The sequence below is a fragment of the Cytobacillus firmus DS1 genome (genome assembly GCF_000565285.1).
In the GTDB taxonomy this organism is placed as follows: Bacteria; Bacillota; Bacilli; order Bacillales; family Cytobacillaceae; genus Cytobacillus; species Cytobacillus firmus_A.
Genome location: NZ_APVL01000018.1, coordinates 1 through 57671, shown reverse-complemented (window position 1 = coordinate 57671; position 57671 = coordinate 1). Strand labels below are relative to the sequence as shown.

Sequence of the window (57671 nt, the reverse complement as noted above, 5' to 3'; positions counted from 1 at the left end):
TTGAAATGGCATAATGATTATCCTCCTCTCTTAGGTCGTTGAAAGACTTTTGATGTGGTAAAGCTGATTAAGGTTAATACGACCGAAAAAGTAAATGTTTTTAGCCCGGTTGCTGTTTGAAAAATGTACTCAAACGCATTTCCGCCCATTTGACTTACCATGTAATGCATTCCAACAATAATAAGTGGTAATACAATGACCGGTAAGTAACCTAATCGAATTAGCTCGATACCTTCAGATTCGACTTCCCCAATTTTCTTATCTATTTCTGTAATATCCTTTGATAAGTCTTCAAGGATCCCAGCAATATTTGTACCATCCTCTAGACCTTTTAAGATGGTTATAGATAAGTTCCTGCCCCACTCTCCTCCAATTTGATAAGAAAAAATTTGCATCGATTCTTTTCGCGTTGATATTCCGCTTTCTAATCGAACAATGAGCATACCTACAATAAACTTTGTCTGTTTATTTAAGTTAGGGTAAATATCCTTTAAGGCAAATAAGATGTTATGATGCTGTTTGGTATAAGCTTGTAATAGTTGAATAATCGTATCTGATATAACAGCTTGAGTAGAGTGACGAATATTTAACAAGCGTATATACAAAATCGTGACAGGAAACAAAAACACTACTGAAAATGGCAAAATAAAAGAAGATATCAAGCTCCTTGTAATTAGCCAATAAATAATACACAATCCAACTAAAATAGTTGCCTGTAAAGTAATTAATGGTTTTAGATGGTTGGTTTTATATGAGTTAATAGTTGCTTTAAGCAATTGATCATACCATCGCATAAAATTGGATCGTAGTATTATTTGTTTATTATTGGTCTCCTTATTGGATCTCAATTTGTATTTAACTGAATTAAAATTAAATCCAAAAGAATACATTAATAGAACAAAACCGGAGAAGCCAATTAAATAGCCAAATATCCTTACAATCGAATCAATGTACTGCATCATTAGGATCTGCTCGCTTTCAATCCGATAGATCTTTTTAGTTCTTCTTTCATTGGATATTTTTCTTCTAGTTCTTTAAGCAAAATTTCTAATCGTTCAACGTCACTTTCATGATAAATTTTCGCTATCGATTTAATTCTCTCAGGAATATTAGAATTAAAAGACCAGCTATCTCCTTTACGGTCGTATGCCATAATCCTTACAATCTGCGTTTCCCATGTTTCTTCATTTAGTTCATAAAATTGGACGCCCGAAACTTTCTTATTCTTTTCGTCTAATTGTTCCATCGTAATGGAAAAATGAAGATTCTCTGCAAATCGTAAATATTCATCTGAATAATTTAATCCATTCGATTGGTTGTGCTGAATACTTAATCTTGCTAATATTCCGGGAATGTTTTCTGGAAACTTACTATGGAAGGTTCCCATAAGTTTCTGGATTCCTCGCTCCCCTGCGGAACCATATAACTCCACTTCTACCCTTCTTACCTCTGCTGCTATAACCTGTTCAATATCGTGTCGCAACAGCGCAGGAAAAACAGTATTTTCAAGTTCACCTTCAATATCTCTTTGTGTACCTTGTATGTGTATAATAGGAGACTTAGGAAAAAGAATATTAGGAAAATGTTCAAATCTAGACTCTATATAAGCTGTATGCATATCTTTTGATTCCGAAAGCATTGTTAAAAGGAAAGTAGATTTTCCGGTACCTGGTGGACCCGCTATAATTTGATTTAGATTTAATATTGATAAAATCTTAAAGACTTCGATTGCCTCTGTTGGCAATGTACCAAGTGCTGCTTGCTTCTCAAAACTATAATTTGTAACCGTCTGTCTCCTCAATGTAATGACAGGTTGATACGTTCTCCCAGGAACCATTATAGATACACGGATTCCATCTTCCGTTACCGATTCTAACTCTGTGTTTTGAAACCTATCCAGCTTATTCTCAGGGTTCAACATCTTAATTCTTTCAAAAAGATCATAAATATGAGTCATACTTCTAAATTTAAAGTGCTGTAGCTCCCATTTCCCTTCTTTCATGAACCAAATGTTTTGGCCAACAACCTTTGCTTTTTCTGACTCAGGATCGTTTCGCCACACACTTAGCGGCCCCCACCCGAACACTTCTTGAAAAATCGCTTCTGTTAAGTCTGGATAGTAATTAGGGAAATTTGAATTTAACAAACCATTGTTGGTTAGGTACTCTTCTATATGTTCTTTAATGATCCGGATGGAGTTAGGATTTCCACTTATAGCACCATGGTGAATTTCCACCCCATCTTCTGTCATCTCACTTTTTAACATATCTTCTACAATTCTCTGAATATAACTTTGTATCGACCTACAGAGTGTCGGGAAGTTTGCATTGATAAAAGAATCACTCATGGATTCCTTCTTATTGGTAATTACAAACTCACTTGCATCAAAACTTGCTGCATTGTTAATTTCTGATATCAGACTCTCTGGTGTTACAGGATCCAACTTAAAGCCCACCTTATTCTCGATTAAGTCTTTCTCTAGTAAACTCATTAAAGCTCCTCCCTACCTAGCAAAACTAAAGAAACTCTTCTTTTTCTTTTCAGTTGGTAATGTTGTAATCCCCTTAGCCATACGATTAAAAAACCGGTTATAAGATTTAACATAGTAGTTATATAAAACCCCATCAGAGCCATCCACTGGAATAAGAGGAATCTTTTCGAATAAAGTAACACCCGTTTCCTCTTCGATTTTTTTAGGTTTAATAAGATGGATTGGATCAAAGCGGTTGACTACCATTAATAAATCCTCTTTTTGAATTCCAATTGGTGAGAGGAATTGATCAAACCATCTATTAAAGTTTCTAATTGAGTATTCATCTTGATTAGCAACTAAGATTTTTGTCCCACTTGCCATAATGCCTGCGAGAGCACCAGAAGTATCATATATAGAACCTAAATCAAGAATGACAAAATCATATTCTTCCTTAACAATATTAATTAGTGAATGGATCGGCTCCGGATGATATTTATTTTTCTTCAAGAAATTTCGGTTACCAACCAAATATTGAATTCCATGAATTTCAATCAGTTGCTTTTTCAAACCTTCTGCATCAAACAAGTGATTAGATACTGAGTGATATATAGAATCAAAAGAAAACTCTGAGGGGAAACCGATTATTTCCCCAGGATTATAGAAATTCAATCCTATTACACAGACTTTGTAATTTAGTTCTCTTAGAGCCACCCCTAGACTTAAGGCGGTCTGTGTAACACCACTTTGAGAGTGTGTGCCGGAAATACTAATTACATTTTGATTTTGTTTTACAATATGTTCTAACCATTCCTGCAGGATTAATTGTTTGAATTCATCTCTGGAATTTTCCTTATAAAAAGGAACAATTCTCTGAGCATTACATATTCTTTTTTGTGTTTCATTTAGTGGGCTGTCAACAAGTAATATCGTTTTTATGGATGGCTGCACATCACGAAAATCTATTATGGATGAGAAGTCAACAAATTCCTGATCCACCAAAAGCGCATCGCATTTCAACTTGTCCAATTCGTCAACGCTACTTAATTTAATAACTTCACTTTGAAGCTGCCCTTCAATTATTTGAATATAATCAACGTGATTTGATAGTGTGGCTACTTTCATTTCATATCCTCCGTTCCTAGTAGCTAAAAATCAGCTTGTAACCTGCTTCTACAGACTTTTTAACTTTTATAAATTCTTCGTTTGTCATGTTGATCTCCAATTGTGAAGCCTGGGAGCCTGCATCCAACCGATCTTTTTCTGAATTGATACCTTTTACCTCAGTGTTGGAGCTGTTTTTGATAAAGGCGACCACCTTACCTTCCAAGATGGGTTTCTCCACTGAAAATTGATTACTTTCAGGTCTGCTCTTATCTGTTTGAACTAACCATAAGTCCACCATATCTAAACGCCTTAAACTCCCGGGAATTGTTTCTATCCAGCTATTTGGAATAGCAAAGAATTTTTCTCCATCTTTAGCTCTTAATAATGGACTATCTACCTTTTTTTCTGTAAAAATATCGTTTACTGAAATAAATCCTGTAGCTCTCTGACCTACAATCTTTTTAGGGTCTACTATCACATTCTCATGAAGCAAATCATTTGGGTATTTGCCTAAATAAATATCGTCTTCCCCAATTACTTCATTAGGTTCAAAGTCCTTATTAGCAAATACAACAGTTGAGGTATTTAACATTCCATGCAATTTCGTTTCATAAAGAAAGATATAAGCTATAAAACTTATAATAAAAAATACAGCTAAACCTCTCATAAAAATGGTCTTTTTCAATTTTTGGTCCTCCTACCTTGTTACGGTTATCTTTGGGAACTTCCATTTTGTTTTTGTTTTCTTTTTAAGGAATTCTTGAGGTAATATCATTTCAATTAATTCGTTAGTTAAGCTCTCTAAATCTTCAACAAGACTTTTCGAATTTGTAATGGGAACCCTCTCACTCTCACACTTAAAGATTTCTTCTCTGTTAAGATCAGGTACGATCCAAATATCATCGAATACATCATTGAAAATAGAGTGATTGGCAATTTTATATGTAGCCTTATTCATTACAATCTGAAGGTTTTCAATCCATTCTCCATTTTCTTTCAACAATGAGGGATATGGCCTCTTCTCAATAATCACTTGATTTAGAAATGGATCAGGCTCTGTAATGAAGAAAATATAATCAGCCATTTGACAAAGTTCCAGGTAAATTTCGTTGTTCCAATCAACACCTACATCGACTATCTTAATAGGAGTTCTTTGGCTAAGCAGCACCTTTAGAAACGTCTCAAAATCCAATTTGTCATATGGGTTTTCTTTTAGTGGGTTTAATACATTCATATATACATTTTTATAATTCCAATCAGTTGAATCATCCTTTTGAAAGTGAAAGTCGCAAAAGGGACTAACATAATTTCCCGATAGTCCTTCTCCCCAATATCGATCATAGGTATATCCATATCGATAAGGGTTCTCCAAATAGGACACTGATATATCCTTTTCAGCTAATATGAAAGAGAGATAGTGTGCAAAGAAGGAACTACCTACCCGACTAGCTGCTCCACCGACTAAAATCAATTTGGGTTGAACTGTTACCCCGATTACTTTTGTTTCTGTTTGTTGAAAGTTAATATTGAACTCTCTTTTTATTATTTGCTTATCTCTTTTTTCCTTTTCCTGCTTTTTTTCTTTCGGCTCCGGATGATTCCTTTTATTAGAGGTTTCTATCTTAATAGTTGATGGGCCGCTGTCCATTTTCCTCCAAGGGATTCCAGGGTCAACTTTTCTGAACAGCGATACCTCACCAAAACTCTTTCCAGATTCAAGTGCATCCAATATCAGCTGTACTGATAGATTGTTATCTTGTCTTAAAAAAATGTTATAAATACCCATATTGACGAGTTCTGCCAAGAATGGGTGTCCTACCCTTTCGGAAGAAAGTATGGCCATTCGAATATGTGGAAATTTTTCTCGTAACGTTACCAATAAGTTTGATAAATAATCTAATCTTAAATCATTTAATTTTTTTGCTAAGTCACTTGTTAAGATCAACCCGTATATTTCTTCCTCAGTCTCTTCAAGGTACTTAAGTAGATCCTCTTCAGATACCACAACTTCCGGAATTATATAGCCTTCCTTTTTCTGTATGAACGTCTTAAAAGCATTTGCCATTGCAGGATCAATCATTCCCACGACTATGTGTTTTTTATCTGCATTCACGATTACACCCCTTTCCGAAAAAAAAAACGCACTCTGACCCGTTTAAGGCAAGAGTGCGTTCTTCGCATCTTAATCACATATTAATAGTTGTATTGTTAGAAAAATAATTTGGTGGTTCTCTTGGTAATTCTTTCTAACACATATTCTATTCAATTGCGCTTTCAATTTCAACCCTATTTTTAAATAAAATTTTATTTGTGTCATGTAAGGTTGTTTTTTCACCAGTTGCAAAATCAATCCATAAGCCGCAGCTTGAGTTATGGTTACTCCATGCTTCTATAACATCACTGTTGAAAAATGGCTGGTTTTCTACCTGATGCCAACTAAAGTCATTTGAGCTATATGGTAGGTACAGTTGGTGTCTGATATTTAACTCAGGGACCGGAAACATTGTTTCCGTACTTATAATGACACTCACTGTAATAATTTCTGAAAGCTGAACAATACTTCCCAATAGCTTTCTTATAATCTCCTTAATTTCTACGCTTGTGTCCATCTCTGTTAATTTCTTCGGAATATCAATTACCAGTAGCATTTGCTGAGGTTCTGCCAGGGATGATGTTAAAGCCCAATACGACCACATACCTTTTATGTACTCTATTAATAGATCAACAGGACTTTCAACGTCTTTGATTTCATAAACATACCCTCTTTTGTAGTTCCAAGTTATTGTCTCCAATTTTTTTAGCTCTTTAAGTAACCACTCTTTTTCTTCAGAATCTTGTAAGCTATTAATAGCCCTTAAATAGCCGACCAGTGGTCCTTCTTGATGTTTACGATAAGATGCAAGAGGAATTAACTCACTTCTAGTAACACCTCTTTTAATACATAACGCTTCAAAATACAGTTGCACAAAGGACATCCTTGTTTCCTCAAACGGACCATTTCTTACATGTCGTTCAGCTGGCTGCGATTCAAATTCAATCATATTGAAATCGTCTGATGTTTCTGACTCACCTGGCCTTACATCCCCTATCCAGAAAAGACTTTTGTGATCAATCTGGTACAAGGTATCACTTATCTTTTCTAACAGCTGCATTTTATTGGATTGATTTTTGTCACCAATTATTGCTGTTTTTGAACTGTATAAATCATACCAATGCCATTCAAAATTTTCATCTACGAACTGAAACGGATTCATTAGTTTTTGCACTGTAGTCCCCTCCTAAGAAAAAAAACGCAATCCTGCCCTTACCGGTAGATTGCGTTCTTCGCTTATAATTAATTATTAGATTTTATATGGTAAATATATCTTAACATCCCACATATTACAATACTTTGAATATATTTTCTGAGTATCTCACCTACTAAGAGATCAATTCTTCACCTATTAGTAGGCTCTATTATAGTTTATCCCCCGAATAAACGGCTGAAAAATCCCTTGTTCTTCTGTTCTTCTGCTTCTTTCTTTCTTTGCTCCATTAACTCTCTTAATAGCTTTAATGACTCTGCATCTCGCCTTTTCAATTCCTCAGTTAATTCTTTATCGCGCTTTTCCTGTTCATCTTGTAGACCTTGTAACTTAGTTTCTACAATACTTTGATTATCAAGTAACTCCTTTCGAACCTCTTCTCTAAGCGTCTCCTTTAAAATTTCACGTTCAGTAGCAAGCTGCTGCTGGAATTCCTCAACCAAATCATTTCGAATCTGTTTAGTTGTTTCACCTATCATGTAGCTGAACAGTGTCCTCACACGTTGGTTATCCAGCAATCTTTGTACATCATCAGCATTTAATAGATCACCAGTTTTATTACTTGGCTTCGGAACTGGAGCATCTTCTTCATCTCTTAAATTGAAACGTTCTCTCATGTCTTTCAACATTGCCGCAATATCTTTCATAGTTGTTCTTCTGCCATGTTCATCTTTCAAGTCTTGGATAAATTTAAATATTTGCAGGTCGTCATCATAGTAAATTCTTTCATTTCGATTATTCCGTTTCACATAATGCACTTCAAATTGTTCTAATTGATCAGTCCAATTCCTTAAAGTTGATGCTGGAACTCCAAGCCGATCCGCAGCATCACCAAGGGTTATAAATTCAACTTCCATTTGCATCTTCCCTTTCGAATCCACCTATTAATAGTTCAATTATCGCATATTTATAACCTATTAAACAAGCCGCTCTACTTGAGAACTCACATCTCAATTCACCTTTTCCAGCTCTTTGCAGCCAGAATGTTCCGCTCCCCAATAATCACAACCTTCCAATTCTCTCGCCCTACATCATAACTCATAGCTCGATATTATATTCAACCTATTAATAACCCTGCTGATATTTTGCCCTTCATGAGAATTCATATATCGATTTATCAAGTAACATACTAAGAGGTCGCATATATAAGTTGCTATTCATGATAGTTCGTATTTGGATATATTATTTAACATCTCAATAGGGTATATAGGGACTTGCTCTTCATTGTAATTCACAGCTTGAACATCCATATAACATATTAATAGGCTAATATGTTATCTTGTCCTACATGAGATTTCGTATTTAGATAACGATTTGCAGGAAATTACTCTCGCATTAACTTTAATTATTGTTGGGTATAAATTTTTATATAAACATTTATAATTATTTATATAAATTAGTCATAAATATTTATATAATTAATAATAAAATGATTTTTAGAGGGGAGAAGGGGAGATTTAATAGTTTCGCAGGGGTAACGAGACTTTTAGAATTGAATTCAATAATTAGCATTTCTAAGTGGGGTACATCAAAATAGGTTAGTAATCTATACAGGAAGGATAATTTCAAGAGCATTATCGGGGGGGGGCTTAAATGGCAGCGCTAGCTGCAGAAGATACACTGTAAAAGCAGTTATGATTGAAAATCCAAATAATGAATCAAAACGAAAACATATATATGTTTGTCCGACTTGCAAAACAGAGAATGGGTTGCGAGATGCAAAAGTTATTAATCCACAGAGCTTCAGGATAATACAGAAGACGGAAGCGTGTATATTGCCACTTATGATGGTTCAGGCTGTTATTTAGATTCGGATGATATGTTATTATTGGCCTGTGAAATTATGAAAACCCTTGGAGATTGAAAGATTTGACGAATTAATAAATACGCAAAATAGACATACTCGTTTAAGCCGAAATTACTCCCAACGTAAACAGATTGAAGGGAAATACCTTATCCCTTTAGAATATTTGATGATTGATAAAAAACAGTTTAACCCTTCCCGAAAATGGAGTTTCAAGTGTGGAAATTGCTCCACCAAAGTCTCCAGCCAAGACGGTGGAAATTACTTTACAATTAACCCTAGCCTTAATTGGAATTTGGAATTTACCACAGAAACTGGTTTGGAACGTGCATGTTCGGAAGGATGCATAAAGGTAATAGCTAAAGACTTTGTGAGAGAATGGGTAAAGATTAATCCGAGCCGGAAACTTTTTGTTACGGAAGATTTGGAAGAAAGGCTAACGGAATTAATTAAAAAATGCATAGGGTTGGAGAAAAAGAAGAGGAGCCAGCTTAGTAGCTGATTCTCTATAAACGTGGGGGAATTGACATGAAAAAAATTGATGCAGCAATGGAAATTATGAAAATGCACCGGTCTGTTTTTCAGGCAATTGAAGAAATTACCGTAATGAGCGGAATGGAGATTCACAATATTTTTGATATGTTTGACGATACCGAGAAAATTCTTTCTTTCTTGGCTGGAGAGCCTATCCCGAATTTTTATGATAATACCAGTGAATTTCTAAGGGGAGAGGAACCGGAGGAAGGACTTAGGGAACGGTTGCTGTTCTTCAGTCAAATGGAAAACAAAGTGTTTAACGTGGAATGGGTAATGGTGCTGACCATATTGGCTGAGATTGAAAAGAAGCGTTGGGAAGTTTATGAGAAATATGAGCAAACAGGAGTTATATTTGATTTCTTTGACCGAATTGAACCTACGGGAGTAATCGATTCACTTGTTAAGAAGCTGGTTGGCGATACTGGAGAATGGCTACATCCGTATTCAGATGGAGAAATGTCTATTCAGGAAGTCATGGAATATCTTGATGAATTATTCGAAATGACTCCAGACGAATCGAATTTGTTCGTTAATCAAATGAAATCAAAGGGGAATGTGATTAACTAATGTAAAGAGTCTCCAGAGAAGAACTCCAACAGGCTCCTGATAAGTTTTTAAAAGAATTTTCAAGCGCCAGGAAGAACGCAAGAAGAAAGGTTACCGGCCTGAATTGATTCTGATCCAGGGTGGGAAAAAGTGATTTGCCATTATTGCGGCAGACATTTTCCAGAAGAGGAATTACTTATTTTCATGGATTGTGCAGTGTGATTGCTAATATGAACTGCAACAAATATGGAAATCCTAAGAGGGGCTAAGAAGGGCTATAAAAAAGCTCAATTAAAAGTGAGTATGTTAAATACAATAATTCATGATTAATTAAAAGTGCTACAACCCCTTTGGAGGCTTGTAGCACTTTTTCATCCAAATATATTTAAGTCATCAATATCTAAATCATCGTCATTTTCCCCAGTTATTTCTTCAATAATCTTTTTTTCCTTTGATTTTTCTTGATTGATGTTGACAGGGGAAAGGGAAGGCTCTTCAATTTTAGGTTTCTCTTGTTCTTTATCAACAGGTAAAACAGAGGAACCACTACTCCCTATATTATCGTTACGAGAAGAAACAGCTGGGTTTGAATCATTATTGTTTAAAGAATTTTGTTCCATTACTTCATTCTGCATAACTGGATGACTACTTTCTTTAGCAACCTTATGGCTTGGTTTATAATATGAAAAACGCTGCTTCATTTCATATGTAAGGTCTCGGATGCCATTTTCGGCTATATCTTTTTCGATTAGATATCTAATCGAATCAGCTATGGTACCTTGAGCATTAAACCAATCAACAATATGATCCGGCTCGTTTTCTTTCAATTTTAACGGTATCTGACTACCAGGTTTCTTTATGGACTTTTTTTGTCTACCCATTTTCACCCTCCTTCCATGAAGGAAGGTATAACCTCAGAGGCTATACCTTGAATCTTATAAGGTTAGGCTTTCACTTTTTTCTTGCTTTGGTTTTTCATTCGATTTAATAATACCAACAGACCCTCAACATTCATTAGGGGAGCATATTCTTCAGGAACCCAAAGAATTTCTTTGCCTAATTTTCCTCCAAGGTCTTCTAATAATGGATAAAGAGAATCCTTAAGTGCAATGCTGCCTCCTCCATAGACCACAATTAAATCGACTTCATTATCAAAAGCAGAAAGGACTCTTTGATAGTGTTTAAAAATGAATTTAGATTGTACTAGTGCAGTTTTTTGGAAAAACCTTACTGCATCTTGATGGTATTGATGATTTTCATCTTTTAAATACTCACTAAATTTTTGTCTTGTTAATTTTTTTAATGTTGAATGTTTTTCTTTAAAGTTTTGTATAGCTGCTTCTATTGCATGTCCTACACCGTGATTACACCCTGTTACAAAATGGGTATCAAGATTAAATCCGTCGGTAACTGGCATATCAGAAGTTCCATCTCCAATATCAATATGAGAAATCCGCTTGCCTTTTAGATACTCTCCAGTAATTTCTTTCCCATAATCTTCACTAAAATGTTTGAATATTTCATCGTTTCGATTGTTAAGATTTTGATCAAACAAGAGCGCGAATAGGGCAGGAACACCTTCAGCTGCAACCTTAACCTGTCCAAATCTTATTTTAACAAGCACATCTACATTGTTAATATGGACAGTTACATTATGAATTAAAGATTCATTGTCTCCAGTAAATCGCTTGGCAAAAACGTCAGCATTCTTTGGATTCCATTGTTCAACAGGTAATGCTGTCAGCATATCAACTGTCACATCTAGTTCTGAAGGGATCTTCTTATTCTCTTTAAAGTAATTTTGAACTGCTTTTGCTGCCAATGTTCCTAGAGTATTAATGATTGGCAAATCACTATCATACTTAGTATCTAGCTCAACATCCATCGAAACTGGTTGGTATTTGCTTTTAATTGCTTTTAGGCCTATATAATAATCCCCATTAAATTGAATGCTGCGCGAAGAAATTGTGACATCAATTTGATTCATTAAGTTTTCGATTTGTGATTCTGGGGATACGTTATCTACAAAGCCTTTTGAGGTCGGCTCCGCATATACATTTGGTTGTCTAACTAAATCTCCGTTTATGTATAAAGCTTGCTCTGAGTTGCCATTATCATTTGTACAATCTAAATGAATTTCTGGTGTTTTTGCCATACCGTTTTTTTCCTCCTCAGGAAGATTAATTTATTTATATAAAAAATTATACCAATATTTATTTTTTTGTCAACGCTACTCCAAAATTTATATAAATACTTATATAAAAATAGGTTCCGCTTTTATATTTATATTTATACTAATATTTATATAAAAGTTTTCATTTTGTATTCTCTGCTAAGACAGTTTAGGATACATCCAACATGAAATTCTAGAGCTTTAAGAAAGACTCCCCCACCATATTTTTTACCGATTATTGCGTTTAAGTCATGGTCATTTATCCAGATTTCCTCCTTTGGGGTGTTCAAAAAGAGGGAGGGGGAGCTGGGATTAATAGTTCGAAAATCTTTCAATCTACCAACTGTATTACTAGTAAATTTAAACTGTTTTGAAACAGTGCGAAAATTGTCGAATTTGTAATCCATTTCTATAATCCTTTTCTCTAATGTCAAGGGATGAATGAAAAGGATTATAGAAATGGAACAACATAAACCCTTATATATCAACGTTTACAGACTAAAAAACGTGGCTAAAGGTGCACAGTTCCAAGGCGTGACTTTATTGTGGCTTATTGCACCTTGAAATTGACCATTCATACTATACTATTTTTTTAAATTTTCCTTTAGGTTTTTCACTCACTAATCTACAATAAATTAAAACTGTTTTATGGAGGTTAATGGGAACAATGCCAATTTTTTGTGGATATAAACTTTTCCCTAAACAACTAAAGATATTAGATTTTTTATTTAGACGAAGAGCTGCAACAACTGAACAAATTACAAGGGGGTTAGGTTACCGCCTAAACTATAATTCTAAGAAAGGGATATACACTAACATTTTGGAACTTAAGAATTCTGAACTTATTGATTCGGACAGTATAAGGGGAACTAATAAACACCTTCATTACTTGACAGAAAAAGGTCATGAACTAATGGATTTGTATAACGGCATAGCGCCAGGGCATAAAGGAGAAGGGTATGATAATGATCTTGGTGATTTCCCCTATGACTTATACAAATATCCATTAAAACAAACAGAGCACTTCAAATTAATTTGCGATGTATACCTTGAAGTAAAAGAGGCAAACGAAAGGATACTGGATAAAAAGAAACAGACGAACATACATTCGGAAGATGAAGCAGAAATAAAACCCTCGACTGACGAACATACGTTCCTTGTGAAATTCAGAGATAATCTATATGCGTCTCAAAATTTCTATCTTCGGACAGACAAAACTAAAACTAAGTACTCTTATAAGCCTGATTCAGAAATAAAGATTGGTGAATACACCTATCCAGTAGAAATAGACCGAGCTACAGAAAGAGGGCAAAGGTTCAACCTGAAATTTGAAGGTTATAGGAGATACTTTGATTATTTATCTGAAAAAGAACTGCCGCTCCCCAAAGGAATCATTTTTATTGCAGAAGAAAAATTGAATAATCGTATGATTACTAAAAGATGGTCGAGTATTGCAAATCGTTTTCTTGCTGAAATTGGAGAATACTCTGAGCAAGTGAACCTATACTTCACTTCAATAAATAAGCTTCAAGAATTGTTAATTAGAGAATTTACGTTCAAACATGAAGAACGCTTGTTAAATGAACAAGTTTCAAAGATGTACGAAAATGGAGATTACTTATTAGGGGAGAAAGTACAAAGATTCCAAGGTGCCCCTCAATATCCTATCTCAGTTGGTGAAAGAGACGATAAGGAGAACTTTAATTATTTTGTTAGAGTAGAAGGATTTCAAACCCAGGGGCTGATTACAGCAATCCGCTTCAAAGAATTTTACAATAAATTAAATGCCTCAAAAGAAACAGATAAGAGTGATCTGGCTACTCCGGTTTTTTATTATTTATTTGAACCACCGCAATTAAGCGGGCTTACGATCATGAAAAATCAGCAGCAGTTTTTTAGCAGGGCAATTTACTTCAACCTTGCAACAGGTGAGTATGAAAAGGTAAATTTAGCTAATACTTGTTGACACGTATTTCAGTGATTCAATATAATTTGATTAAATTAATATATTTCATAGAGCGGAAGAACCGTCCTCATACCTTGGGGGCGGTCTTTTTGTTTTAAAGGGGAAGGAGTTAGATTAGAGTGACAAATATTGAAAAGTTTAAGGCGTGGGTGAGAGACTATGAAAGTGTTGAACATTGGATAAGGATGATTTTCCACACAAGAGCTGTACAGGTTTTAACATTGCTTAACATGTCTTTAGGGATTATCGGATTTTTAACCTGGTTCAAATTATGTTTTGGGATATCATTTTTTATTCCTCACTTTGTTAATGTAAATTGGCCATCATACTTACTGATTGTCTATCTACCGTTGCTGACGTGGTTTTACTCAACAATCACTCAGCCAATAAAAGATGGTTTTAAAATTAAAGTTGATTGGACAAAGGAGGAGAAGGGTAGGCTGCATGCCTTTATCAGGAATATTATCCCCTTTATCTTTCTCTTATGGGCCTCTGCAGCAAAATACATTCATGAAAATTATGAACCATTAATTGGTCCTATTCGAGTAGATCCCAACCAATATAATCAATTGTTGGTCACAAACATGGATTCCTTAATTAAGCTTTTGTACTTTTTGCCTGTATTTTTCACCCTTATCCTTTTGGTTGTCTACTATCGTCATTATGCGATTAATAAGGATATTCTCAGAGACCAATTCTTTAAGTGGCAATTCCCCCCTCTTGCTCGGTTTTCGCACAATCTGGTATATGACCAATTTGATGTCATTGTGGGCTGGGATAAGAAAACCAAAAAACCGCTAATTTTAAAGCAGAAACAACGGTTTCTACATGAACTAGTGAATGGAGCAACAGGTAGTGGTAAAACAAGTACTGCTATTTTAGTCAGAATTGCACAGGATTTAATAAAGATTTCAAAGGGAATACCTGGAGGAATTGTTGTTCTTGAGCCGAAAGGTGACTTAGTAGATGATGTAGTAAAACTTGCAAAAGAGTTAGGTGTTCCAGATGAAAAAATCATGGTAATCGATCCGACAAAAGACCAATCTACAAAATTCAACCCGTTTTATGGGCCGATAGGTGCTGCTGCCGAATCCTTCAGGGGGACAATTACAGCGCTGACGGAGAATCAGGATTCATTTTTTAAAGGACAGCAGGAGGAAACTGCTGCATTCTACACCATGCTGGCTAAAATACTGTTTGGAAATTTGACGAATATAACACACATACAACAAATGTTTCTAGATGCCCGCTACCTAGCGACTTTAACTGAAAGAGCTAGAGCCATAATTGAGGAACATCATAAAAATGAATCTATGTCAGAGAAGGTCTTAAACCAATGGGATGGTATTGTACGATATTTTGAGGATGATGTACTGGATTATAAGACTTTCAGAGATAAAGACGAGATAAAACCTGTTTTATATCCTGAAGGGCATCGCTATGCTGGGAAACAAATGGTAGAGAGTAAAAAAGATAAGTTCGTAACCGGTGCTAAAAAGTACTTGAACGACATCTCCATGAATGCTATGTTGAGTCAGCTTATGATTTCACAAGACGGAGAAAAAGTTTTGAACTTAGATGACTTCTTAGAGAATGGCGGAGTACTTCTGATCAACACCGCTCTTGGTGAGCTTGAGGAGTTATCCCTTTTATTTGGCCAATTCTTCATCCGCCAGTTTCAAAGTGCAGTATTCAGACGTCCCAAGGATGGCGCGGAAATCGGAAGTGATGAAAACAAAAGAATATACAAACGGATCCCTATTTTCTTTAATGTCGATGAATTTCCGCTTTATATCAATCAGGCTTTTGAACGCATGCTCACCTTAGGACGCTCTTACAACGTTGGCTCATTAATTGCTATCCAGTCGTTGGGTCAACTTGAGACAGTAATTAAGGGATATAGACAAACGATAATGACAAACGCCTCTTCCAAAACAGTGTTTGGACGTGGAGTGGTTGATGACAACAAAATATTCTCAGAGACATTCTTAGAAGATAAGTTTGTAGAAGAATCCCTGAACGAATCAACCACACCGGTTACAATTGAAAAGCAGCAATGGGGCTACCGTCACAATACACAGAAAATATTAGCACCGGCCTTTACCCCATCTGATATTGCTCGACTTCCGTTTAAACATATGATTGTACAGCTTGTTAATGAGGATGAATCGTTAGAAGATGCAAGAATCGCGACTGGTACATTTGTATCCGAGTCCAAGTTTCTTAAGCGTTACTTTAAAAAGCAGCTGGATATTAAGTCCGAGCAGTCAGAAGAGACTGACGACACTGAGTACAACCTAGTAGATTCAGCATTGGGTCATCTTAGCGGATTAAGTGATGAATTCCCAACTATGGAAAACGCAGAAAGCGGAGGAACCAAAGATACTAAAGTGGAGTCACCAAATGAAACACTAGCATCTAATGAAACTCAACCAAAAGATATAGATGAACATGAAACAACAGTGGACAACCAAACGGCTGATCCTAATGATAAATGGCGCTTTAATGATATAACGGACGACATTGACAGCACCTATGTGTTTGAGGATAAAGAGGTTTCCCAAGGTACACTTCTTTTCAAAGAAGTTGAGACAGGGGTTATCGCTAAACCTCCTAAACAAAAAAAACTTAGTGAAGCTACCGTCGAAAATCAAGAAGACAAGAGTACTCAGCAATTATCTTTGCAAGATATGATTACCTCACCACCGAATTCAGAAGAGACGTCTGGAAATGAAAGTCATATTCATAGCATTCCAGATAAAGAAACTAATGAATCTGTTGATAGCCTCCTTAAAGCTGTAGAAGAGGCCGCTGCTTCTCGGAATTTCAATAAAGACAATCAAAAGGTACCAAATTCTAGCGGTATTACCGAAAATCTTGAAATAGTGGAAGATGATTTGTAAAAAACTATTGCATTCCTTCCAGTAATTCCTTATATTAATAAATAAGCATTACAATTAAATTAAACCAAAAACAACGGAAGAACCGTTTCAGCCATTAAAGGCTTGAAGCGGTTCTTTTTTTGTTTTCAGGAACTATTAAAAGGAGAGTGTTGTATATGTATTTATCGAATGAGATTGAAGCTGAAAGAGCAGCAGCTTGGGCAGACATAAAAGAATCCCAGCGTGCAGGAAATGTATTAACAGCAAAAGCCATTGGGATCGAATACTTTGAACTAGGAGAACTAAAGCAAGAGTGCTTGAAACTGAATTACAATGGGATTTATGGGTATCTGCCTACTACCTTTATTGATACCTATGAGTTTAGAGGAATTCAGAACTTTGTCGGAAAGACTTTTGAATTTGTTGTCTCTTATGTAAGCTTTGATGATCAAATTTTTGCGGCAAACCGTATTCTAGCACTTGAAAAATCAGCAAGACGTTTTTGGAAAAATGGTAAGCCGGGGGATATCTATCCTGCATTTGTTCGAGGTGTTGACCGTTATCATGTATACCTACTCGTTAGCGGTGTCCCTACAAGAATGCATCGCGATGAGTTTTCGTACGTGTTTTCCGATGACCTAAGAGAAGAGATCTTCATTGGAGAAACCATCGATGTGAAGGTTCTAGAAATTAACAAACCCAATCCAGATTTAGAAATCGAAGGTGACGAACCAACTGCAGAAGAGAAAAGAGCCATTGAAGGGAACATTTCTGTCAGCAAGAAAGCACTGGAAATTGACCCAATGTCTTTCATTAATGAGTATAAAGAAAAGTCCACATATTTAGGCACCATCACAAAGATTCACGTAGATCACGGAATTTTTATCAGCTTGGAGCCTAGAGGAATTACAGTTCGCAGCGGCTTTCCTCCTGGATCAAACGGAGCTCGCCTTCAAGTTGGAGATGAAGTAAACTTCAAAATTCAGGATATCAATGTTAAGGAACGCAGAATCAAAGGGCTTATTATCACACCGAACCAAAACTATAAAAACAAATCAAACCGGAGCTATCAATATGGCAGATAACCTTACCGCTCAATTAGATATTAATGATCCGCTCATGAAAGGCAGGCTAACTTCTTCCCCAAAGAAGTTAGCTGAATTACCTTTAGCTTCTAACAATCCATACGATCCTGAAACAAGCCCAAGTGATATTCTTAAATATCTTCCTCCTGATGGAACGATGTTTGGATTATATGCCGACCCTTATGCCACACTGGTGTTTTACCAACCAAGAGAAGGCAACCATAGCGGAAAGTATTGGCTTAATGAGCGAATGGAGAAGCATTCATTTACTGACAAAGAGTTAAATTTAATTGACTTCCTGTCCACAAATAGAATCGCTACCCGGAATCAGATTCAACGAGTGGTCTTTGAGCCAGAAGACAGTGACCTAAAGATAAGGGATTTTATCAAGAAGTGCAGAAAAAGGGGAATCATTACTGCCTTTTCATGGGTTACTCCATGTAATAACGGTAAAAAGAAGCCTTTAATTTATGGTCTCACTAGAATTGGAGCCGCTGCCGCTCAAGTCCTGTTCCAAAGAGAAGTACCAAAAGAATTCATTTTCCAACCAGTCGTCTTCAATCACTCAAGAGGTCCTAAAATGTCGGGATTCTTTCATGATTTGGTCAGTAATGAATTATTCTCTGAATTTAAGAGACTCGATCGTGTCATTTCTTGGGAGCGCAAGCCATCTATCCGCTTAAAGGATGGAACTACCCATAAACCAGGTATAGCAACTGAACTAATCAAAGATAAGGGTCAATTCCTTACGTTCTGGGTTGAAATATTCCGAATTACACCTGATTGGATTGAACATGTGACCAGCCGCTTTCAAAAGACTCAGCTTGCATTTGAGAAACTACCCTTACAAGAACAGCCGAAGAGGGTTATTGTCATATTAGACAGTGATTCAAGGATTCCCTACATTGCCCGGCTCGCAGAAGAACATATGCCTTCCGTTGAAGTGCGATATACAACTGATGAAAGACTACTAATGGGAATTGGAGTAGATAGTTTCCTTTTATACGACCACCAAACAAATCAAATGAAACGGTCACCCATTAACTTTTTATCAGATGATTATGCAGGTATGTCTGCTACAGAGTTCTTCGCATCACAGACTTTTGAAATAGAGGATGAGGATGAATTTGAGGAATAAAACCGTGATAAATAACGAGATTATGGAGTTGGGGAAGGAATTTTGGGGATTATTGTCCTTTGAAACCAACCTAACGGGCCTTTATGAATATTTAGAATTAAACAAGTTCGGTGTTGCCCTGACCACATTAGCTAATTGGATTGTGTTTCCTGAGTTAATGCCACCTGATATTAGAAATTCGATTCGCTTAAAAATCATTGCAAGATACCAAACAGAAGAGTATAAAACCATTCCTTACGTTCTTATGACGAAAGAGCAAACTGAGGTTTACGAACATACCTTAGAGCTCCTAAACTTTAAATATAACAACGTCACGGCCTCTCCAGGCGCCTATAAAAGGATATATTCCATGCGAAAGGAATCATTTGAAGCGGTCCTTCATCAATTTATAAAATACAGATACTTAGATAAGGAAAGTATGTTTAAGTATTATGACTATTATTTAGAAACACAGGAGGGGAAATAGAGTGATTCAGCCTATAGGAATGGTGTTAGTGAATGAAGAAGGTGAAACTCATGATGATGTTTCCCTCATTAAGCTTATCGATGTTAATTCAAAAAGATTTGCTGTTCTGCAGGATGATGAGGGAATTTCGTTCGCCCAACTTACCATAGACAATACTGGCCATACCTGCTTTACTGATATAACCGATGAAGAAGAATTTAAAGTGGTTGAGAGGATCTATCGGAAATCACCTAATGAGTAGTCCTCTATTGATATATAAATAAAGAACTTTCACCCTACAAAGGATTGAAAGTTCTTTTTATTTGGTTGCTAGACTTCTAAATTTCGTGGTAATATAAGGTATATTATTTAACTTTAACCATTTCACATCCCCTCTATGCAGAAGGGACACTTTGTAACAAGAAAGCGCTCTAAGAGTGAACGAATGTATTCTTATGAATACAAATTGATTCGTTTTTCTTAGAGGGCTTTTTTGTATTTTAAAGCACCTAAAACTTTTTTAAGGAGGAGTAATTGATGAACACACACATTTTTAACAAGAAGGTTGAGTTTATGGAGGGAATAGGGAAATTTCACAAGTCCCGCTTCCGCTCTTACTCAGGGTTGGTGATCTAGATGGACCTGCTGCGCATGATGACCGTTTGGGACTCAGCAGCCAGTGACTTGGACACTAACAGTGTTGTAACGGGAAAAGGAGTTTCAAGTGTGCGTGTGAGCGAAGGAGCTTTTGGACGTATTATTACTGTCCTCACTACTCAACTTACATTAGACGAAGTAAGTTCGCAGTTTGTTCAAATCAAACGAGCGGGTTGCATTCGTTGTCGCAGCTTGAAGCTCTTTTTTAATGGAAAAATTCCAGAGAAACTTCTTCTTGAGAAGGGCCTACATAAAAAGGGTCCTCTTTGGAAGTTACCGCACAATGAGATCAGTATATTAGCTGTTCCATTTGGTGCAAATGAATGGTGTTTCATGATAGAGAAACGAACAGGGCACGGAGTTCCAACTCATGCTCTATCGTATCTTCCCTATTATGACTATCAATTACAATTGGAGGTAGAAATCGGATGACTAAAAAAACAGCGGTACTTATTGATGAAATGAATGCAAGTGCGACACGTTTCTCTATAAACGGTAAATCTACCGTGAAAAGAGAGGCTTCTATTTAAGTAACTAAAACTCAAATAGAAGAACAACTGATAAGCGGAAGTCAGGAATGAAAGCCGTCATGCTGCGCTGAAACTGACTGCCTAAGACTCCTACGTGCATAATTCATTGGTAGATGAAATTTGTACGAAGCTAGGTGAAGTCGGCTGAAATAAACCTAAGTTCCTCTGGAATATGGTTTGTGATAGGCCGGGGCGCTATAAAGTACTCATGGTGAGAATGCACGTATTGGTGCTGACGAATCTGCGAATGTACGGGTCTATATCATTGAGCTAATCGAAAGATAGCTGCTACTTATGTAGTGTGGATTACCGAAAAGTAAGATTTTGCGTTATGAAATTCGGAATAACCGGCTAAGAGGTTATAAATCCACAGGCTTAAAGCAGACACCTAAAAGTATATGTAAAGCTGAGCTTATTGGAACGTGGAAAGCAGAGGACTTCTATCAACGCCTACCAGCGGGAAGGTTGAATGAATTGATTTCAAATCAATTAAGTTCATTAGCCTCTGTGAGAGTGGGGATACAGTACCGTTGAAGCAGGGTAATGCCTGTGGAGGGATAGTCCCTAGTCTAGTTATCTATAACAAATACGATAACAAGTTGAAGCTCTTTTTCGGGTAAGAAGGTGAGTACATATCAGTAAGGAGCTGATATTGCACCAATGAGCACAAAGGCTAGAGCAAAACAATATTACAGTTTCGACGAAATACAACAGACCTTGTATAGGGAAAGTAAAGAAAATAAAGTTTTTAAAAATTTAATGCAAATCATTCTGTCAGATGAAAACATTTTACTAGCATACAGAACAATTAAGACCAATAAGGGGTCAATAACCACTGGCACAGATAAAGAGAATATCTTGAATCTTGCGGAAATAAACCAAGAGGGATTCCTTAAAAAGATTCGAATTTCCCTATCAAACTACAAACCCAATAGCGTCAGAAGGGTTTATATACCAAAAGCCAATGGCAAATTAAGACCACTTGGTATCCCAACCATCACGGATAGGTTGATACAGCAAATGTTCAAACAAGTGCTAGAACCCATTTGTGAAGCAAAATTCTTTAATCACTCTTACGGTTTCAGACCATTGAGAAGTACGAAACATGCCATTTCGAGAATTCAAACTTTGATAAATATCAATAAGCTAAACTTTACCGTTGATATTGACATAAAAGGATTCTTCGATAACGTAAACCATAATCTACTGATTAAGCAGTTATGGAATATTGGTATAAGGGATAAAAGAGTCCTCGCTATCATTGGTAAAATGCTTAAAGCACCCATAAAAGGCGAAGGGATACCAAATAAAGGTGTTCCTCAAGGAGGGATTTTATCTCCATTATTATCTAATGTCGTACTTAACGACTTAGACCAATGGGTTGCTGGGCAGTGGGAAACCTTTGAAACCAAGCATAAGTACTCAGGAAATGATGTCAAAATTTTCAACCTGAAAAGAACTTCAAAACTGAAGGAAGGATATATCGTTAGATACGCTGATGATTTCAGGATCATGACCAGAAACCATGACACAGCAATTAAATGGTTTCACGCGGTAAAGAGCTATCTAAAAAATCGACTTAAACTGGACATCTCTGAAGAGAAATCCAAAGTCATAAACCTTCGGAAAAAGAGTTCCACTTACCTTGGATATAAAATCAAAGCTGTTCGAAAGAAGAATAAATGGGTTGCTAAAACAAATGTTTCAGACGACAAAATGAAACAAATGCAGGGGACATTAAAGGACCGGATTAACGCCTTTAAGAAACAACTTTCTCCCGAAAATGTAAACTTATACAATGCGACTGTCTTGGGAATGCAACAGTATTTCCAACATGCCACTCATGTAAGGATAGACTTCCATAATCTAGAGTACAAACTTAAAACCAAACTCTACAACACATTATGGAACAAAGCTAAATATGAGGTGCCTAAGATTGAAAATAAATCTAAAAGTACTTATCTAAGAATCTATGGTAGTAACAACAAGAAGACTTACGTGTTTAAGTCCGGTGCATACCTTTACCCAATTGGAAAAGTAAAAACTAAAAACAGTAAAAACTTTTCCCAAGGGCGGAATCCGTTTGAAGTAAAACAAGGATTCTCATGGGATAAGGAAATTACTCGATTAATGATGAGTCGCCTCCCTGACAGCAGCATCGAATACACGGACAACAGATTGTCCCGCTATTCAATGCAGAAAGGCTTATGTGCAATCACAAAATCTCCGCTTACAGCAGAATTAGTGCATTGCCATCATGTCTTACCAAAGGCTCTTGGAGGCAAAGACACTTACGATAATCTCCTAATCATTCATATGGATATACACACGCTAATTCACGCTACCAATAGTGAAACAATCGATAAATACATTAGTCTTTTCAGTCTAAACTCAAAACAAGTCGAAAAGGTAAATAAGTTGAGAGCCAAGTGTAAACTTGAAAGGATTTGTTAGCTGAGAGCTAGATGGAACGCCGTATGAGGGGAAACTCTCACGTACGGTGTGAAGCGGGGGAAAAGGTGGAGATAACCTCAAAACCTTACCTATCGCTATTGGCACAACTTCATAAATTAGGAATTAAAGGAATCAAACCTTGGAATTCTTTTTACAAGACGATTGAAACATTTTTTATTAATAGCTCACTGCCAGCTGAGTATCACTTTTATGGCGCTAATGTTCCTAAGAAATTAGAGCCTCAAAGATACGAACTAAGAGAGAAATTTTTTAGAGCCCTTATACGTGATGGAATTAGTGTTCATAAAGGCTTCGTGGTGCAAGACCATGAAAAGAAGTTTATTTCAAAAGGTGTGGATGTCCTCCTTTCGCTAGATTTAGTAGATCTATCATTAGAAGGTTATGATGAAATCTACGTTTTTTCAGCGGATGGGGATATCGTACCCGCTATTCAACGGGCGAGAGAGAATGGAACGATTGTAAAAGCCATTGTCTCCTTTGATACACCAGCAAAGCATATGGTAGAAGCAGTAGATGAAGTCATTCGCCTTAGTGATGTTCTTAAAAAGATTCCTTCCAATCATATTTTGAGACAGGAAAGAACTAATGCAAGAACATTTAAAAAGGAGAGTGTTGCATAATGGCGGCTACACCTAAATGGGCAATGGAAAAAGGGAAAAAAATCATTGAAGAGGCCAAAATTCGTTATGAACAGGCAAAAAAACAAATTCCAGCTGAATATCATGAATTTGTTGTGTTGTTGCCTCAAAATGTAAAAGTTAGTCAGACCCAGGTAGACATTGATTCCCATGCTTCTGAGCTTGGTTTCTTTGCTACTAAGAACGGTACATATGTATCGGTTTCTTATCCATACATGGCAGTCAACGGCCGGGTTAAGATGGCTAGGGATGACCATCGCAAGGCTGGCAAACTTCTGCATTTCAACGAGCCTGCTATAAGTAATCAAGGAAAAAGCTTAAGCGTTACCATTGAATCGGAATTACTTGGTAAGGCTACTGGCAGTTCGTTAATTCCTTTAGGAGAAAATGCCAGTGGGGCAGAACGAGATAATCCGCTCGAGGTGGCTGAAACCAGTGCCATTGGCCGGGCATTAGGCTTTTTAGGTTATGGGCTTATCGGTAGTGCGGGCTGTTCTCATATAACTAATTTGGGTGTAAAAGCAGCATAACTTATGCTGTATCCAAATTAGGAAATTGAGGGACTAATTAATAATATTAGTCTAACTGTTTGTCCGACTTGATTGGTGCAATTCCAATCCGCTTCAACGTTCTTAAGAAGTGAAGATCTAATCCTCCTGCATGCATGGAAGTTGTAGCAAACTAAAATGTATGAAGCCAGGTGAAGAGTAGATAAATCATGATGCTCGAATTTTAAGCATGAGGATATCTGCGGGATTCCAAGTTGAATAAGGTTAGGAGACGAACCCTTGCACGAAGCGTCGTTAAGGCCGCCCTCTACAGAGCATTGTCGAGGACATTTAGGGAACTTATTTCATCTTTCCGATGCGAAATAAGTATCAAGTACGAAATGACTTGATGTAACAGGCACAATTGAGAACGTTAAACCTGTTATGACCCTACGGCGTAGAGAGGGAACCTAAGTTCAACAATAAGGATAGGACAAATGGAACAGTCGAGAGTGAGTATCTGTAAGAGGTTTGCTACAACCAACGACGACAGAGAAAGCAGTCAGCGGTCTCATAGTAGTGTTGATACTGAGCAAAAAACTCAGTGGAGCGAAGGGGACCAGTCGGTTATATGGTTATTAATCTCTTAAACTCGTCTAAAACAAGGCAAGTCCGAGTACAAACAGCTAACCTGTCTCTAATAAAACTGTAAAGAAGTGATGAGACATGGGGATTAAAGGACGAAAGATCGTCAGTGAAATAGACCTTATCCAATTTCAAGACCTAATATACGAGAAGTCCAAACAAGGTAAACCGTTTTACAACATCATCGACTTTATGAGTTCAGAACAAGTTATTATGAAATCTATTCATAATATCAAGTCAAATCATGGGTCGAAGACAGCTGGCGTTGATGGTAAAACCATTAACGACTATCTGAAAATGGATACGGATGAACTTCTCACACTAATTAGGGAACAGCTTAAAAATTATGAACCACAAGTAGTTTTGCGAAGATACATTGACAAAACAAATGGCAAAAAGAGACCACTTGGAATTCCAGTAATGTTAGACAGAATAATACAGGAACTTACCAAGATGGCACTTGAGCCATTCTTCGAAGCAAAATTCTATAACCACAGTTACGGATACAGACCGTATCGTAACGCTGAACATGCTGAAGCTAGAATAATAAGTCTTATTAACTCAAAAGCATATATAGCCATTGAAGGTGATATCAAAGGATTCTTTGATAACATTCGCCACAATAAGCTAATTGAAATGCTTTGGGGGTACGGTATTCGCGACAAACGGCTTTTAACCTTAATCAAGAAGATGCTACGCTCTTCGGTATATGATAATGGAGAAATTATTCCTGCAACAAAAGGCACTCCGCAAGGGGGGATAATTAGTCCTCTCCTAGCCAATATCTATCTAAATGGATTTGATTGGCTAGTAAGTGACTTGTGGGAATCACATCCAAGGGTTAAAGTGTATGTCCGTAATCGTAATGGTAAAACCATTCACGAAAAGTACTATGGTGCACTCAATAATAAGAAGAATGCTCACCATGAAAAAGTTCACTTAATTAGGTTTGCCGATGATTGGGTGGTACTCTGCAAATCTGAAGAGTTTGCTCAGAAATTCTTAATTAAATTAAGAAAATACTTTCAACACAAACTCGGTCTGGAACTCTCAGAGGAAAAGACGCATATAACTGATTGCAGAACCAAGCCTATAAAATTTCTAGGTTTTAAGATTATCGCTGAAAGAAAACGACTTACTGACAGAATAGTGGGTAAAGCCTTCCCCGATTGGGACAGGGTTAAATCTAAAGTAGAAGAGATTAGAAAGTTAATCTATAATCTTCGAAATCAACCTAATAAATTACTCAGAATACGTGATATAGAAACTATCAATTCTAAGATAATAGGTTTAACCAACTATTATAGTATTGCTATTGCAAAATCAACCTTTGATAAGATTGACCAGCAACTCTACTATGTCACTAAATCGTCTTTTAAGCGACTGTATCGAAGAAACAGCAAAGAGCATCGCAAAAAGCTTTCTCAACTATCCAATAGAATAAATCGTCATGAAGGTTATAATTTTATAACTTTCGCAGAGGATTTTGAAAATGATACATGGATAGGGATAACCATTGCGAGTCTCACCAAAGTAAAATATGCTGAACCATTTAACCCTAACTGGAGCTATTACACGGCAAGGGGGAGGGAGAGTTGGCATAAAGCCAAACAGATACCTAGAAAATGGTACCTAGAAGACATCTGGACAAATTACGAACATCTTGGAATGAGGGCAACACTTAGAGGGCCTATATACAATTTCGAATACTGGATGAATAGACAATACGTTATCAAGCGTGATAAGGCTAAATGCCAAGCATGTAAGAATTTTGTTTACCCTTCCAATGTACACATCCATCATCGTAGACCTTACATAGGAATCAACCGAGTTAATAAGGTTTCAAACCTGTTAACATTATGTAAGGACTGCCACAAACAAGTACATGGAAAAGTGGTAACAAGTGATGTCAAAACTATTCGCAAGATTAATAAGCTGATAGAAGAATTAAGGGTACAGGAATAGCTTACACTAGCGAGTAAGAATTAATAATCACTACATTTAGGCACCAATTATGACCTAACTGTAGGGTTATCTATAATCGATGGAACGCCGTGTGCGGTGAAAGTCGCATGCACGGTGTGGGGTGGGGGAAAACTTGGAGATAACCTCAAAAAGTTACCTATCACCATCTGGTATTGCATCGGCAGAAGAAATGGACGGCGCAGATGGTGAAGAAGAGGATCAATCCTCTGAAAAGCCTACTGGTGATAACCATAACAATTCGAGTGGTAATAATAATTCTCCATCTGTTTTTCGGATCAAGGTCCTTGATTTACCGAAATTCAACCGAGATGGCAGCTGCATATTCCATGCTTTGACCCATAAACGACAAGAGGTTGAGGTAGTGGTAACAAAGCAACATAAAGCTTACATGGACCACTTAGGTGTCGATCAGATCATAAATGTAACCGGCTGGCTGAATAACGACCGGATACGTGTAGACGCATCTAAGGCACCTGTCATTGAGGGTTCAGGAGCAGCTTAATATTCTTTATTGAAGAGGAGTCAGTACATAGGTACTGGCTCTTTTCTATTTTTTAAGATAGTCCAAATTACTTTTTAAGGAGAGATTTAAAATGGCAAAAGCAGTTTTTAAAAGAATGAAATTACCAGAAGCAACTATTCAGATGGTAGGGGAGAAGGTTCCTGAGACCGTTGAAAGAATCGAAAGCTTAAATAGCCCCAAAGCTCAGCAGGTCTATCGGGTGAAATTTAAAGACTTGGACCCTCATGCCTTTATCGTTTCAGATGAAGCAGAGAAAGGTAAGGCCAAGTTCTATCACTATTGTGAGAAAAACGAAAAGAATAGCCAATGTACTCATTTAGTACTCGGCGCCGCTATAGCAGAAAAAGTAGGATTTCAGGTAGAGAAGGCTTCATTTGGTTTTGATATTGCAGGGATAGAAGCATTGCCTTTTCCCAAAGAGGATAAGGAATACTCTAGCATGAATAGTCTTTTTGAATTGCTAGAGCCTGTAGAAGAACCAAGTACTTCTTCTACCGCTCCTGCAGCGGCTATTCCAGCATCCCCCTCAACTCCAGTTCCCGTTATGAAAAGGAACTGGAAAGCGGGATGGAATGAAATCCAGGAGCACCTTCAAAATGAAGGCCTATCTTCCAGAATGATCTCCAAGCTACAAGCCAGGAGAGCTGAGATTCATACTACAGTTGGACTTAGACCAATGACAATTGAACCTCAGAAGCCTAATTTTCCATATCAGGGAGAGATGTTGGCCCGCTCATTACGACACATCTTAAAAGGAAAAGACCTTTTACTGATAGGAAATAAAGGGAGCGGTAAAGATACTTTAATCAACACGATCTCCTGGATCCTTGGTTTACCAATGACTGTTTATGTTGGGAACAAAGATGAAACAAAGGAAAGTTTAGTTGGGGAACCGGCCTTTCGGAATGGAGAATCAACATTCGACCCTTCTGAGTTTGCAAAGGTGATTGAATATGGAGGCATTGTCAACATGGCCGAAATCAATATGCTTGTTGGGGATGTTACCTCGATCCTTCATTCCGTTGCAGATGAAAACAGAGTGTTAGCTACTCCCATAGGATCCATTCACCGTCATGATCATTCCGTCATTGTCGGAAGTATGAACGTGGGTGAAGGCTATCAAGGAGTGAAGGAGCTAAACGATGCGCTAAAAGACCGTTTTGCAATCCTTCGACTTCCTTATACATCGGATTTCAAGCAGTTAATCGAGAAGAAAACCGGTTTGGATGACTCCTATGCTCTGATGTTTCTTGAAAAAGTGAAAAACGCTATAAGCAAACTAATTTCAGAGGAGTCTCAAGGACATGCTGCTGATACCTTACGTGGCTATATCAATGCTGCGGAATATTTTTGTGATTATGGAGTAACTAATGACACAAAAACTGAGGTAATCGAGGACTATATTATCAACAAAATCGAGGACCTTGATGAGTACATGTCTGCTAGAGATATGATTCGAACTGAAGCCTGGAAAGACTTCCCGACATCGAAAGAGGAAGAAGAATATATGAAGGGGGCTATGTAGATGACTACCGCTCTTTCATTACGCCAGGAAAAGGTTAAGCAAAGAGAAGGAGTGCGTTTAAAACGCACTCTTCGTTCTTTATTCGGAGGCAAAGATTTTGGCTTTCTTTGGACTGATGATTCAACCTCATATACAGATGGAGAAACCATTTGGGTCAAGTATGAAGTTCAAACGGAACATCATCGACTCTTTTCTCCTGAAGAATGCCGTATTCTACGAAAGGGACATGGTCTCCATGAAAGAGGTCATATTGAGTTTGATTACCTTCCGGATTATGCTCAATGGCAGGTAGACAACCATTCTACAAGGCTTGAGGACTGGAAAGACTTTTCAAATCCCAAGTATCCCAGTCAATGGCTTCAATTCTTTGGAAACATGAGCATGGACGGAAGGATGGAAAACTTTGTGATTCTTAAATTCCCTACTTATAAAGATTATGTAGATTTTACAAATTATGAGTGGAGATTTGGAATCCGAGAGGAAGGTATAGGAGAAAATCCTATCCAGGACTTCCAAGATTGTTATTCTTCCAGAGTATTAGGGATGAACGATTTAGAGGGTTGGCTGCCAGAAGCGGTTGAACTGGTCAACACCGTCCAGGAGAAAATTGAGGAATTACGGTTTGCTCCCTCCACCAAGGAATGCTTAGAGCTAGTTTCCTCCATCATGAAGGAGGTTTGGCCAACTTTAGCCGAGTGGATGGAGTTAAATGATATGGAAATGGACCAACCGCCTGCAGACTACCAATCTGATTCACACGAGGATGGACAGCAGTGGGGGGATTCAAAAGAAACGAGAGAAAATGCTCAGAGTATCCTTGTTCAAGTCGAGATAGCAAAAGAAGAATCTGCTAGAGAGCAAGAGAGTTCAACTGAAAAAAACACCACTGGCTCAATGAATGAATCCGAAGGCAAAGAACCAGAGAAAACTGACGAAAGTGACAAAGAGAAGCCATCTAAGCCTGATTTTTCTCATATCATCCGGATAGAAGAAAAGCAGCAGGAAAAAGACTTTAAAGAAGCTGATGAATTAGTAAGTGACTTTGAAGAAAAGAAAATTGAGGTATCCATTGAGATTCCAGAAAAGAAAACACGTCTTAACGAAGAGATCGTTGTGAAAGCTTACCATAGGCAAAATGCTAACGAATACGCCAAACTACTTGGAGAAATAAAACGCTTCATTAAACCTACTTCAAAGGCTCTCAGGGAGCTTCTAGAAGGTGAGAAGGACCAAGTGAGGAAGAATGTTCGTAGTGGCCGCTTCATGCCAAATAAAGCTTGGAAAGCGGTCCATTGTAGTGACTCGAATGTCTTTCAGAAACACAAAGCGGGTACACCAAAGGGAAAAGCTTTTGTTTCTTTATTAGGAGATATTAGCGGATCCACTTGTTGCTTGCTACCTAGTGGTATTCCCGTCTATCAGGAGATCCAGAAAGCTATGCTGCTTCTTTTAGAATCATGCGTGGAGGCAGGCATCCCTACAACAGCTCATGCGTTTACGGAAGATGATGAAACCATTATCTATCCTATTAAGCCAAATCCACACCGCTATGGTGAGGAAGAAAAGAGCTATTTAGGGGCCATTAAGCCAGAAGTGGGGAATCGTGACACGTTAGCTTTACAATGGTCTCTTGATCAGTTAGTAAAGCGTCAAGAAGATATCCGTTTAGCCATTATCCTATCTGATGGCCTTCCAGTTTTTGAACATGAAGAAGGGCCTGAGACTATCCGAAATATGGTGGAGAAGGCAGAGAAACAGGGAATTGATGTTCTATGTCTATTTGTAGGAGATCCAAGTCCCCGTACCATCCAAACCGTTCGAGACATGTATCCTGGCCGCTCAATTTTTTCGGAACAGAACATTGCTCGTGAACTGCAGAAACAAGTAAAAAGAATAATTCGGCAACGCCGAAAGTAAAACCTTGACCGTCCATTAGGGCGGTCTTTTTATAGGTTAAAACATTTTTAAGGAGGATCTTCGAATGTTAAGCAGCTTCAATACTTGTAATCAATTTGAGGAATCAGCTGAGCAGTATGGAATGTTTTTTACACCATTCAAAAACAGAACGGTTGTACCACAGCAAATGGTAGACGTGTATAGGAATCTACACACGAATAATGGATATAGTATCCGCTGTTCTAAATCTGGGCTCGTGCTATCACATTGCAGCACAGTTAAGCTCCGGAACGCTCGATTCATAGTATCCAAGAGCGGGAGACAAAAGACTATTCAGGAGAAGCGGAAAAGGGTGCATGCCTATATTAGAGGAGAATTGGTCGGCATAAATGAGTTAGTACCGGACGATTTTCTCCAGGTGCATTACAACCCTTATCATACTCCGCTATTTACTATTGCTGAGTCCGATAAGCCGGTATATGAGGCAGAAGAAGTGATTTGCTGTGGGAAATACGCTTACGTGAAGCAGCAAAAGCAGATGACACTATTCGATTTATAAATATCTGTTTAGTAGTTAATTACTTAATAGAATAGTTCGGTGAAATTTACTTTTGTCCAGTTTATATAGATAAGGACTACAATCTGATACCTTTTTAAGGAGGAATATAAATATGAATCATATCGTATTTTTCTCAGGTGGAAAAGCTAGTTTCGCTGTAGCCGCTTGGGTAAAGGAACAATACGGACATTTAAGAGGACATAATATTCTACTATACTTTACAGATGTTCTCTGGGAGGACCAGGATCTCTATAGATTTATATATGAAACTTCTAATCGTCTAGAGCTCCCCATGTTAATTCATGGAAGGGGACTTACTCCACCACAATTAATGGTAAAGCAAAAGTTTATGGCCAATAGTCGAGTTGGAACGTGTTCGAAAGAACTGAAAATGAAAGTCGCATCAGATTACATTAAAAAGGGGATCAAACCGGAAATAGAACTATGGCATAATAAGGAATTTCTTAAAACGAATGACTTTATTAGTAATGCGTCTTTATACTTTGGTATAGGCGTCAATGAGTTACACCGGGAGGAGCCTATTAAAATCAACTGGGCACCTTATGATGTAGTAAATCCGCTCATTTATCATGACATAAACATCGATGAGTCTTTAAGGAAATACTCAATTTTACCAGGACAGCTTTATTCCAAAGGCTTCCACCACAATAATTGTGGTGGGAAATGCATAAAGGGTGGATTTGCGCATTTTAAAAATCTCTATATGAAGGACGAGATTAGCTTCTTAGAATTAATGGAACAGGAGATTGTAATTTCAGATTATATCCGCTACTGCAAGCAACCTGCTATTAAGTCAGGGAAACTTCCGGATTACATGTATAAGGATGTATGGGAATTTGTATCTTCTGGTAAGAAATCAGCAAAGATCCAGCACATAATAGACACTCATCCCTATACTAAGAATTGGAGATTCGGTAAAAACCGTCACGGTGAAGATATTAAAAAGCCGTTTACTTTCATGAAGACTCAATCCCTTTATGAATTGAAACAGCAACCAATGCAATATGATATTTTTGATTACGGTGGTTGCGGCTGTTTTATTGAGTTTGAGAATTCTCCTGCTGTTTAGGTGACGTAAATCATAAGTTTTCCATTTTGAGAGCTTATGATTTAGGGCAAACTATATGATTAGTTATTTTAACAACATTGCTGAGCATTTTCCTGATGTTTATTTATATATTACAAAAGGCCCTTCAATTGCTAACTAGCTATTTGAAGGGTTTTTATTTTATTTCAACAAAAATATCGAACAACTAAATGAGTGACAAAATTCATTAGTAGGAGTTTTTAAGATAGAGCTAGAATTATTACCCTAATGTCTATTTAAGGAAGATAGGAGGAGAGGTAGATTGTTAGATAAATTTAGAAAAAAGAATCAACAAGATTTGACTGGAACACAAGAAGATGCAAACATCGAGGAATTAACTTTTGAAGAAGCTAAGGTAGAAGAATTAAAAAATGAAGCAGAAAACATGGAAATAGAAGCTATTCAGCAACATGATAAGCATTATACGGATGATAGTTTTTGGAATAAACTTCAAAAGTTTTCAAAGAAAGCCGGTTCTACTATTGTGTATGCTGTACTAATTCTATACTATACAATGCAGAAACCAGAGGTACCCTTTAAAGTTAAAGCTACAATTGCTGGAGCCTTGGGTTACTTTATCTTACCATTAGATTTAATTCCAGATGTTGCTATGGGAATAGGTTTTGTTGATGATTTAAGTATCATTACCGTAGCCCTTTTTCAAGCTGCTATGTATGTTGATCAAGACGTTAAAAAACAAGCAAAAGATAAACTTACAGATTGGTTTGGAGAAGGTGTAGATACATCCGAGATAGACAATAAATTAAATATTGAAAAGTAGTATTAATCATAAAATGCAAATAAGTGGGAACCACACTAAATGAATTAGCTTTTTTGATAACTTCGGGTTTTATCTTTAGTATTCAAATTGCATATATTAAAAAAATCCTCCACAATTCACCGATGTTCAGTGGGAGGAAGACTTATATCGTTTATGTAAATGTGTAAAAATGTACTCTTTTTCATTAATTATTAAGACCCTCGATATGCTTTAGCGCATATTGAGGGTTTTTATTTTGTAATTTTACAGATATTATATTTCTTTGGACTTTTCCTGATTCTTCCTGATAAACCCCAAAAAGAAGTAGAAAATGGTTAATCCGAATCCAACGATGACTAAAGTTGATACTAAAAGCTGTAATTCTTTTTCAACTAAAAAGTAAGTGACTGAAGAAATTATGCCTACACATAGGAAATAAAGAGCATTTATAAAACCTTTATTTGAGATGTCCACTACTTTTTCAATGCCCTTGGAGATCAGCGCCGCTAATAAAAGAATTAAAATAAATATTAGTACTCGCACATTACCATCCTTTTTTGTAATAATTGTTAAATATGTAAAAAATTATACCACTGGCAGGGTGTTAATGATATCCTACCGGTGGCTTAATTTTCACTTATATCTTTCTATAATCATCTCTAGCCTTCAACCATTCAGCGCCATAATACCATAAGTTTAGGGCAGCTCCAAAAGGTCCTACCTTTACCGCACCTTTAACAATGTTTTTAATTAAGGTATAACTTAAAACTTTTCCAGCTCTTAATGCCTTAACAATATCATCAGCAAAACCGGCTACCCCAAAGGTTGCTAGGTTTTTCTCTATAGTTCTAAGATTATCAGCATGCCCCTGGAACCTAATAAAGTCTCCGTCTTTCCTAGATGCATACTTATAATAAGGACTCTGGCCAGCCATGATTGCTTGACCTTGAGTGCTCGAAGTAAACCTATATCTAACATCAGAAATGTATGAGCCATAGTACGTTGCCATAGGCATTGGCATGACTGTTGGGTTGTCCCCGAAGGATTGTTTAGTACTAATATCTACCGTTTCACCTGTTTCAGTTTCCACAGTTATAGTGCCTGTTAATTTATTCTCCGTGACTAAGGTACTGTATTCTTCCACAAGTACTTTATCAGAACCACTCACTTCATATTTTTGAACGGTAATATCTTGTTTTCCATTCACAAAGGTAACTGTCTCACGATACTCATACAATTTACCATCTTCATTGATTTGATAGACTGATAGCTCATCAGTATCCACTAGTACATTAATTCCTAGTTCTTGCTCGATAGGATCTTGCACCTCATCGAAATATGGAGTTTCAACTCCCTCAGCAGCACTTGCAGCTCCCGCATACGGCGATAAAAGAACAGAAGACAAAAGAGTACAACATACGACACTACTAAATTTCTTCATTTTTCTCCTCCTAATTTTGTTTTTACTCCTTAATAATTAGCCAAAAATATACAAATTCCTCCTAAAATATGAAAATATTGGATATCATTAAAGAGGGTTCACCAAAATTCGTCAAAAAAGGAGAAACGAACATTTTGAAAAGTGCAGGAATACTTGGTGTAGGAAGCTATTTGCCACCTCGAGTAGTGACTAATGATTTTTTCAAAGAAAAGTGCGGCATTTCAGGAAGATCCATCGAGAAAATGACAGGCATCAAAGAAAGAAGATTTACGATTCCAGGCATTAATATGGTAGACATGGCTTTTGCAGCAGGGGAAGCGGCCCTTGAGCATGCTAATTTGGATCCCTCCCAGATTGATTTTGTTATTCTCTCCACTATCACACAGGAACGCATCTATCCTTCTATCGCCTGTCAGGTTCAAAATCGCCTTGGCATCCCGACCACAGCTGGGGCATATGATATGAGTGTCGGCTGTGCTGGATTTGTATTCGCTTTGTTGAATGCCTTCCAATATGTACAGTCAGGCTTTGCCAAAAAGGTGTTGGTAGTAGGTGTAGAAGAATGCTCCAGAAACATGGAATTAGAAAACAAGGAGGAAAGAAAGGTAAATATATTGTTTGGGGACGGAGCTGGCGCCGCTGTAGTTGGAGAAGTGTCAGAAGGTTTTGGCCTATTATCCTCAACGGTTGGTTCTGATGGATCCGGGTCTGAATACATGAGAGAAGACAGTAACCATAGGCCGTCAATGGATGGCGAGGCCATTTTTCAATTTGCTTCCACCTACATTCCGGAAATTGTAAAAGATGCCTTATTAAAAGCAGATTTAACTCTTGATGACTTGGATTATCTTGTTCCTCACCAAGCGAATCTGCGCATTATTGAAAAAGCGGTACATAACCTTGATTTCCCAATTGAAAAGGTTGCCACCCATGCTGTCCAGTACTATGGAAACACATCTTCTGCAAGTGTTGCACTCGCTCTTGCTGATGAAGTGAAGGAGGGACGAATTAAAGACGGAGACTATGTTGTCCTTGCAGGTTTTGGATCAGGTTTGGCCTGGGCAGCAGCGCTAGTGAAATGGGGAAATTAAATTAAGAATCTATGTTAGAATTTAAAAAGTTTAGTTTTCGGATATTTAATAGAAATGGGGTAGTTACCATATTGGTAACTACCCTATTTTTATATGCTTCCATCAATATGAAACATAAGGACTTAACCTTGATAAGCCATGAGCATTTAGAATATCTTTTTGTGCAGTTAATGCCTGCCTTGCATAGTCTACAAGATCAAGAGTTGGTCCCTTACTCAAATAGTCGAGTCTACTGTAATGCAGAATATTTTCTGAATTAATACTTCCCTGGAAACCAATGTAATCCATTTTATCGGTATTCATATCGTACACACCATTAAGCCATTCATTGTTCAGATATAAATTTTTTACATCCGTATCGTACAATCCGTTCTTATTTGCATTCCATTGGGTAGAACTGATTTGTGATTTACCCATTGGCAGGGGATTAAACGTATATACGCCGCTAATAGTGGATTTCTTTATCCCTCCACCATATTTAAACTTTGATTTATCTGGCAATAACCAATTAGCTGAGCGTATATCCAAATATGTTTTTGTTGCTAACCAACCACCTAATGAATGGCCCGTAAAGTACCATTGATAACTCCTGTAAGCCGGAAATGCCTCATAAATATAATTTGTAAACAACTGAGCCTGATAGTTTTGTCCAGGTGCATTACTTGATAGAGTTTCCCTGGCTGTATTGGCATCATTAAGATCCGGTATGAAGTTCCAGCTTTTATCTGTACCGGAAAAGGCGATAAATAACTTATTGCTGCCTTCTGCAACCACTGCCATTGCTTTAAAACCCGTCCCATCGAGTCTCAACCATTCTCCAGTAATGGAAGAAGCACTCATCGGATGGTAGACATCTGCATTAACATCGACTGCTGAGATAACCTTAAATTTGCCTGCCCCATGTTTACTGTTAAGATTGTCTTGGATAGTTTTACGAGTATAAGAGCTGTACTCTGCAGAATAAACGAGTCTTGCTAAATCATAATAAAGACGGTTGTAGTTATCTGCATATCCTGCATTTGCTGCTCCTGGACTCACAATTACTGAAGATACTATTAACACTAAAGTTAAAGTAAGTAATGCGGCCATCTTTCTTAGATTTCCGACCATGAACATTTCACTCCCTAAATAAAATTCTTACTAATTATAGGAAAAAAAGTAAATTAATTCAATGCAACCTATGTAAAGAATATATTAATACTATTAACTAGTCGCTCTTACAATTGAGACTACGACGGCACATAAAAAAGCCTTTTCAGGCAATTAGTCAAAAAAGGCTTCGAAAATATGAGGGATGTTGCTGGGGCATAGCAAAACATCCTATTTTAATGTTTTAGTTGTATTCACTTTCTATCTTGAGTATAATAAAAAGGAACATTTGTTCTGTTATGGGTATAACCCTAGCAGATTCTTTATTCCTCTCTCCAACACCGGACAAGATTGCCGGTGTCTTTTTTTATTTCACCTTTACTTTAAGCAATTTCATTCCGGTTCTTTGCTGCGATTTCTTCATCGCTTCTGCAAATTTCTTTTTAATATCCTTTTCTTTTTTCTTGCTCATATCTCTCTTCCTCTCACTCTTCTTATTATTAGTCTCATTATGGTCCAGCTACATTTTTTTTAATCAACTTAGGTTCTAAAAATAAGCCAACCTTCTTATATTAATAGAAAAGTGGAAAGGTGACCCTGAGAAAGGAAGATTATATGAGCAGCATAAATCCAATTTTTGATGATATAAAGTCAAAGAATATTTCTAGAACTATCACACAGCCAAAAACCCAACCAGCGAAACCGCGTAAAGAACGGTCGGATAAAACCCAAAATATCAAACTGCCTGTAGATCACATTCTTCATATGCAACTCAGACGTTATGTTAAATTAGCATACCCATTATATATGAGAAAGATAGGGAAACCTTTATCACAGACCAAGTTCAATACATTGCTGCTACGGTATGTATTAAACCACCAGGATATGATCAATTGGGATTGGCCATATCAAGATAGCAAAAGATACATGCATACGAATTTATTAAAATCGGAGCATAAAGAAATAGGTGGCCCCTATGGATTGGCTATCCAAAAGGGTTTTTCAGATCGTAAGACTGTTTATATCATGATAAAGTCCGGTGTTCAATGGCTGGAGAGGGGCGGAGATCTTGAAGAAATCCTATAGCCAATGGAATGTTCTGCAAGAAAGACTAAGTAACCAAAAGGATAGCCTTCTTGATTTTTTGTTTACTTCCAAGTATCGTTACATAGAAATTAAGCTACCATACTATGAATATTTAAGAGGGCAGGTCTTTTGCCAGGACTTTATGGATTTATTCGAAGAAGCTCCCTATACTTTTTCAGTCGTAGACTTAATGTCTATTCTTTTTGAAGACTTTCTTAACCAAATAAAAAAGGGGAATACCCATTATGAAAGTATGTCCCGCTTTTTAGTGGAAAATAAATATAAATATTTAGAACCTCCTAAAAAAGAAACCAGAGTATTGAAACAAGTAAATACCAACTTGTTTTCTTTTGAAACTACCGAAGAGGAAGTTGCTGTAAAGGAAGAAAACAGCAGAAAAGCCCACCTGACGATTAAAATTCGAGATAAGATACTTTTAAGGGGGGAGATATTTCTTCATGATCTCTCTCCATTCCTTCATAAAGAACAGCTGCAGATTGAAGAATTATTTGCTATCCTTTATCTTGATTTTATCGCCAAGATTAAAGAAAAGGGGAATAATGTTGATGTCATGAGGGCCATTCTCAACCGGATAACGTAGGAGGGCTTCTTGACAAACATATATGCTTTTAAGATAATAGAATCAAATTAATATTGATTAGTGTACGGAAGAACCGGCACATGGGTATACACTACCCGTGTGCCTTTTTTTATTAAAAAGGGGGGACTTCATATGGTATTGATCGAGGATTTACTTAACCGGCTAAGACACGACAGTGAAACAATCGAAAAAGAGATGCTATTAGATACATTTAATCGGATTTTTCTCAGTCAAAGAGTTGAGCCTATCTTTGCCCAACAGCAGCTAATTGTATTAAATGAAGCTTATGATGATTCCCCTAAAAAAGACTTCCGTTCTATTCTTGTCACAGCAAAAAAACTAGCAGCAGAGCGGGAATATGGAATAGGTTTAAATCACCTACTTGGCACCATATTAAGTCTAGCAAGCTCTAAGAAACAGCAAAATCCCCCTCATCAAAGATAAGGGGGACCTGCTATCAGATTTAAGGCTGTTTATTAAATTAGTTTTATAATAGCAGACCAATTTCAAAGTTGCAAGAGTTTTAAAAATTCTTTTACTCGACTAGAAAGTTATGGTAGTATAAAAGTATCAGATTACGGGGCTGGGGATACGTCCATCCTTTTAGGGGAGAAGTGTATCTATTTTTTTCAGCGACCGTTTTTATTAAATAGGGCGTTTTTTTTATGCAAAAATAATTTTTCCAAGCAAAAAGCTGATCGCGCCAACGACCAGCTTAAAATTAAAATTTGTGTCCATCAAAACGCCAATTCTGATAGACGAATGATCCCGATAAGACCTTTAAATTTGCGCCAACAAATTTAAAGAAAGCCACTTAAAATTAAAACTTAAAATTTAATACTTTAGTATCCTTCGAAAAAAATACACTTTCGAGGGCTAGTTTTTTATTGGCTTTTTTAAATTGTTATCTTTATTATACTTATTTTTCACAGTAGGCGCAACGGTTCAGACTTACTTTATATGAAATAAAATAAGACTTTATCATACATATTCTGACAGGGAGGAGGAGAGCCAAAGTGAAGAAAAAACAATCAATTTCCGTAAAAGGCGTTAAGTTTTTTCAAAAGCAGTTAGATTTATTAAAAGCTGAACAAGAACGTTCTCCTCTTTCTGCATCCTCGTTAGCTTTATATATACTAATGCATCTCAAATGTGATGACCTGGGAAGAATTAAAGGCAAGGAGTTCTCTCTATCGGATTTTCAACAAAGCGGCATACCTTATACAACTTTACATACTGGCAAAATGGTATTGCTTGAAAGAGGACTTATTCGCGAAGTCATTATTAATGACTTACCTTCCTTTGAGATCGTAGGGTATAAAGAATTAAATTCCCCTGAACATCGTATTGAAGGGGAAAAATTAAGCTATTTCCGTATTCCTTATGAATTATTAACAAAACCCCTGCTTAAATGTTTAGTTTCTGCAAGAGAAGCTGCCGGCATTTTATTAGTATTGGACCTGTTCAATCGATTCACTCGTTTTATTGGCAAAAACCAAGCAGAGGCAATGCAGGCATCGTTTACCTATACAATGAAATCCTTACAGGAAAAGACGAAAAAAACCGCTTTAAAGATCAGACACATTATTAATTTGATACGGGATTTTTTCTCATTTGAAGCCTGTGATTATAAAGAGAGAAGGCCGAATAAAGAGAGGGTTACTGTAAAAAAGAAGAATGTGATTCAGATTGTTATTAAAAAGTTTAAAGTATGTATTAACCCTGATTTATTGCTTATCGAAGAAGACGAACATGCAACTAAAACATTAGAAGCCGCTTTCCGTAAAGAGTTAACAGTCAAACTAGAGAATGCCGGCATATCCTACCACTCTAAAGAGTTGCGTGATATGCTGACTGCAGTTAAACAAGAAGTCATTAACGTTATGCAGTTCTCAACCCAGCAAACATTTAAGGAGAGGAACCGTTTTATTCGAAACGTATTCTCCTCTGCTTTAGATAGCTTAATTGACTATTACCAGTTAAAGTCAAAGGAAAACAGCAATTTCACTTTTGGCAGCATAGGATCTTTCATGAGAAAGAGCTTAAGAAGCTCAATGCAATCGTTAGTTGTTGTTGAGCTGGATCCTGGTGATCGAATAGAAATTGCCTCTGGTTATTATGAACGATACCGAAAATACCCAGTTGTATTTTCAAATTGAATAGAACTACAGCCGTGTGAAAAAACCGAGGGGTCACATGGCTTTTTGGGTTTTGGCCCTTTTATCTTTTATTAAAATTTTTCAAGCTAACAGGCCGGTATTCATGTTCAATTTCATGAATACCGGTCTTTTTGTTGTATCCAAAGATAATAATTCCTCTTTTCTAATACCGAACGTACTAAGATTCCTCTAATCTCAATTACGAGTAACCTTTTGTGGATTCGTAGATATTTGGAGATTCAATATGTGAGTTATGAGGATTATTGGTACATTAGGTTGTGTAAATATGGATAGTTCTTTACTTTGTTCGTGGAAACTGGTGTTAATTCGATTCTTTCAGATGCTAAAGAGGGGACAAGCCCTACTCCGCCAATACACTACACTACTGAAGATATGCTCTATATTTTAATAATTGAGCTTTTTTATTTTTACAACTTGTTACTTCTTATTTCCCTAAATTGAATGAAATACTGTATGTACATGCTTTTTTACAAAAAAAAACGACCACATAATTAAATGATCGCTTTTTCAATAATATTTAAGATTTCTGGGTAGAAATTTTTTCATCTACACGCTTCTCAATCTGTTGAAGTTGTTCCGAATCCTTTAATAACTCCTGCTTGTTTTGTTCAATTAAAGCCAACATGGTGGCCTTGTGTGATTTCCTCATAAAAATTCCTCCTTTTCTTATAATATAATCTCAATATATAGAGTTGTCGAAAAACAAGGGATAATTTATTAGTTCCTTTATAACTGTTATCTGCCAATTTAAGTAAGCAATAAAGAAGAATAGTAGGCTAAAAATCACATATATTCCTTAAGTTATTTTTTTATTTGAATATTAAAGGAATCTGTTAATAAATTGAAGAAAATCAACTGTAATAATAGTAGATTGATTTTTCTAAATAATATCAATTTTGTTAAAATATTACATAGATTCCGGAATCTAAAAAAAGGAGATTGAACATGAAAAAAATACTAGTCACTTTAATGTTAATCTCGCAATTTCTAGTAATATCAGCATGTGGTAATGGTGCTGATACAGGTAAAGGTGGATCGTATCAGATTTTGGCTGTTTCAGAAAGTGGTGATTTTTGGTCCTTGGATTCTAATGAAGAACCTGAAAGTTATGAACAGGATAAGTTGATTGTCACTATTAATAAGAAGACAGAACCCGATGAAACCCCAGGTAATGGCCAATCAAATTATTATGACGAGGGGACCAAAATTTATAGTGTGAAAGGAGCCGAAGGTTTAGCCATTGCGATAGAACCTTCGGGTGAAAAAAGTATTTTAAGAAGAGAAGATAACTGATAAATTAAACGCTGCATTTAGGTAAGGAGATGAATTCATGAAAAAGATGTTCACTATTTTTACAATGTTCATTATACTTTTAGTCTCCGCTTCTCCTAGTTTTGCTCATGACCTTCCTGGAGGTGGAGGCGAAACATGGGGATGGAAATATGTTGGCTCCCACTGGCCATCAACTACTACTACCTATTTTGAAGCTACCTCAGATACATGGGAGAGTAGGTTCAAAAATGGAGAGGCAAAATTTGAGAGTGAGACTGGCAATAGGTTTTCACTTATTGAACGGACCTCATCTGACACGAGTAATTTTATAGAATCATATAGCTGCTCCTCATGCACTTGGGTAGCAAGACGAACATTTACATCTATCTCAGCTGATCACCCAACACGATGGAGAATTCAATTTAATAGTGCAAAGTCCGCTAATTCTTGGACTACAGTTGCAGCTCATGAAATTGGGCATGTATATGGATTAGCTGACCTTTATGAGTCTTACAATGATGAAAGACTTATGTATGGTTATGATAACGGAACACGCTACCTTGATGTTTTAGAAAAAGACGGCCTAGATTATGTTTACAATGTCTACTAATAAGGACGGTGCCTAACAATGAAAAAAAAGTCGTATTTGATTGCATTCTCCTTCTTGATTTGTACAGCACTGTTGGTATTCAACTTAAATATGGAAAAGGGTAACGCTGGGGAACAAGACCTATCCGAAGAACAATTAGCAGCAAATAAGGTAAAAGAGTTAAATGATCGTGTTGCTGCCGGTGAAGAAAAGATTATCGATGATTCCGCATCTTTTCCAGCATTAACCGAAGAGGAACTCTATAAGCAATCCGATATAATTGTGGTTGGAAAAGTTAAAAAAACAGTGAAAGAATATAATATCCACACAGACATCCCATTCAGTGAGTTTGAATTTCAAGTAAAAGAATATATAAAATCAAATAATGAGTACAAAGATAATAATCTAATCGTAACTCAAGATGGCAACTCAGAGATTTCATTTGATAAACATCCTCTACTTGAATCAAATAAAGACTATATTCTGTTTTTAAATGTTCATAAAGAAGGAAATGAAACTAAATTGATTATGGTAGGTGGACCCAACGGTAAATTTGAAATTGAAAATGAAAAGGTTAGCACTTACGGTAGTCTACAAAAGCTTAAAGGGAAAGAGTTAAATCAATTTATAAAAGAGTCAAAGGTTAAGGCAAGTAAACAATAATTCTTCTCTAATAAGTAGGAGAGAACATTTTAACCCCCCTTATTTTATTTAAGGGGGTTAGTTGTTTTTATGAGTTATATTAGCTTACCCAGTTTTCAAAACTCGGTATTCTTAGTTTACCATTGCTTGTTAAATTTCTATATTTCACTCTGCATGGGAGAGGATTAATAAATATAATGTCACCTTTGTCTGCTATTCGGTTATTGTGAGTATATTGATAAAATTTTCTTCGCTCAATTGGAGGCATAAACTCCATGACTCCAGCAGATTCTTTATTATCAAATTGCAACAGGAGGCCGAATTTCTTTTTTGTATAACCAACAATATTGATCGTGGTGTATTTATAATTGATTACCTTTAAAACTTCTTTTGACCTCCGGCCGATAAGATAAGGTGCATCTGCCTTTTTTTGAACTATCCCCTCAAGATCATGCTGCTTTATTAATTCAAAGTATGCCTTTGCATTGCCGCTCAGCCATTTCACTTTTGTTACCAGCTCAGAATCTGTAGGTAGGAGTTCATCTAATAGCTGTTTTCGTTCCAGAAGTGGCAAATGCGTGACCTTCTTATCACCAACATAAATCACATCAAATATAGCAAACTGAACTTGATAGGGGGCCTTTATACTTTTAAATCGGCTCATCATCGCTTCGAAGTTGGGTTTGCCATCTATACCAGGTACAATCAACTCCCCATCATAGATGCCATCTGGCAGCGGGACAGATGCAATCTCAGGGAACAAGGAATTATATACCCAGTATTGAGCACAATTCAAAATATATAAAGAATTGTCCTGTATTATTCTTGATTATGTAAGGGGGAATTATTTCGCCTGTTTTTGAAATTATGTGAGGAAATAGAGGACATTCATTCTTAGGAATAGAATTATTAAGGTGCATAGTCATCTTGGAAGGTGGGTAAGTCTGTTGGAAATAAAAGAACTTAATCAATATAGATATGTGGTAAAGGAAACAGTCATAGAGGATGTGATTAATGAGACCTTAACACCAAATAGAATCATAATGATTGGGGTTAAAGATAGCACAAATGGTGTAGTCATTCCTCATCCAATTCCATCAGATTTCATTCGTTTAAAATATGAGTACCAAGGTAATTCATTTAATACACAAAAGTCAGCTGCAGAAGTAATTTGTAGATTCTTAAATTTTATCCATAACAAAATTACAAATAAAGATGAAGAATTTCTTTCTTTTTCGTATTATGGAATATCGGGGTTAACCTTACAACATGGGAGTCGATTTATTACAAGTTTAACCCTTCAAGGTAGAAATAAACAAACTGTTGCAATATATGAACAGTATTTAATTCAATTTTATGTTTTTCTCCAAGAACAAAAGTTAATTGATATGCAATTCGATTTTAGTTTATTTTCTAGAAGTAAAGGTTATAGAAATCGGCCAGACTCACCTTTTAGACATCCGAGTTTAGAGACAAGATACCCTTCTAGATTCACTTCCAATAAACAAAGGCAAAAGGCTAAGGATTTTCGAGGCAAAGATAGAAAAATGCTTGTGACTGAATTTATTCAATGTTCTAAGGAGATTGCACCCGAAATAACTTTAGGTATTTGTTTGCAAATATTTGGAGGCATTCGCAGAGGAGAAATAGTAAATTTAACACGAGGAAGTTTCAATGTTGTAAAAGGAAAATCTATGATAGTAAAAATAGAGGATAATCGTAATATTCTATTTGGCCACCTTAAGAATACAGAGAAAGAATTTCCAAAGCGATTAAACTACTTAGAAACTCACATGGCATTACAAACAATACTAGACAATGAACTTCTTTGGGAGGTTTATGATTTGCATTTTGAAAAGCTAAACAAAAAAATACAACAGGGTGAAGTAAAAAACCCAATAGCAGTCCTTGTTGATAATCATGGGAATCCCATGTCAGGCAAGACTTATGAAAAGAAGTTTAGCAAGGTAAAGAAACACTTTCTTAATAGACTACATACCGGAGGAAGGTATTACGACTATATTGATCTAAGTGAAAGATACTGGGGGTCACATATTTGCCGGGGTATTTTTACAAATTTTTTAATGGATATGGGTCTTTCAGTTACACAAATTGCAATTGCTAGAGGAGATAGAAGTATTACAGCTGCCATGGAATATGTGGATGAGAGAGTCACAATGGAAAATCTACAGCAAGCGATTGAAGAATTAAGTAAGTGGCCATTTGAAAAAAGAGGAATCATTGAACAGGACATCATTAGGACAAATTGGAAGGGTGGCGTATTAAAAGGTGCAAAGGTATTTAGGTGAACCTAACCTAAAGGAATATATTGTATTCACAAAAGTACATAAAGACCCCAAATATAAGAAAATTTTTAAATCCTCTTATAAACTAAAAGTGGTATTGGAAAATGGCGACTTAGAGTACAAAACTTATAAAAGTCAAACATTTATTAGAATTAGTTCACTTAAGAAGTTTGAAGATACTTATAACCATATTAGGGAACGATTTGTTACGATTAAAGAAGCAATGCAAATGCTGCAAATTGATTATCATCTAAAATTTTATCGAATAGCTGAAGAAGAAGAGATCACTACTAAGTCCCATATTTGTATGCATGGCTTATTGTATTCAAGAGCAGACATCAAACGTTTATTAGACGAGAAAGAAGAAATTATTGATAAGTATTACACAAGAAAGGACTTGGAATCTTTATATCCTGAAATAGATACTGTAATTTACTTTAACGATATTCTAATAACGATTAAACGTAGTTTTCTTAGATTAATATTCAATATACCAGGAGGTCTGGGGGGCTTGTACAAAAAGTCTCTCGCTGAAGAAAAAGCTGCAAGTTATTATTTCAAACGTGACTTAGAAGCTATAGACTATCATGAACCTACTGAAGCTTTCCATCGTCGGCTTCAACTCGAACTCCCCTCTTTATCTAATAATAGTACCTATACTAAGCAAAAATGGCTCAACTATTGTTTAACTAAAATAAATACATCTCAAGCAAATGTCAGCAGTATACAACATTTGATTAGCAATTTAGTTAAGTGTACCAAGTATGTAATGGAATTAACAGATAGTAAAGAACTTTATACAATGTCTTCAAATCAAGTCAATCTTGTTTTTTTTAATCATCAGGTTCCAAAACGTCAGCAAGAGCTTTTGTATATGTTTGTTAAAGAATTCCATGATTTACTGCTTGCAAAAAACGTAAAATGCTACAAATTAGGCCGCATAATTCAACCCAAAAGAAACATTGGGACTAAAGAAAAAACAATTTATCCTTACGAACAATATCGAAAGCTGTTTAACTATGCAAATAACAGGGTTTTACACAAAATAAAAGCCATTGAAGATGCCAAAAAGAAAATCAATAAAGTAATAAGACCAACCCAATATGCTTCTAGCTGGTTATATGTTTTGGTTCATCTAAACAATGCATGGCGGCATTCTGATGTAGTGAATTTCCCTCGAATTGAATTTAAAGACACATGTATTAAATCGTTAACCTGGATTGAAGAAAATGAAATAAGTATTGATGATGCTAAAAATATTGTATATCAAGTTATGAGAAAGGATTTAACTGTTTCAAAAACGGGTGCAACAGCTAATTTTTTTTGTTCCGATGATTTAACAATTTCTTTAGCAACAGCAGCTGCCATATGTGAATTTATCACGAGGGAATGTGCCCCTTTCAGTGAAAGTATTATAGATTTTGGTGTAAAACACAATAAGTTTACAGCTTATGCCCATAAAAACTTCTTTGGAGAATTCGAAACTGATTTTCGCTTTGAATCTTTGAAGATGAATCGATCTATCTTGTCATATCTATATGTTTTACTTGAACAACAGGGTAAGGGGGCAGCCGCGTTAGAAATTGTTCAAAGACTGAGAGCTCACTATAATTATTCATCTACAGAGATTTATATTGTCATCCCCCGTGATCAATTGGACTTTTTAACCCAACAATTATTTGCTCGCCAGAATTTTGGTTATATCGTGGACCTACTAGCTGAAATACTGTATTCCGACAATTTGGATAATCTAGAGCAAAGAACGAATGATATCATAACAATTAAAAAGAAGTTAGGCAGCGTATATAATATTGAAGCTACTGCAGGGTTTTTAAACGCAATTCAAGCGGAAAGAAAAATGGTCGTAGATCTTCTATTATCTAAGGGGCAAGACGAAACATTGGATTTTTTATTTAAAATAAATGCTGGACTATTACCAAGTAAACAAGATAATGTTCAGTGTATTCTTTCTGAATCTGGTTGTATTAAACCTCAACAAAAAGAATGCCCTAATTGTTCCTTCTCAGTACCCAATTTCTATTCATTGTCCGCTTTAACTTTAAGTATTCAATCAACATTAGAACAATTCAATGTGAGTTTTCATAATACCAATTTACCTGCTGAAAAAACTCGTCTTGTTAATTTACTATACAAAAAAATGGACCTATTAGTAGATTCCTGTAAAAAGTTTGGTGAATCAGAAGTCTTTAAGTTTTTTGAAGGTGAAAAGGAAGGCTACTTCAAGCTTCTTGAAAATCTTGGTGAATTGAGTGAAGAAGTTGAAGAATACCTCACATATAAATAACGTAACTTTATTAAATTATATTCTGGAGGATTCTATGACTTTATATAACTATGAACCGGAAAATGAGGAATTTGACTTCCAATCCGAAGAATATTTTTCTTTGGAGCAAAGCTTACGAAATGCACATGAGATCTTCGACAGTATAAAAGAACAAAACATCGTCTTGAACTCTGAATTTAAAGATGATATATGGATCTTGAATAATAAGGCAAGAAAAGGAACTGCTACACTTGACTTTAGTTCGATAAAAAATTCCAAATTGGTTTCACTACCCTCTAACTTAAAAGTAATTATAAAATGTTGGATTACAGAAAATTCCTTAAGAATAGGTGTAAAACATTTGCAAACATATTTAAATAAAGTTCTAAAAGCCCTCGAGTTAACAGATTTCAAAAAAGAAAAAGTAGAAATATTAATCAAATGGATTGATAACGAGAATACCACAAGGGTCAAAGTTAAAATAATCAATGCTCTACTAAATCTCTTTGATTATTATGATTTTGATTGCGCCGTAGTTTATACTAATAGACTACTAGCTTTAAGATCAAAATTTAAATCCGTAGCTAACATACGGCCACTTCCCCCGTCCAAGGATATTTTGCTTTTCTCTTATTACTTAGAAGAGTTTGCAAAAGATGTAATATTTGATCCAAAGTCAGATTTGGATGAAAAAATATATAGAACCAAACTAATATTTTATCCTATTCTGATATGGTGGAGACTAACTACAATAATTCCATTGAGACCTGGTGAGTTTTGTGCCATAGACCGTGAATGTTTATTTTTTAAAGACGACAAGTGGTATATTCGGCTACCGAGAAATAAAATCCCAATTAGAAATGCAAGGCGTATCCAAATCATTGATGAGTTTGCAATTTCAGAGGATATGTATGAACTATTAAGTAATTACATTAAAGAAACAAATAAATTTGGAAGAACCGCTACTTTAATCTCTTACCGTTCAATAATATGGGCCGATCCCTACAAGGATACTCGAAAATTATTTAAAAAAGATCCTGACTATATTACTCATGGGATTCTGTATCAGCTTATAAAAAAATTTTATGTAGAAGTTCTTGAGAAAATATATAACTGTAACATACCTAAAGATAATCACGTTAAACCAAATAGTACTCGACACATTGCTATCGTCTCTTTAATGCTTCAGGGGATATCACCCATACATATAGCTAGACTTGCTGGTCATGCAACTGTTGAAACTCAGTTTCTTTATCAAGATCATAAGGAGTATTGGGTGGATTCCGAGGTTTTTAATCTGATGAAGAAATATAAGTATTTGTCAGCAAATGAAGGTGTACATTATCAGGAATCCTTTGTTAACTCGTATGTGCCTCATGAAATTCAACAGGTCGCTCTAAAACCTAATAAAACAGGGTACAAAAGCAAACTCAAGATAGGTTTTTGTACCGATGAATTGCAACGATGTCCTACTGATGATTGTTTAAATCCTTGTGAATATTGGTTGATTGGTATAACGGAGTATTTAGAGAAAGAAGAGGAAATCAAAAAGCGTATTCACGAAAAAAGAAGAACAATTGATGAATTATTTACTTTTATACATAATCTTCATCGAATAATCTTTTCCGATGAGCAAGAGACAACAAATCCCAATTCTCTTCTATTGCTCAAAATGAAAGCAAATCAGATTCAAGGAGAATTGCATTCTTTAGCAAATCTAATGACAAAACTTCCATATTTAGACACTAAGGAGGTATTCTGGATTGAGTAAAACAAATGTTGGTCGGAAAAATGTTCTTTCAGAGAATGAAGTAAAAGAAATCATTTATAAATATCAACAAGAAGAAAATGTGATGGGGAAAATAAAAAGTTTGGAAGTATATAGATTCACTGAAAGATTATATGAAAAAGGTGAAGTCAATGTTTTACCCTCAAGTGATTTCTGGAGAAGAACCGGCCGGTTGGGTAAAGAAAAAATCGATGAAGCAAATAAAGTGATCACACATAAATTTTCAACAACAGAAGGTAAGGAAATTGTTGTTCCAAGCATCATTGATTTAATATATAAACACCAGAAAGAACCAGAAAAGTTAATAAAGATGTTATTGCCTTTTGAAACACAGCTTGATAAGAGTTTAACAAGAGAAAAAATACTCAAAGAGAAATTAGATAAGCAAATAGAAAAAAACAAAGAGCTTGAAGATCGTTTTAATCAGATTCAAGATTTACTGTTTCGTTTTATGAGATATAGTGTTAGAAGTGATAGTAACTTAAGAAACTTATTGAACACAGGGAGTACAAAAACTGACTTTGTATTAAAAGCTGCTGATCTTATGTTTAAGGATTATTACTGGTTTAAAGAACTTGAAGATAGTGATGAGGAAAGTTCCTTAATAAATATTAATGATCATAAGGATAAACCCAAACTCCTAAAAGATTCTCTAAAAAGCCGTTTTAACACAATTAAGGACAGAACATGAATAAAACCGATTTCTTAGGATTTAAGAAATCGGTCCTTTTCCACATTAATCTTTATCCTGCACAACAAGATAATTTCGAAACATCTTTATCAAAGGTAAGAGCAGCTAATTTTAATCCTTCTGCCATTGTTAAATATGGTGCAAGGCTGTCTTTTAAATCCTCGACTGTTAATCCAAACTTAACGGCTAATGTCGCCGCATATATCACATCTCCTGCATTTTCAGATACGATATGAACCCCTAGTACTTTTAAAGTTTTTGCATCGGCAACAAGCTTAAAAACGCCTGTTGTTTCATGGTTTACTATTGCTCTTGGAACTGCATCTAAAGGCAATACAGATTTTTTTACTTCATAGCCTTTTTCTTTTGCTTGTTCTTCTGTTAAACCAACCGTTGCAATCGAAGGATTTGTAAAAGTTACGCCAGGAACAACGGATAAATCTAATTTTTTATTTAATCCGCCAATCGCATTATCGGCAACAATTCCACCTTCATATGCTGCTACATAAACGAATTGAGGTCCTAATGTTACATCGCCTGCTGCATAAATCTTTTCATTACTTGTCCTAGCGTAGTCATTTATCAGGATTTCTTTTCGTTTTCCAACTTCAACCCCTGCGGCACTTAAATTCAAAGCATCTGTATTTGGTTTTCTTCCTGTTGCAACAAGTAACTGCTCTGATTCCACCACTTTTTTCTTACCATCTACTGTTACATGAACCTTTTTTATCTCTCCATCTTGTTCTACACGCTCAAAAGCTGCCCCTTTGACAAGGTTAATCCCTTGTTCAATTAACGCTTTTTCTACGGCTTCTGAAATTTCGGGATCATATTCTTTTAAAAGTCGCTCACTTCTTTGCATAAGTGTTACTTCTGAACCTAAATTATGAAACAATCGCCCAAGTTCCATTCCGATATATCCCGAACCAATAACCGTTAATCGCTTTGGCACCTTTTTTAATTCAAGTAGTGTTGTACTTGTTAGATAATCCACTTCTTTAAGTCCTGAAATCGGCGGTAAAGAAGGAGAAGCACCCGTTGCAATTAAAAAACGCTTTGCAGAAAGTTTCTTCCCATTAACTTCAACTGTATTTTCATCAACAAATTTTGCTTCACCTTCAATTAAATCAAAGCCATATTCATCAATTAAATTGACATATTTTTGATTCCGAAGTTCGCTGACTAACTCATCTTTTTGCTTTACTAAAGGAGCTAATTCCACTTCTCCAGCAGATGTCTGTAAACCTATAAATGGATTAACTTTTGCTAAATGATTGATTTCCCCAGCTCTAAGAAGTGTTTTTGATGGCACACAACCAATATTTACACATGTTCCCCCAACGGTTCCACGCTCAATCATGGCTACTTTTGCCCCGTATTCAACGGATTTAATCGCAGCCGAAAAAGCAGCCCCACCAGAACCAATGATAAGTAAGTCATAATCTCCCTCATCACCTAAAACCACTTTTTCTTCAGATTGTACTTCTTTTATTTCTCCAGGTTGATATTTTGCTTCATCAATTGCCTTTTTTGCACTTTCAACCCCAATATCATCGGGTAATTCAAATACTGCTTCACCACGACGAAAACTAGCTTCAATATTTCTAGCACCTATATTTTCAAGTGCTACTGCCACATGCTCTTCACAACCCGTACAAGTCATTCCTTGAATATTTATCTTAAATTTATGCATTACTTCAACCTCCTGTTTTATCTTAAATTTTCCTATTTCCTTATTTCATACCCTAAATCAGTAATTACTTTTTCAATTTCTTTTAAGCTAGTTTTCGATTTATCAAATGTAAGTTGGGTTTCTCCTGATCCTTCAACTTCTATATCTTGAACACCCTCTAAATTAGAAACGGCGGAACTCACCGTAAAAGCACAAGATACTCAAGTAAAACCATCTATTTTAAACGAAACAGATTCTAAGTTTTCCGATGAAACCTCACTTGTTTTTGAACCATCTTCAACTTCTTTTTGACCGCACCCAGAAAGGACAAAAACCAATCCAAATACAATAAATAGATATATTAAATATTTCATCATGCCTTATATCCCCTGACTGAATAATGTATAGATAAGCATTATCCCAGAAACGATTGTACTAACCCATAACAACTTCTTCGTTTTCTTTGAACTATTTTTTTGTTTCCATGCAAGTAAATGAGCAAAAGAAAGCATAATAACCGTGATAACAATAAACCAAATTCGATATGGGGCAAACGTAACGGCAAGTGTTCCAGCTAAACCACTTAGACCAAGTGGTATTAAGATCGCTAAGCCAATTCAACAAAGACTTGCTAAAAAAGCTGAAAACATCGAAGCAATTGCAACAACTCTTTCTTTCATTTTTTACATCTCCTTATTTTTATGTGATTTTTCATATTTAGAATAAGCATAAAAAGTTAAACCAAGAAAAACAGCTAAAACAGGAATCAGAACAAAATCTAAATAGCCTGTTATTGCGCCTAATCCAAGCGTACCTAATAAAATAACTAAAATAGGTGTAGCACAACATAACAAAACCAAAAATGTACCTATAAGCCCTGCAATAAAGGTCTTTTTATGTTTCATTTCAAAATTCCTTTCATTCTTCCTCAATTAGGGTTTCAATTATCGGACAAGCATGTAAACTTTTTTCATCTGGACATCGCTGCTTTAAATCTTTTAACATGTTTTCAATTCGCATTAAATCATTTATTTGTTTTCGAACTTCCTCTTCTTTTTTAGATACGAATGCAAACATATCTTCGCAACGAACTTCATCTTTATCTACGACACCTAATAATTTATAAATTTCATTTAAAGAAAAACCGAGCTCCTGCATACGTTTAATAAACCCAACACGCTTTACTTCATCCTCCGAATAAATCCGATAACCTGCATCTGTTCTGGAAGGTACTTGTAATAACTTTTTTCGTTCATAGTATCTAATTGTCTCTTTATTTACGCCACATTTATCAGCAAACTCACTTATACGATAACTCAAATTTATCACCTCAAACAAATAATAAACCGTGTACCATAGTACACGGTCAAGTATATAACTATCATAACTTTTGAACAAAGTGCCCTAGATTTTTTATAATTTTGTATTCCCTATATGATAATGGCGGGCGAAATAATCATAGTCCTAAAACTATTACCTTTCTTAGCAATTATCGACATAATAACTTGTAATTAGGAAAGTCGATCTATTGGGGAATTTTTAAAAGATAAAAGTTATGGCAATTTTAAACCCTTCCATCCTCCAGTGGTCGCTATATTTCGATAGTAATGGTTTGTTTATTAACAACTTACTGTTTATTATTTTGTAGTTGCAGGAATATGTATAATTGATGTTAAGATGATGTTTTAAAATTCATTTTAATTCTTGGCAATAATAATCTTGCCTATTTACATTTATTTAGCACAAATTAGATGTGCTAAATTCAGTATAAGCCATGGTATACTTATGTATTTATAATTAGCCCAAATAAAATTAAGTATATAATGTTTGGTAACCTCGTTATTATGACGTGTATATAAACGGGTAATACCTTTAAGTTTTGTATATAGTAAGCGAATACCATCCAGCTTTAACTCGGTGATCCACTTTTCATCATTAAATGGAAGGTTGTCTGCTGCTTTATGCAGCAACATTGGAGATACAAACATACTTTCACCTCTAACCCCATTTTACATCAGCATGATGATAAACGAAGGAGGTACTTAGAGGGATACAAAGAAATTTGTACTAGTATTACCATTAAATTATTTATAAAGTAAGTTAATCCATTTCGTTTTAATTATCTACATTAAACTGCATAAATAATTTGTATAAGGACCTGAAAGAGTCCCTCCTGCATCCCTCCTTTATTGTGGCTAAAAACAACCATTTAAGGTTTCTTTATTTTTAAATGATAGTCCTTCCAGGTACCTAGATGTATTACTTTCTTTTCTTGTACAGACATACACTAAAAACCTATTATGAATAAGAATTTCTTTTATTTTTTTAAAAGGTATTGTTTACTTTTCTCTAACTAATTCGTCTTATGTTTGATGGGAAAGGGGGCAGAGATGTTTGAGGAAGAACAAGCAAAGACTTTAAACAGCGAATTAAATGTGGTTTACAAATATCTAAGAAAACATGGAATTTCACATGTCGATGCCCAAGATATTGTCCAAGAGACTGCTTTTAAATTTCTGTCCTATTCAGACTCTATAAAATCCCAAAACATTAGAGGGTGGCTCATTCGAGTGGCCTTAAATTATCATCATGATCAATATCGAAAGAAAAAAAGAATAAAACTTGGATTTAATGATGAACACTTAAAATTATTATCAAATGATTTGCCTGAAGACCTTTTACTTGGAAATGAAAAAAAAGAAGAAATACAGACAACATTAGATCGACTTAATCCCCTTTATAAAGAATTGATTTTGCTTAAATATTATTGGGACTTAAAGTATAAAGATATTTCAATTTTGCTTGATATGAAAATAGATAATGTGAAAACAAACTTGTATCGGGCCCGGAACCAATTCATTAAGTTTTATAAGGAGGTTAAAGAATGAGCGACAAAAATCCAAGAGATGAGGCACATGAAAGTAGTGAACAAAGTGAACCTTTCGAAGAAATTGACTTTACAAGCAGCCCATCTTTTCAAAAAGTTTTTAAGAAAACCAGGAGGAAACAAACCTTCAAATATGTCTTTATTGCTTTCCTTACTACCGCAATTGTAATTACAGCTGTTATATTTGGGAGCCAAGCCATTCTAAACAATAAGATAAATGAACAACAACAAAATTCACTTAACGAAACTGTGTCTGGCGCAAATGTTCAAATCAGTGAATCATATTATCATCATGATATGTTTAGTGTTAATGAAGAAACTAAATATCGTAAGCAACTTGGCGATCGCTATATAATTTGGGATAAAAAAACGAAGAGGATCCCGTTAATTGGAAAGATAGAAACAGTTAGCCAAGGAAGTGGGATGACAGGAATAAACACGTTGGATAAAGAAGCTAAAAGAACAGTCCGTTATAATGACTTCAATAACGAAAGAGAAATAGAATTTTATTACCCTGACGTTTCTTATAGTCCCCTTCCTAAAGAACTGGATGTAGCCCTGGGCTTGGAAACCGACAAACTTATTGAAATTGCTATTTCATTTAAACAACCAATGACTTTAGATCAACTCAGTAAACAGCTTGGCAACAAGAATGTAAATTGGTTATGGGTAGATACCACATCCAAATCAAAAAAAGAAGAAATAAATAAAATAAAGGGGGATAGTGTTAAAACCAAATGGGGTGAAGATGCTTTCGGTTTTGATGTGTCAGGTGATTTGCCCTACACAACCGAAACCGGGCAAGTATTTATAAGTAATATGAAGGAACTTAGTAATTCAAATTCCACAATTAAAAAGGCTTTAAAAACTATTAGAGAAAACACAAAAAATTCCAATGGAGAGTTGTTGATAAGTGGTGCAGTAGTAACCGGAACTCCAGAGGAATTGGAACGCTTTAAAGAACTGAAATTTATAAGAGCAACTGTGCTGGGAGCAACAATAGATAGATATTAAGTAATAATGAATATTTAGTTGGCTTAATTTGTACACTACGCTCCCGTCTTTTAGACGGGAGTATTAAATTTTTCTAACTGCGACTTACAATTAACCAATACTCTTTAATAAAATGATAATATACAACCTATAGGAGAACTTGCTACTGGGTTTGAATAATCTAATAAAGTTTAGGAAAGCAAAACCTATGAAGTCCTTATACAAAGGATAAAAGTGGAGGGAATTCAATGTCTAAGGATGAAAATAAAAACCAGAAACAAATGAAGGCTCAAACTGTATATAGAAAACTTACACAACAAAATAAACCAGAAAAGACTAAAAACAAATGGGGGATATATGATGTAGTCATTGTCTTATTATTTATATTAATTCTATTATTAAATAAAATTTTTGATATTTAGGTATTATACTGAACTATTTATAACCTGTTATTTTACTGCTTTTAGAAGAACCCTTTCCATTTCATCATAAGTCCTTCAATTATAGGAGTAATTTTTAGTTCCTCATTAGTAAAACAAATCTCCAATTGAACTTATCCAAATCAGAGTTAGTTATAATTTTTAGATGCTTTTATTAGATATCCTACCAAAAAAATTCCTAATTTTTCAATTTTTATGGAAATTAAAACCCAATGCTGTTATTATTTTACATAGGGTTGGCCAACCTTTATAATCTCGTACAATACTATTATTGACAATGTATAAAAAGGAGCAATACTAAAAATGAAAAAATCCCTAATATCTTTATTAGCTATCTCAACTTTTACAATGGGAGGATTAGCTGTAAGCGCTGAAGAAATTGATTCTTCAAGTGATAATGTTAATAACGAAGCCATAGAGATTTATGATGAATTGGATTTTGGTTCAGCCCAGGATCTCGAAGAATATACTGAAATTGAAAATGGTAAAGATGGACTAAATACACAACCGGGATTTGTAGAAAATTCAATTACGATTATGGAATCACAGATACCATTGAAAAGAGATTCATCGCCGATTACTACACTTGGAGCTGGAACGTGGGATTATATTACCTCTGACACTATTAATACAAGTGCTTCTAAGATAGTTCATTCAAATGGTGGGAATTTTAGGTTTGTCGTTGATCAACCTTCCATTGGTCCTGGCTTCACATGGATGTATAAAATTATGGAAGATGACGGGGCTATTGGTGATGATACTTTGGGCACAGTTACCTTAAGTAACATTGGAACTCCACAAGAGATAATTGTTGACGCTAGAAATTATGTAGACGGTGACAATAATAAAGCAGAGTTTTATATAATTAAAATGACAGTTCCTACAAGATCTGTATATGTAGAATTTTATGATTAATTGACAAAAATAAGGTTAATGTTAATTTTTATCTCTCAAATAGTATATAAATAATGTCCTCCTTTCAATTTTTGAGAGGCGGACATTATTTATGTAGAAAAAAGTTAATTTATTTTGTTAGGAGTTAAACTATGCTTATTAAAAAGGACAAATATATAGTATAAATTTTATGAGTTATTGTTTTGTTATAAGAGAGCTATTCATCTCTTAACCTCTTTTTCTTTTAATTTCGCTGCTCCTCTCTTATTATTTTCCTAATTATTGAATACTGTAAAAACATTATTGGAGGTTAGATCTTGAAAAAAATTAAATCCTTAATAGGTGGAATAGTACTTGGAATTATAATTTCATACTTTATCCTAGATTATAATGGTTGGACTATTTTCGAAATGGATGATAAGGGGAATACAGTTGTAAACGCTAAAATAAAAGTTGACCACTTTAGCGCAATTCGC

At 35.7% G+C, this 57671-nt stretch carries 55 protein-coding genes and 2 pseudogenes (1 of these 57 running past the window's edge); 35 read left to right on the top strand and 22 right to left on the bottom strand.

The window, feature by feature from the left end; genetic code table 11:
* From PBF_RS19610 to PBF_RS19575, 8 genes are all read right to left on the bottom strand, one after another.
* A protein-coding gene (locus PBF_RS19610) for a hypothetical protein (RefSeq protein WP_035332137.1) crosses the window boundary here: on the bottom strand, positions 1-12 show its beginning. 882 nt of this gene lie to the left of the window's left edge; the window shows 12 of its 894 coding nt (coding positions 1-12); it begins with the start codon at positions 10-12; the stop codon falls past the left edge of the window.
* Positions 13-17: 5 nt separating this feature from the next.
* Complete coding sequence (locus PBF_RS19605) at positions 18-776, bottom strand: hypothetical protein (RefSeq protein ID WP_152539710.1); 759 nt, start codon at positions 774-776, stop codon at positions 18-20.
* A 185-nt stretch (positions 777-961) separates the two neighbouring features.
* Positions 962-2491 (bottom strand): ATPase, T2SS/T4P/T4SS family, encoded by a 1530-nt coding sequence (locus PBF_RS19600; RefSeq protein WP_035332132.1) that lies wholly within the window; start codon positions 2489-2491, stop codon positions 962-964.
* A gap of 12 nt (positions 2492-2503) precedes the next feature.
* Positions 2504-3595, bottom strand: a complete 1092-nt coding sequence (locus PBF_RS19595; RefSeq protein ID WP_035332131.1) for a hypothetical protein — start codon at positions 3593-3595, stop codon at positions 2504-2506.
* Positions 3596-3611: 16 nt separating this feature from the next.
* Positions 3612-4262, bottom strand: a complete 651-nt coding sequence (locus PBF_RS19590) for an SAF domain-containing protein (protein WP_035332130.1) — start codon at positions 4260-4262, stop codon at positions 3612-3614.
* Positions 4263-4274: 12 nt separating this feature from the next.
* The gene (locus PBF_RS19585) at positions 4275-5690 is read right to left on the bottom strand and encodes a hypothetical protein (protein WP_035332129.1); all 1416 of its coding nucleotides are present in this window, start codon (positions 5688-5690) and stop codon (positions 4275-4277) included.
* Positions 5691-5835: 145 nt separating this feature from the next.
* Positions 5836-6843 carry a hypothetical protein gene (locus PBF_RS19580; protein WP_035332128.1) on the bottom strand — a complete coding sequence of 336 codons (1008 nt, stop codon included), beginning with the start codon at positions 6841-6843 and terminating at the stop codon, positions 5836-5838.
* Positions 6844-7040: 197 nt separating this feature from the next.
* A complete protein-coding gene (locus PBF_RS19575; RefSeq protein ID WP_160169272.1) occupies positions 7041-7739 on the bottom strand; it encodes a MerR family transcriptional regulator in 699 nt (232 codons plus the stop codon).
* Between the two features lie 996 nt (positions 7740-8735).
* On the opposite strand from PBF_RS19575, the gene PBF_RS19570 reads away from it, so the two are divergent.
* Entirely contained in the window at positions 8736-9188 is a 453-nt protein-coding gene (locus PBF_RS19570) for a hypothetical protein (protein WP_152539709.1), read from the top strand.
* 26 nt (positions 9189-9214) lie between these two features.
* Complete coding sequence (locus PBF_RS19565; protein ID WP_035332124.1) at positions 9215-9790, top strand: hypothetical protein; 576 nt, start codon at positions 9215-9217, stop codon at positions 9788-9790.
* Positions 9791-10140: 350 nt separating this feature from the next.
* Here PBF_RS19565 and PBF_RS19560 read toward each other — a convergent pair whose 3' ends face one another.
* Together PBF_RS19560 and PBF_RS19555 are read right to left on the bottom strand one after the other, a co-directional pair.
* On the bottom strand, positions 10141-10650 hold the full coding sequence (locus tag PBF_RS19560) for a hypothetical protein (protein WP_035332123.1): 510 nt from the start codon (positions 10648-10650) through the stop codon (positions 10141-10143).
* A 62-nt stretch (positions 10651-10712) separates the two neighbouring features.
* Positions 10713-11924, bottom strand: a complete 1212-nt coding sequence (locus PBF_RS19555) for a ParM/StbA family protein (protein WP_035332122.1) — start codon at positions 11922-11924, stop codon at positions 10713-10715.
* Between the two features lie 676 nt (positions 11925-12600).
* Here PBF_RS19555 and PBF_RS19545 point away from each other — a divergent pair.
* The 17 genes from PBF_RS19545 (at position 12601) to PBF_RS19465 (ending at position 33269) form a co-directional block, all read left to right on the top strand.
* Positions 12601-13908, top strand: a complete 1308-nt coding sequence (locus tag PBF_RS19545; protein WP_035332120.1) for a hypothetical protein — start codon at positions 12601-12603, stop codon at positions 13906-13908.
* Between the two features lie 119 nt (positions 13909-14027).
* Complete coding sequence (locus PBF_RS19540) at positions 14028-16811, top strand: TraM recognition domain-containing protein (protein ID WP_035332119.1); 2784 nt, start codon at positions 14028-14030, stop codon at positions 16809-16811.
* A gap of 155 nt (positions 16812-16966) precedes the next feature.
* A complete protein-coding gene (locus tag PBF_RS19535) occupies positions 16967-17875 on the top strand; it encodes a hypothetical protein (RefSeq protein WP_035332117.1) in 909 nt (302 codons plus the stop codon).
* Entirely contained in the window at positions 17865-19013 is a 1149-nt protein-coding gene (locus tag PBF_RS19530) for a replication-relaxation family protein (RefSeq protein WP_035332115.1), read from the top strand. Before PBF_RS19535 ends, PBF_RS19530 begins: the two co-directional genes overlap by 11 nt.
* A complete protein-coding gene (locus PBF_RS19525) occupies positions 19003-19479 on the top strand; it encodes a hypothetical protein (RefSeq protein WP_152539707.1) in 477 nt (158 codons plus the stop codon). The genes PBF_RS19530 and PBF_RS19525 overlap by 11 nt, the downstream gene beginning before the upstream one ends.
* 1 nt (position 19480) lies before the next feature.
* On the top strand, positions 19481-19720 hold the full coding sequence (locus tag PBF_RS19520; protein ID WP_035332112.1) for a DUF1292 domain-containing protein: 240 nt from the start codon (positions 19481-19483) through the stop codon (positions 19718-19720).
* Positions 19721-20094: 374 nt separating this feature from the next.
* Positions 20095-20547, top strand: coding sequence for a hypothetical protein (locus PBF_RS19515; protein WP_035332111.1), 453 nt, complete (start codon positions 20095-20097; stop codon positions 20545-20547).
* 758 nt (positions 20548-21305) lie between these two features.
* Positions 21306-23099, top strand: a complete 1794-nt coding sequence (gene ltrA, locus PBF_RS19510) for a group II intron reverse transcriptase/maturase (RefSeq protein ID WP_035332110.1) — start codon at positions 21306-21308, stop codon at positions 23097-23099.
* A 65-nt stretch (positions 23100-23164) separates the two neighbouring features.
* Complete coding sequence (locus PBF_RS25970) at positions 23165-23740, top strand: NYN domain-containing protein (RefSeq protein WP_235192295.1); 576 nt, start codon at positions 23165-23167, stop codon at positions 23738-23740.
* The gene (locus PBF_RS19500) at positions 23740-24288 is read left to right on the top strand and encodes a hypothetical protein (protein WP_035332109.1); all 549 of its coding nucleotides are present in this window, start codon (positions 23740-23742) and stop codon (positions 24286-24288) included. Before PBF_RS25970 ends, PBF_RS19500 begins: the two co-directional genes overlap by 1 nt.
* Positions 24289-24972: 684 nt before the next feature.
* Complete coding sequence (gene ltrA, locus PBF_RS19495; RefSeq protein WP_035332107.1) at positions 24973-26856, top strand: group II intron reverse transcriptase/maturase; 1884 nt, start codon at positions 24973-24975, stop codon at positions 26854-26856.
* A gap of 133 nt (positions 26857-26989) precedes the next feature.
* Positions 26990-27379: a hypothetical protein gene (locus PBF_RS19490; RefSeq protein ID WP_035332106.1), complete on the top strand. Its 390-nt coding sequence runs from the start codon at positions 26990-26992 to the stop codon at positions 27377-27379.
* 91 nt (positions 27380-27470) lie between these two features.
* A complete protein-coding gene (locus PBF_RS19485) occupies positions 27471-28925 on the top strand; it encodes an AAA family ATPase (RefSeq protein ID WP_035332105.1) in 1455 nt (484 codons plus the stop codon).
* Entirely contained in the window at positions 28926-30842 is a 1917-nt protein-coding gene (locus PBF_RS19480) for a hypothetical protein (protein ID WP_035332104.1), read from the top strand. It abuts the gene before it with no gap.
* A gap of 64 nt (positions 30843-30906) precedes the next feature.
* Positions 30907-31380: a hypothetical protein gene (locus tag PBF_RS25015; RefSeq protein WP_051488952.1), complete on the top strand. Its 474-nt coding sequence runs from the start codon at positions 30907-30909 to the stop codon at positions 31378-31380.
* A gap of 112 nt (positions 31381-31492) precedes the next feature.
* A complete protein-coding gene (locus tag PBF_RS19470) occupies positions 31493-32470 on the top strand; it encodes a hypothetical protein (RefSeq protein WP_035332103.1) in 978 nt (325 codons plus the stop codon).
* 403 nt (positions 32471-32873) lie between these two features.
* On the top strand, positions 32874-33269 hold the full coding sequence (locus PBF_RS19465; RefSeq protein WP_035332150.1) for a YkvA family protein: 396 nt from the start codon (positions 32874-32876) through the stop codon (positions 33267-33269).
* A gap of 252 nt (positions 33270-33521) precedes the next feature.
* On the opposite strand, the gene PBF_RS19460 is transcribed toward PBF_RS19465, so the two are convergent.
* Positions 33522-33791, bottom strand: a complete 270-nt coding sequence (locus PBF_RS19460; protein ID WP_035332102.1) for a hypothetical protein — start codon at positions 33789-33791, stop codon at positions 33522-33524.
* A gap of 94 nt (positions 33792-33885) precedes the next feature.
* Complete coding sequence (locus PBF_RS19455) at positions 33886-34689, bottom strand: hypothetical protein (protein WP_035332098.1); 804 nt, start codon at positions 34687-34689, stop codon at positions 33886-33888.
* A gap of 134 nt (positions 34690-34823) precedes the next feature.
* Here PBF_RS19455 and PBF_RS19450 point away from each other — a divergent pair, with 134 nt between their 5' ends.
* Positions 34824-35780 carry a 3-oxoacyl-ACP synthase III family protein gene (locus tag PBF_RS19450; RefSeq protein ID WP_035332097.1) on the top strand — a complete coding sequence of 319 codons (957 nt, stop codon included), beginning with the start codon at positions 34824-34826 and terminating at the stop codon, positions 35778-35780.
* 102 nt (positions 35781-35882) lie between these two features.
* Here PBF_RS19450 and PBF_RS19445 read toward each other — a convergent pair whose 3' ends face one another.
* Complete coding sequence (locus tag PBF_RS19445; RefSeq protein ID WP_035332095.1) at positions 35883-36890, bottom strand: hypothetical protein; 1008 nt, start codon at positions 36888-36890, stop codon at positions 35883-35885.
* 594 nt (positions 36891-37484) lie between these two features.
* On the opposite strand from PBF_RS19445, the gene PBF_RS19440 reads away from it, so the two are divergent.
* From PBF_RS19440 to PBF_RS19425, 4 genes are all read left to right on the top strand, one after another.
* Entirely contained in the window at positions 37485-37955 is a 471-nt protein-coding gene (locus PBF_RS19440; protein WP_035332094.1) for a hypothetical protein, read from the top strand.
* The gene (locus PBF_RS19435; RefSeq protein ID WP_035332093.1) at positions 37939-38556 is read left to right on the top strand and encodes a hypothetical protein; all 618 of its coding nucleotides are present in this window, start codon (positions 37939-37941) and stop codon (positions 38554-38556) included. The genes PBF_RS19440 and PBF_RS19435 overlap by 17 nt, the downstream gene beginning before the upstream one ends.
* Positions 38557-38688: 132 nt before the next feature.
* Positions 38689-39000: a hypothetical protein gene (locus PBF_RS19430; protein WP_035332092.1), complete on the top strand. Its 312-nt coding sequence runs from the start codon at positions 38689-38691 to the stop codon at positions 38998-39000.
* Between the two features lie 572 nt (positions 39001-39572).
* A complete protein-coding gene (locus PBF_RS19425; protein WP_035332091.1) occupies positions 39573-40715 on the top strand; it encodes a hypothetical protein in 1143 nt (380 codons plus the stop codon).
* A gap of 538 nt (positions 40716-41253) precedes the next feature.
* Here PBF_RS19425 and PBF_RS25965 read toward each other — a convergent pair.
* Positions 41254-41385, bottom strand: a complete 132-nt coding sequence (locus PBF_RS25965) for an FbpB family small basic protein (protein ID WP_139266907.1) — start codon at positions 41383-41385, stop codon at positions 41254-41256.
* Positions 41386-41681: 296 nt separating this feature from the next.
* Between PBF_RS25965 and PBF_RS19420 the strand changes: the two genes are divergently transcribed.
* Genes PBF_RS19420 through PBF_RS19410 form a run of 3 tightly spaced genes read left to right on the top strand, consistent with a single transcriptional unit; the run spans position 41682 to position 43260 of the window.
* Positions 41682-42029, top strand: a complete 348-nt coding sequence (locus tag PBF_RS19420; protein WP_035332090.1) for a hypothetical protein — start codon at positions 41682-41684, stop codon at positions 42027-42029.
* Between the two features lie 37 nt (positions 42030-42066).
* Positions 42067-42618 (top strand): matrixin family metalloprotease, encoded by a 552-nt coding sequence (locus PBF_RS19415; RefSeq protein ID WP_035332088.1) that lies wholly within the window; start codon positions 42067-42069, stop codon positions 42616-42618.
* 18 nt (positions 42619-42636) lie between these two features.
* Positions 42637-43260 carry a hypothetical protein gene (locus PBF_RS19410; RefSeq protein WP_035332086.1) on the top strand — a complete coding sequence of 208 codons (624 nt, stop codon included), beginning with the start codon at positions 42637-42639 and terminating at the stop codon, positions 43258-43260.
* A gap of 79 nt (positions 43261-43339) precedes the next feature.
* Here the strand turns inward: PBF_RS19410 and PBF_RS19405 are convergent, their stop codons facing one another.
* Positions 43340-44002, bottom strand: coding sequence for a hypothetical protein (locus PBF_RS19405; protein WP_051488951.1), 663 nt, complete (start codon positions 44000-44002; stop codon positions 43340-43342).
* 184 nt (positions 44003-44186) lie between these two features.
* On the opposite strand from PBF_RS19405, the gene PBF_RS19400 reads away from it, so the two are divergent.
* The 4 genes from PBF_RS19400 to PBF_RS19385 are packed head-to-tail and all read left to right on the top strand — an operon-like array spanning position 44187 to position 50309.
* On the top strand, positions 44187-45548 hold the full coding sequence (locus tag PBF_RS19400; protein WP_235192294.1) for a site-specific integrase: 1362 nt from the start codon (positions 44187-44189) through the stop codon (positions 45546-45548).
* Positions 45529-47850, top strand: coding sequence for a hypothetical protein (locus tag PBF_RS19395; protein WP_051488950.1), 2322 nt, complete (start codon positions 45529-45531; stop codon positions 47848-47850). The genes PBF_RS19400 and PBF_RS19395 overlap by 20 nt, the downstream gene beginning before the upstream one ends.
* A gap of 34 nt (positions 47851-47884) precedes the next feature.
* On the top strand, positions 47885-49600 hold the full coding sequence (locus tag PBF_RS19390) for a site-specific integrase (protein ID WP_051488949.1): 1716 nt from the start codon (positions 47885-47887) through the stop codon (positions 49598-49600).
* The gene (locus tag PBF_RS19385) at positions 49593-50309 is read left to right on the top strand and encodes a hypothetical protein (protein ID WP_035332082.1); all 717 of its coding nucleotides are present in this window, start codon (positions 49593-49595) and stop codon (positions 50307-50309) included. The genes PBF_RS19390 and PBF_RS19385 overlap by 8 nt, the downstream gene beginning before the upstream one ends.
* Positions 50310-50361: 52 nt before the next feature.
* On the opposite strand, the gene merA is transcribed toward PBF_RS19385, so the two are convergent.
* The 7 genes and pseudogenes from merA to PBF_RS26865 form a co-directional block, all read right to left on the bottom strand.
* On the bottom strand, positions 50362-52002 hold the full coding sequence (gene merA / locus PBF_RS19380; protein WP_035332081.1) for a mercury(II) reductase: 1641 nt from the start codon (positions 52000-52002) through the stop codon (positions 50362-50364).
* A 32-nt stretch (positions 52003-52034) separates the two neighbouring features.
* A pseudogene (locus tag PBF_RS27150) lies at positions 52035-52187 on the bottom strand (heavy-metal-associated domain-containing protein); the annotation flags it as partial.
* Positions 52188-52202: 15 nt separating this feature from the next.
* Complete coding sequence (locus PBF_RS26580) at positions 52203-52358, bottom strand: LptM family lipoprotein (protein ID WP_200870072.1); 156 nt, start codon at positions 52356-52358, stop codon at positions 52203-52205.
* Positions 52359-52361: 3 nt separating this feature from the next.
* On the bottom strand, positions 52362-52661 hold the full coding sequence (locus PBF_RS27070) for a mercuric transporter MerT family protein (RefSeq protein ID WP_268745128.1): 300 nt from the start codon (positions 52659-52661) through the stop codon (positions 52362-52364).
* Between the two features lie 3 nt (positions 52662-52664).
* Positions 52665-52886 carry a mercury resistance system transport protein MerF gene (gene merF, locus PBF_RS19375; protein WP_035332080.1) on the bottom strand — a complete coding sequence of 74 codons (222 nt, stop codon included), beginning with the start codon at positions 52884-52886 and terminating at the stop codon, positions 52665-52667.
* A gap of 13 nt (positions 52887-52899) precedes the next feature.
* On the bottom strand, positions 52900-53301 hold the full coding sequence (gene merR / locus PBF_RS19370) for an Hg(II)-responsive transcriptional regulator (protein WP_035332079.1): 402 nt from the start codon (positions 53299-53301) through the stop codon (positions 52900-52902).
* A gap of 500 nt (positions 53302-53801) precedes the next feature.
* Positions 53802-53969 (bottom strand): annotated as a pseudogene (locus tag PBF_RS26865) (ATP-dependent DNA ligase); the annotation flags it as partial.
* A 402-nt stretch (positions 53970-54371) separates the two neighbouring features.
* On the opposite strand from PBF_RS26865, the gene PBF_RS19360 reads away from it, so the two are divergent.
* The 4 genes from PBF_RS19360 to PBF_RS25010 all read left to right on the top strand — a co-directional run bounded on the left by PBF_RS19360 (position 54372) and on the right by PBF_RS25010 (position 57216).
* Positions 54372-54869, top strand: a complete 498-nt coding sequence (locus PBF_RS19360; protein ID WP_035332075.1) for an RNA polymerase sigma factor — start codon at positions 54372-54374, stop codon at positions 54867-54869.
* Positions 54866-55882 (top strand): anti sigma factor C-terminal domain-containing protein, encoded by a 1017-nt coding sequence (locus PBF_RS19355; protein WP_035332074.1) that lies wholly within the window; start codon positions 54866-54868, stop codon positions 55880-55882. Before PBF_RS19360 ends, PBF_RS19355 begins: the two co-directional genes overlap by 4 nt.
* A gap of 227 nt (positions 55883-56109) precedes the next feature.
* Positions 56110-56283, top strand: a complete 174-nt coding sequence (locus tag PBF_RS26215; RefSeq protein ID WP_160169270.1) for a hypothetical protein — start codon at positions 56110-56112, stop codon at positions 56281-56283.
* A gap of 321 nt (positions 56284-56604) precedes the next feature.
* A complete protein-coding gene (locus tag PBF_RS25010) occupies positions 56605-57216 on the top strand; it encodes a hypothetical protein (RefSeq protein WP_051488948.1) in 612 nt (203 codons plus the stop codon).
* The last annotated feature ends 455 nt before the right edge of the window (positions 57217-57671 follow it).

What these genes read in the sequence shown, in the direction of transcription:
- PBF_RS19600 (WP_035332132.1), bottom strand. Translation starts at nt 2,491, where the DNA reads ATGAGTTTACTAGAGAAAGACTTAATCGAGAATAAGGTGGGCTTTAAG.
- PBF_RS19595 (WP_035332131.1), bottom strand. Translation starts at nt 3,595, where the DNA reads ATGAAAGTAGCCACACTATCAAATCACGTTGATTATATTCAAATAATT.
- PBF_RS19575 (WP_160169272.1), bottom strand. Translation starts at nt 7,739, where the DNA reads ATGGAAGTTGAATTTATAACCCTTGGTGATGCTGCGGATCGGCTTGGA.
- PBF_RS19565 (WP_035332124.1), top strand. Translation starts at nt 9,215, where the DNA reads ATGAAAAAAATTGATGCAGCAATGGAAATTATGAAAATGCACCGGTCT.
- PBF_RS19560 (WP_035332123.1), bottom strand. Translation starts at nt 10,650, where the DNA reads ATGGGTAGACAAAAAAAGTCCATAAAGAAACCTGGTAGTCAGATACCG.
- PBF_RS19555 (WP_035332122.1), bottom strand. Translation starts at nt 11,924, where the DNA reads ATGGCAAAAACACCAGAAATTCATTTAGATTGTACAAATGATAATGGC.
- PBF_RS19545 (WP_035332120.1), top strand. Translation starts at nt 12,601, where the DNA reads ATGGGAACAATGCCAATTTTTTGTGGATATAAACTTTTCCCTAAACAA.
- PBF_RS19535 (WP_035332117.1), top strand. Translation starts at nt 16,967, where the DNA reads ATGTATTTATCGAATGAGATTGAAGCTGAAAGAGCAGCAGCTTGGGCA.
- PBF_RS19530 (WP_035332115.1), top strand. Translation starts at nt 17,865, where the DNA reads ATGGCAGATAACCTTACCGCTCAATTAGATATTAATGATCCGCTCATG.
- PBF_RS19515 (WP_035332111.1), top strand. Translation starts at nt 20,095, where the DNA reads ATGGACCTGCTGCGCATGATGACCGTTTGGGACTCAGCAGCCAGTGAC.
- ltrA (WP_035332110.1), top strand. Translation starts at nt 21,306, where the DNA reads ATGAGCACAAAGGCTAGAGCAAAACAATATTACAGTTTCGACGAAATA.
- PBF_RS19500 (WP_035332109.1), top strand. Translation starts at nt 23,740, where the DNA reads ATGGCGGCTACACCTAAATGGGCAATGGAAAAAGGGAAAAAAATCATT.
- ltrA (WP_035332107.1), top strand. Translation starts at nt 24,973, where the DNA reads ATGGGGATTAAAGGACGAAAGATCGTCAGTGAAATAGACCTTATCCAA.
- PBF_RS19485 (WP_035332105.1), top strand. Translation starts at nt 27,471, where the DNA reads ATGGCAAAAGCAGTTTTTAAAAGAATGAAATTACCAGAAGCAACTATT.
- PBF_RS19480 (WP_035332104.1), top strand. Translation starts at nt 28,926, where the DNA reads ATGACTACCGCTCTTTCATTACGCCAGGAAAAGGTTAAGCAAAGAGAA.
- PBF_RS25015 (WP_051488952.1), top strand. Translation starts at nt 30,907, where the DNA reads ATGTTAAGCAGCTTCAATACTTGTAATCAATTTGAGGAATCAGCTGAG.
- PBF_RS19470 (WP_035332103.1), top strand. Translation starts at nt 31,493, where the DNA reads ATGAATCATATCGTATTTTTCTCAGGTGGAAAAGCTAGTTTCGCTGTA.
- PBF_RS19465 (WP_035332150.1), top strand. Translation starts at nt 32,874, where the DNA reads ATGGAAATAGAAGCTATTCAGCAACATGATAAGCATTATACGGATGAT.
- PBF_RS19455 (WP_035332098.1), bottom strand. Translation starts at nt 34,689, where the DNA reads ATGAAGAAATTTAGTAGTGTCGTATGTTGTACTCTTTTGTCTTCTGTT.
- PBF_RS19445 (WP_035332095.1), bottom strand. Translation starts at nt 36,890, where the DNA reads ATGGTCGGAAATCTAAGAAAGATGGCCGCATTACTTACTTTAACTTTA.
- PBF_RS19440 (WP_035332094.1), top strand. Translation starts at nt 37,485, where the DNA reads ATGAGCAGCATAAATCCAATTTTTGATGATATAAAGTCAAAGAATATT.
- PBF_RS19430 (WP_035332092.1), top strand. Translation starts at nt 38,689, where the DNA reads ATGGTATTGATCGAGGATTTACTTAACCGGCTAAGACACGACAGTGAA.
- PBF_RS25965 (WP_139266907.1), bottom strand. Translation starts at nt 41,385, where the DNA reads ATGAGGAAATCACACAAGGCCACCATGTTGGCTTTAATTGAACAAAAC.
- PBF_RS19420 (WP_035332090.1), top strand. Translation starts at nt 41,682, where the DNA reads ATGAAAAAAATACTAGTCACTTTAATGTTAATCTCGCAATTTCTAGTA.
- PBF_RS19415 (WP_035332088.1), top strand. Translation starts at nt 42,067, where the DNA reads ATGAAAAAGATGTTCACTATTTTTACAATGTTCATTATACTTTTAGTC.
- PBF_RS19410 (WP_035332086.1), top strand. Translation starts at nt 42,637, where the DNA reads ATGAAAAAAAAGTCGTATTTGATTGCATTCTCCTTCTTGATTTGTACA.
- PBF_RS19390 (WP_051488949.1), top strand. Translation starts at nt 47,885, where the DNA reads ATGACTTTATATAACTATGAACCGGAAAATGAGGAATTTGACTTCCAA.
- merA (WP_035332081.1), bottom strand. Translation starts at nt 52,002, where the DNA reads ATGCATAAATTTAAGATAAATATTCAAGGAATGACTTGTACGGGTTGT.
- PBF_RS26580 (WP_200870072.1), bottom strand. Translation starts at nt 52,358, where the DNA reads ATGATGAAATATTTAATATATCTATTTATTGTATTTGGATTGGTTTTT.
- merF (WP_035332080.1), bottom strand. Translation starts at nt 52,886, where the DNA reads ATGAAACATAAAAAGACCTTTATTGCAGGGCTTATAGGTACATTTTTG.
- PBF_RS19360 (WP_035332075.1), top strand. Translation starts at nt 54,372, where the DNA reads ATGTTTGAGGAAGAACAAGCAAAGACTTTAAACAGCGAATTAAATGTG.
- PBF_RS19355 (WP_035332074.1), top strand. Translation starts at nt 54,866, where the DNA reads ATGAGCGACAAAAATCCAAGAGATGAGGCACATGAAAGTAGTGAACAA.
- PBF_RS26215 (WP_160169270.1), top strand. Translation starts at nt 56,110, where the DNA reads ATGTCTAAGGATGAAAATAAAAACCAGAAACAAATGAAGGCTCAAACT.
- PBF_RS25010 (WP_051488948.1), top strand. Translation starts at nt 56,605, where the DNA reads ATGAAAAAATCCCTAATATCTTTATTAGCTATCTCAACTTTTACAATG.